This window comes from Thermoanaerobacterium sp. CMT5567-10, from assembly GCF_030534315.2.
Classification (GTDB): Bacteria; Bacillota; Thermoanaerobacteria; order Thermoanaerobacterales; family Thermoanaerobacteraceae; genus Thermoanaerobacterium.
Genome location: NZ_CP130558.2, coordinates 1,602,501 through 1,660,171, shown reverse-complemented (window position 1 = coordinate 1,660,171; position 57,671 = coordinate 1,602,501). Strand labels below are relative to the sequence as shown.

Below are 57,671 nucleotides of genomic sequence, written 5' to 3'. Positions count from 1 at the left end.
TTCTGCACGCCCATGTATTATCTCTACATCATTTAGATGTAATTGCTGTACTAATTCATTTAAAAAGACAGTTCGCTTCTTTAATGAGTCAACAATAGTCAGCTTCAAAGATGGATAGAGAATTTTAAGAGGTATAGATGGAAATCCAGCACCTGCACCTACATCTATTATCATTTCATTGCCATTTATCTTTTTACAAATTTTAGCTGTTAAGCTGTCCAAAAAATGCTTGACAACAACATCGCTTTCTTCCGTAATGGCTGTCAAATTCATTTTTTGATTCCATTCCAGAAGAAGATCATAATACTTTATGAATTGTTCCACATGGAACAGTTGGAGATTAACTCCTAATGATTCCGCTCCTTTTATTAGTAAATCAATATTGTCTTTCTTCATAATCTATCTCCTTGACTGCAAATAAATTAAAATAACAGATATATCAGCAGGTGATACGCCTGATATCCTAGATGCCTGTCCGACAGAAGTCGGCATTATACTTTTTAACTTTTGCCTTGCCTCAATGCTTATGCCTTTTATTTCATCATAATTTATCCAAGATGGTATCTTTTTATTTTCTAATGCCTTAAATTTCTCCACTTGTTCCAACTGTTTCTTTATATACCCTTCATATTTTATATTAATATCGATCTGCTCTGCTACATCATCTCTTATATCTTCAGGTCTATCCTTGTCAATTACCTTAGATGAAATATAATCAATTTCAGGCCTTTTTAGTAAATCATACATGGTAATCCCTGTCACAATTGGTGAACTTCCTTTAGACTTTAAATATTCATTGACAAAATCACTTGGAACAATCATTGCGGTTTTCAATCTTTCCATCTCTTTTTCATACTGAATTTTTTTCTTCAAAAACCTTTCGTACCTTTCATCATCTACAAGTCCAATTTGCCTTCCCTTTTCAGTCAATCTAAAATCCGCATTGTCCTGTCTCAATATAAGTCTGTATTCAGCTCTTGATGTCAGCATTCTATAAGGTTCATTTGTACCTTTTGTAACAAGGTCATCAATTAGGACACCTATATACGCTTCAGATCTATCTAATATAAAAGGCTCTCTATTTAAAAGCTTCATAGCAGCATTTATACCTGCCATTAATCCCTGCGCAGCAGCTTCCTCATAACCAGATGTTCCATTTACCTGACCTGCAAAAAACAATCCTGATATTGTCTTTAATTCAAGTGACTGCTTTAACTGTGTAGGATCAATGCAGTCATACTCAATAGCATATCCAGGCCTCATGACTTTTACATTTTCAAGTCCTTTTATTGTTCTTAAAAATTCAATCTGAACATCCTCAGGCATACTTGAAGACATGCCTTGTACATACATCTCATTGGTATTCCTTCCTTCAGGCTCTATAAAAAGTTGATGTCTAGGTTTGTCTGGAAATTTAACAACTTTGTCTTCTATAGAAGGACAATACCTTGGTCCAACGCCTTTAATCTCACCACTGTAAAGTGGTGACCTTCCTATGTTTCTCAATATAACCTCATGTGTTCTACTATTTGTGTACGTAAGCCAGCATGGGATTTGTTCCACATTTATTTCATCGTGCAAATATGAAAAAGGTTTTATTTTTTCATCACCAGGCTGGATTTCCATAGCATCAAAATTAATAGATTTTTTATCTACACGAGCAGGTGTTCCCGTCTTAAACCTCATCAATTTTATGTTAAGTCCCTCCAAACATTTTGACAGTTCATTTGCAGGAAACAAACCATTAGGACCACCGCTATAACTCACATCGCCAATTATAATTCTTCCCCTCAAATAAGTACCTGTCGTTACAATACAGGACTTACACAGGTATCTTGCACCATTTTTTGTAATTACACTTTTCACTTCACCATTCTCTACTTCAATATCAACAACTTCATCTTGTTTTATGTCGAGATTCTCCTGCTTTTCAAGTGTATACTTCATATTAAATTGGTATCTTTTTTTATCAGATTGAGCTCTTAATGCCCTTACAGCAGGCCCTTTGCTGGTATTTAAAGTCCTTTCCTGTATCAAAGTTTCATCTGTATTTATGGCCATTTGTCCCCCCAGTGCATCAATCTCTCTTACAAGATTTGTCTTGGCAGGGCCTCCTATTGCAGGATTACACGGCATTAACGCAATCGAATCTAAATTTATTGCAAACGCAACTGTTTTAAGTCCAAGCCTTGCCGTGGCTAAAGCTGCTTCACACCCTGCATGCCCTAAACCTATAACAGCAACATCATATGACCCAGCATCGTATATCATTTAAGCACCTACTTTCCAACACAAAATCTTTCGAAAATTTCATTTATCAAATCTTCATTAGCAGTTTCACCGGTTATCAAACCAAGATTATCAATAGCAGCATTTAAATCTATAGATACAAAATCCTCTGTCAAACCGCTTTCTATTGTATTAAGACAAGACATTAAATTTTCTTTAGCTTTTAATAAAGCGTCTTTATGCCTCATATTGGTTAAAAGAAATTCATTGTTTGATAGTCCATTCTCCATCACCATACTGTATACAGTATTTTCCAGAATATCAAACCCTTCTTTTGTAACAGATGATAAACTTATATACTTTTCATTTGAAATTCTTCTGATTTCATTCAAGTCTATCATAGATGGCAAATCGATTTTATTTAAAACATACAAAACATTCTTATCATCAATCATCCTCAGTATTTCATAATCTTCCTTCTCCAAAGGTCTTGAATTGTCAAAAACAAAAATAATAAGGTCTGCCTTATTAATTGCTTCCATACTTCTTTCTACACCAATTTTCTCTACTAATTCATCAGTATCTCTGATACCTGCTGTATCAATAAGCTTTATCGGTATTCCCTTTATATTCAAATACTCCTCTATTATATCCCTAGTCGTACCAGGTATATCAGTTACAATTGCTCTATTTTCATTTAAAAGTGTATTTAACAGCGAAGACTTGCCTACATTAGGCTTACCAATTATGGCTGTATTAAGTCCTTCTCTTATTATCCTTCCTTTTTCTGATGAATCTAATAATTCATCAATTTTTCTAATTGCATTTTTAATTCCATCTATCAATTCACTATCATTGAATATCTCTACATCTTCATCAGGAAAGTCCATCAATGCAAATATATGTGCAATGAGTGCAACTAAGTCGTTCTTTATTTCATTTATTTTATCCTTAACACTGCCACTTAACTGCATTACAGCGTATTTATTTGAAAGTGCCGTCTTTGACCTTATTATATCTATAACCGCTTCCGCCTGTGACATATCAATTCTTCCATTTATAAAAGCTCTCTTTGTAAATTCACCGGGTTCAGCAAGTCTTGCTCCATTTTTTAAAACCAATTCTAAAATCCTCTTGGCAGGTACATAACCACCATGACAATTTATCTCTACAATATCCTCTTTTGTGTAAGTATGTGGACTCTTCATCACATTAACAAGCACTTCATCGTATACTTCATTAGATTCGCTATCGTAAATAAAACCATAATGCACAGTATGGCTTCTCACAGCTTTTAAATCTATATTTCTTTTAGATTTGAATATGCCAGAAACTATTTTTATAGCATCACTGCCACTTATTCTTATAATCGAAATACCTGCTTCACCAACAGCAGTAGATATTGCTGCAATCGTATCATCTATCATTTCAAACCACCAAACTTTCCAATCTTAAATATGATAATATATCACTAATCATTATTTTACAATATGGTAAAAGAAAAAATACCCTTGTCCTGGGTATCTACTTCAAAGATATTGTAACTCTCCTATTTGGCTCATCGCCTTCACTAAATGTTTCTATATCAGGATCATCCTGCAAAGCTAGATGAATTATCCTTCTCTCATTTGCATTCATCGGCTCTAATGTAATGCTCCTATTTTCTTGCTTGACTTTTTTTGCTATTTTATTTGCCAAATTTATCAGTATCTTCTCTCTCTTTGCACGATAATTTTCCGCATCTAACAAAATTCTCTTGTGTATACCTTCAATATTTTTTTTATTAGCTACCAACGAAGTCAAATATTGAAGAGAATCCAATGTTTCACCTCTATATCCTATTAGAAGTCCAACTCCATTTCCTTTCAAATTCACCAATAAGCTATTGTCTTTCTCATCAATATCATATTCTACATTTATTCCAATCAACTTGATTATTCCATCTAAAAATTTTTTGACATTTTCCTTTACAACATCCTTAACAATAATCTTAACTATAGCTTGTTTTCCTAGTAAGCCCAGAAATCCTTTACTGCCTTCATCTATTACTTCTATATCAACCATATCTCTAGAAACACCTAGCTCTATAAGTCCGGCATTGATAGCCTCTTCAACTGTTTTTCCTGTTTTTATTATTTCCCTCATTTGAAGACTCTCCCTTCATTGATTCGGTAGGTCTTAAGAAGAAATATTGCTGAGCTATCTGAAAAATGTTGCTTGTCACCCAATATATTCCTACACCTGCCGGTAAAGAAACAGTTATCCAAATCATAAAAGCTGACATGATAAGATTCATTGATTTTTGGCTGTTATCTGTCTGTATCATCGCAGAAGAAATATACGTCGTAATACCAGACAATATTGGCAATATAAAGTAGGGATCCTTATCAGCTAAGCTTTTTAGCCATAAAAATGATGCAGTACTAAATGCCGGATAATTCCTAAGCATAGCAAAAAGCGGCCAAAGTATTATAAGCGGCAACAGCATCGGTAGACAACCACTCATAGGATTAACATTTTTCTCTTTATAAAGCTTCATCATTTCCTCATTTAACTTTTGGGGATCCTTTGCATATTTTTTCTTTAAATCTTCCACTAAAGGATTTATCTCTTTCATCTTTTTCATTGTTCCCATCTGTTGAACGTAAAAAGGCAAAAGAACAATTCTAATTAAAATCGTAAAAATAATTATAGCAACACCATAATTTCCAACAAAATCATATATAAACTTTAGTAACTGGCCAAGATACATACCAATTGCTGCCATTTTAAACCTCCTAAGCTATTTTACAGGATCATATCCACCTGGATTGAATGGATTGCATCTTAATATCCTCCACAAAGCCATAATACCACCTTTTAAAACACCATACTTCTTTATAGCGTCTATAGCGTATTGAGAACAAGTCGGATAAAATCTACACGATTTTGGCTTCATAGGAGATATAAATTTCTGATAGAATCGTATTAAATATATAAAAATGTATTTCATTATCTATTCACCATATAAAGAGAAGATTTTGTTAACAGTCTCCTCATAGCATTTCCTACCATATGGAAATCTGCCTCAACAATCTTATTTCTTGCAATAAAAATAATGTCATATCCTTTAAATAAATCACGATCCAATAACCTAAAATTTTCATATAACAATCTCTTATAACGGTTTCTAATTACGCTTTTACCTACTTTTTTGCTTACTGAAAAACCAACTCTATTGATTCCTAAATTATTTTCTAAGTAATACATCACAATGTACTGATTTGAAATAGATTTACCATATCTATAAACATTTTTAAAATCACTACTTCGCTTTATCTTAATCATATCATATATATAAACCTCCGATTGCAAAAAAGGCCTCATTAAGGCCTTCCTTATGCTGTCAACCTATGTCTACCCTTTCTCCTTCTTCTTCTTAAAACATCACGTCCATTTTTAGTAGACATCCTTTTTCTAAATCCATGTTCCTTTTTTCTATGCCTTACTTTTGGCTGATGTGTACGTAGCACTACTACACCTCCTAAAACCTTAAAAATGCTAATAAGATTATATCGTTTATTTATTTGCATGTCAATAAATTAATCCATTAATGTTATTAACATATTAAAAAGTTTTATTCATACGTTGTTGATAAATTTTATTTTTTTATTGATAATGTGTTAATAATTTGATATCATATAATCGAAGTTGTTAATAAGTAAATAAATTTATTCATATAGATATTTAGTTATTCACAGGTTGTGTATAAATCTGTGAATAACTTGTTATTTTTTCATTTTTTTCTTATGTATTAAAATTATATTCAAGGTTTTTTAAGCCTTTTTAGATAAATTTTTATAAACAAAACTTTATACACAGTATATTTATAACTAAAAAACAATGATACATTGTTGATATTTTTTTTTCCTTTTAAACAAATTTTATCAACATTTATCCGATATAAACATAAATAAACTAATTTTTATCAACAGCTTGTTTATATTTGTAGGAGGTCACAAAATGTATGAAGATTGTTACACATTGTGGGATGCAATATTTGAAAAATTAAAAAGTGAGTTGACGTCTACCAGTTATACAACTTGGCTTGTCCATTTAAAGCCAGTTGCTCTTTTAGACAATATACTGGTACTATCAACTGTCAATGTATTTACCAAAAACATAATAAACGGAAGATACTTAAACGTAATATACGATGCGGCAAAATCTATTACTAATAAAAACATAGAAATAAAAATAGTCTCCGAAGATGAAGAAGAGTATAAAAAGATAAAGGAAACAGTCCAGTATAAAAACGACAAAGACAAAATTGTTTCTACTATGCTGAATCCTAAATATACATTTGACACATTTGTGGTTGGAAACAGCAACAAACTGGCTCATGCTGCATGTTTAGCCGTAGCTCAATCACCTGCAAGGGCATATAATCCATTATTTATATATGGGGGGGTTGGCCTTGGCAAAACACATTTAATGCATGCAATAGGCCATTTCGTACTAGAGCACAACAGCAATACAAAAATAATGTATGTTACATCTGAGACATTTACAAATGAACTAGTTAACTCTATAAAAGATGACAAAAACGAAGAATTTAGAAATAAATATAGAAGTATGGATATCCTTCTGATTGATGATATACAATTCATCGCTAAAAAAGAAAGGACACAGGAGGAATTCTTCCACACATTCAATACATTATATGAAGCAAATAAACAGATCATAGTTTCAAGTGATAGACCTCCAAAAGAGATACCAACACTTGAAGACAGGCTAAGATCTCGATTTGAATGGGGACTCATAGCAGATATTCAGCCGCCAGACTTTGAAACAAGGATAGCTATCTTAAAGAAAAAAGCGCAAAATGAAAACTTAAATATACCTGATGATGTACTTATATATATAGCAGAAAAAATTCCTTCTAATATAAGAGAATTAGAAGGTGCACTAATAAGAATTGTTGCCTTTTCATCACTTACAAAGGCAAATATCGATCTTGATCTTGCAAAAGATGCACTAAAAGACATAATATCAAACAAAGTTAGAAAAATAACGGTTAAACTGATACAAGAAGAAGTATGTAAATATTACAACATAAAATATGAGGATTTTATATCGAAAAAAAGAACGAAGACAATAGCATTCCCAAGGCAGATTGCAATGTACTTAGCTCGTGAAATGACTGATTTGTCATTACCAAAGATAGGTGAAGAATTCGGTAAAGATCATACTACGGTAATACATGCGTACGATAAAATTTCAAACGACATTAAAGAAGATGAGTCATTAAATAAACAGATAGAAGAACTTAAAAAACGAATAAAAGGATTTTAACATATCCACGTTAATAAACTGTTAATAACATTATTTTTTTGAGCTTGTTGATATTGTTAATAATTTTCCACTGTTTAAACAAATTTATTAACAAATGTCGAAGCTTATCGCTACGCATATTAAAATACTTTTTCACATATTAACAAGCTCTATTATTACTACTACTATTTTTATATATATTCTTATTTCTATAAAATATGCTTAAAAGGAGCGAAAACTTTATGAAATTTTCTTGCGATAAAATTTCATTATTAAATGCGGTAAATAAAGTTATAAAGGGGGTAACCCCCCGTACCACCCTGCCTATTCTCCAAGGAATACTTTTAACTGCAAAAGACAATAAATTAGTCATGTATTCAACAGATATGGAAATAGGTATTGAATGTAAAGTTGATGCTGAAATTGTCGAAGAGGGAAGTATTGTCGTGTCATCGAAAGTTTTCTCTGATCTCGTAAGAAAACTTCCAGAAGATACCATTTACTTTACAACTGACCAAGATTACGTAGTGAATATAAAGTGCGGATTATCAGAATTTACAATATCAGGTAATTCATCAGAAGAATTTCCTGATATACCGGAAGTTTTAAAAGAAATAACTTTTAGTATAAATCAAAATGTTTTAAAAGAAATGATTAAAATGACTTCATTTTGTGTTGCACAAGATATGACAAGACCTGTTTTAACAGGAATACTAATGGAGATAAGCAAAAATACGATAAATATGGTAGCACTAGATGGATACCGTATGGCAATAAAAAAATATATATCAGAAGATCTTTTGTTAAAAGGATTTGACGACTTTAGTGTTGTCATACCGGGTACGACTGCAAATGAGCTTGTTAGGATAATGGAAGATAATGATGATAATGTGTATGTGTCTTTTACAGGTAATCAGATTTTATTTGAAATTAATGATACAAAAGTTATATCAAAGCTTCTGGATGGGAATTATATGAATTATAAGGCAGTCATTCCAAAAGACTTTAAGTCGATAGTCATTATCAAAAAAGATGATTTAATAGGTGCCATAGATAGGGCATCGCTATTAGCTTCAAATAAAAGCAATTTGATAAAGTTCACTTTTAATGAAAGGGAACTTATTATATCGTCAAATTCAGAAAAGGGAAAGATGTCTGAACGAGTGAATATTGATATTGAAGGAAATCTGATAGAGATCGCATTTAACTCCAGGTATCTACTAGAAGCATTGAGGGTGATTGATTCTGAAAAAATTAAAATGAATATGATAAACAGCATTAACCCTATGATAATAACTCCTGTAGAAGATGATGATTATTTATACATGGTGTTGCCTGTAAAATTAAATGGTTAGTAATTGAAAGGATTAGATATTATGAAAGAGGTAAAAATTAACACGGATTATATTACACTTGATCAATTTTTGAAGTATGTAGGTATTGCAGAAACTGGTGGTAAAGGTAAACAGATGATATTAAATGGGCTTGTAAAAGTAAACGGCAATATTGAACTTAAAAGAGGCAAGAAGTTGCGCAGTGGTGATATTGTAGTTGTTAATGACCATGAATTTATAATTTTGTAATATATTACAATGTATTAAGATTATGTTATTTTCCATATAACGAAAGGATAAGGAATAAGTGTATTTGAAAGAGCTTACAATTGACAATTTTAAGAACTTAAAGCATCAAAAGGTAACATTCTCTGCTGGAACTAATGTAATATATGGAACAAATGCACAAGGTAAAAGTAATCTTTTAGAATGTATAAGGATCTTAAGCATTGGCAAATCGTTCAGAAATAGCAAAAACAAGGACATGGTAAACTTTAACAGTGATTACTATTATATGAAAGGTATATTTGATATAGACAATGAAGAAATAACAATTGAAACAGGTTATAAATTGAATCAAAACAGATTTTTTAAAGTGAACAACAATAAGATAAAAAGTATTTCAGAGCTTATTGGAGTTATACTTACAACAATTTTTTCTCCAGACGATTTAAACATTGTAAAAGGTAGTCCTTTTATAAGAAGACGGTACATGGACGCATCTATATCAATGATTAAAAGAAATTACCTTTACGATATTATACAGTACAACAAAGTTTTAGCAAATAGAAACAAAGTATTAAAAGATATAAAATTTAAAAGTGAAAATTTAAAGCTTCTGGATATAATGGATGAACAGCTTTCAATTTTTGGGTCTAAAATCATGATGTACAGGAAACAGTACGTCAATAATCTTAATTTAATTGTGAAAAAGATATTGCATGATATATCAAATGAAGAAGTTGAGATTTGCTACTGGAACAATGTTATGGATAAAATTGATGATATAAAGTACATAAAAGAATCACTAAGCAATAAGTTGAAATTAAATAGAGATATAGATATAAAATATGGCGATACTAAATACGGGCCTCATAGAGATGATATTAAAATATATGTAAATGGTCATGATTCCAGAATTTATGCATCGCAGGGACAGCAGAGGACAATTGCTTTATGTCTTAAACTAGCTGAACATGAAATGATAAAGTCTGAGAACCATGAAAATCCAATACTTTTACTTGATGATGTAATGTCAGAACTGGATTTAAATAGAAGAAGATATATTTTAAATAAAATTAGTGGTTGCCAGACATTTATAACACATACAGAAAAAGATGATATAAAAGGTGACAAATACTTTTTAATTTCAGATGGAGTAATAATGCCTGATTAAGGAGGAAATTATGTACGTTCATTTAGGTGGTAATGTTGTTGTACCTGACAACGAAATAATAGCGGTTTTTAATATTGATGTCAAACAGATGTCGAAAGATACTTGTGAATTTTTGAGAATAGCTGAAGAAGAAGGGTTTATTGTGAAGATATCAAAGGATAATTTAAAGTCTTTTGTGGTTACTGAGAGAGACAACAAAAGCATAATATACTTATCGCCAATTTCATCATATACAATAATAAAAAGAGCTTTAAAATATGAAGAATAAAAAATAGAGGTTATCCTCTATTTTTTTGCAAATCTTTTTATTATGGCATTTTGCGTTAGATGTTCAAAAGAGTCATCTAAAGGTTCTAGTTGATTTTTTCCGTATTTTCTGTCCAGTGCTTTTTTTATCAACATATCTGTAAATTCAGGGTTTTTAGGTAATACAGGTCCATGAAGATATGTCCCGAAGGTATTCTTATATACAGCACCTTCCATGCCGTCTTCACCATTATTTCCATTTCCATATATGACTCTTCCTAATGGTTTTACATTTTGTAGAAATGTTTTTCCAGAGTGATTTTCAAAACCAACCATTTTGAATGTTTTGCCATCAATGGTTGACTCTATTATTATGTTGTCAATCATTCTTTTGTTTCCTGCCACAGTGTATATGTCTAATGCACCTATGCCGGGGAGTTTATTTCCATCTGATGATAAATAATATTTACCCAGCAATTGATATCCACCGCATATACTGAGCAGAGTCAAACCATCCTCAATAGCGGACTTTAAATTTTTTGCCCTTTTTAGTGTTAAATCATCGCTGACTATTTTTTGTTCTCTGTCAGAACCTCCACCTAAAAATAATATGTCGATGTCTGTAAAATTTGTATTTGTATCGATAGTTATAGACTTTATTTCAGCGTCTATTCCTCTCCATTCACATCTTTTTTTAAGGGTTATTATGTTTCCTCTATCACCGTAAAGATTTAATAAATCAGGGTACATATGTCCAATTATTAATTTCATACTTTGACACCTCTTGACTTCATATAACTATTTACCTCATGCAGTGATGTATAATTAGGCAGTACTGCTATCAATTCTTCATTTGTAACAGTTGGGATGTAATCAAGGGCATTTTCTATGGAATTGATAATTTTTATCCTTTTTGGGTCTATACCAGCGTATTTTAGCCTCAATGCCATGTCTTCTGCTCTTAACCCTGATGTCACCACATGATTTATTTTTGCATGTGATACAAAGTTCTCCATATCCACATCCCAAAGCCATGATACATCTCTGCCGTCAGCGTAATTGTCATTTATGGCAATTAGGAGGTTTAAGGGTTTGTTTATTTCTCTTAGCATGTTTAAAGTGCTGTCAAAGCCTATTGGGTTTTTAATAAGGTTTATTATGGCTTTTTTGCCTTTTAAGTATGTTGTCTGCAATCTTCCTGCAATAGGCCTATAATTGTTTAATCCGGCTTGTATATAGCTTAAAGGAGTTCCTAAAAGTATATTTGTGGCTACAGATGACATTACATTGTATACATTATAAGCTCCAGTGAGATGGCTTTCTATGTTTATTATTTTATCTTTGTACTTAATTTTAAATGATATGCCATCTTCGGTAAGTTTGATATCTAGTGCACCAAAGTCTAAGTCAGGTCTTGATTTGCCGCATTTTGGGCAATAGTAATCTCCCAATTGTCCGTAAAAAACATCTTTGTACACGTATTTACCGCCGCATACAGGACAGTACTTTTGTTCAAATGCTGGTGAAAGGCTATATCCGTAGTTTAGCTTGTCTAAAATTCCATAGTACATGACATTTAAATTTAAATCATCACCTAGTGAAGCAGTGAAAGGTTCATCTGCATTTAAAAGAAGTATTGAATCTTTAGGAAGTCTATTTAAAGATTCTTTAACCTTTTTTATTGTGATGTCCAGCTCTCCATATCTATCAAGCTGGTCTCTAAAAAAGTTTGTAACTACGACTATCTTTGGATTAATATCATTCAAAACAAGAGGCATGTTTGCTTCATCGACTTCGAATACACCTGTGTCTTTTTTTATGTTTCCAAAAAAGTCGCTGTTTTTTATCAGTACTGTAGCAATACCGCTTAACATGTTTGCGCCTTCCCTGTTGTGTACAACTTTTTTACCTGATGATTTTAATATTTCTGCGATAAGTCCTGATGTTGTCGTTTTTCCATTTGTTCCTGTTACAACGACTTTTTCATTCTTTACACCTTTTACAATATCTTTTATTAGGTTAGGACTTATTTTAAGTGCAAGTTTTCCTGGTAGTGATGTACCGTTTTTTCCAGTTAATTTGCAACCTAATATGACAATTTTACCAAAGACAACACCGAGTAAATCCAATTTAACACCACCTTGATAATAACGCTCTTATTTTATTATATTTTAAGTATATTATAAAATCGTGTATTTATAAAATAAAAATATTTCATTTGATGATAAATTATTCATTATAAATTTGCATAAATTTGCCTAATACTGTGTTTCCTTGTATAAAAATCAAAAAAATGATACAATAAAACTATTGGAATTTAGTACGGAGGTATGAATATGGCAAAAGATGAAACATATGGTGCAAGTCAAATTCAAATTTTAGAAGGTCTTGAGGCTGTTAGAAAACGACCTGGAATGTATATAGGAAGTACCAGTAGCAGAGGACTTCACCATCTTGTATATGAAATAGTAGATAACAGCATTGATGAGGCATTAGCCGGATATTGTAAAAATATCGATGTTATAATTCATAAAGATAATTCTGTGTCAGTTATAGATGATGGAAGAGGTATACCTACAGATGTACATCCACAGACTGGTAAATCAGGTGTTGAAGTGGCACTTACTGTGCTTCATGCGGGTGGTAAGTTTAATAACGATGTGTATAAAGTTTCTGGTGGACTTCATGGTGTTGGATTATCAGTTGTAAATGCTCTATCTAAAGAATTAGAAGTTATTGTTAAGCAAAACGGCAAAGTGTATGAACAAAAATATGAAAGAGGAGTTCCTAAATCAGAACTTAAGATCATTGGTGACACGGATGAAACCGGTACGATGATAAGATTTAAGCCTGATGATGAAATTTTTGAGACCCTGGAATACGATTATGATGTATTATCTCAAAGATTAAGGGAATTATCGTTTTTAAATAAAGGCGTAAGAATTAGGCTTATGGATGAGAGAGATGGAAAGGAAGACGTATTCCATTATGAAGGTGGTATAGTAGAATTTGTTAAATATTTAAACAGAAATAAAGAAGTGCTACATCCTGAGCCTATTTACATGGAAAGTAAAAGTGATACTTATGAAGTAGAAGTTGCGATGCAGTATAATGATTCATATACAGAAAATATATTTAGCTTTGCCAATAATATTGATACCAGAGAAGGCGGTACTCATCTAGTAGGTTTTAAAGCAGCTTTAACAAAAGTTATAAATGATTATGCTAGAAAATTTAATTTCATAAAGGATAATGACAAAAACTTGCAAGGTGAAGATGTCAGGGAAGGATTAACGGCTATCATAAGCGTAAAACTTATGAATCCACAGTTTGAAGGGCAGACAAAGACTAAATTAGGTAATTCTGAAATGCGTTCAATAGTGGATTCTGTTGTAACAGAAAAACTCGCAGCATTTATGGAGGAAAATCCTTCTTTATCGAAGGTAATTCTTGAGAAAGCTACATCTGCTGCTAGGGCTAGAGAAGCTGCTAGAAAGGCTAGAGAACTTACAAGGAGAAAGTCAGCACTGGAATCTACTTCACTTCCTGGTAAATTAGCAGATTGTTCAGAAAAAGATGCATCAAAGTGTGAGCTTTACCTTGTAGAGGGTGATTCTGCAGGTGGTTCTGCAAAGATGGGAAGAGATAGCAGATATCAAGCAATACTTCCTCTTAGAGGTAAGATTTTAAATGTTGAAAAGGCAAGACTTGATAGAATTTTATCAAGCGATGAGATAAAAGCGATGATAACCGCTTTAGGTACCGGTATAGGAAGTGATTTTGATATTTCGAAGCTTAGATATCACAAAGTTGTGATTATGACAGATGCTGATGTAGACGGTAGCCATATAAGAACTTTACTTCTTACATTTTTCTACAGATTTATGAGACCATTAATAGAGAATGGAAATGTATATATAGCACAACCGCCCCTTTACAAAATAGAAAAGAATAAAAAAGTTTATTATGCTTATTCTGATAAAGAACTTGACAATATTTTAAAAGAAATTGGAAGGGAAAATTACAATGTACAGAGATACAAAGGTCTTGGCGAAATGGATGCTGAGCAGCTTTGGGATACTACAATGGATCCTGAAAAGAGGACAATGCTTAAAGTAAGCCTTGATGATGCAATTGCTGCAGACGAAATATTTACAATCTTGATGGGTGACAAAGTAGAGCCAAGGCGAGAATTTATTGAAAAATACGCAAAAACAGTTAGAAATCTTGATATATAGGCAGGTGTTTTAAGTGAGTGATAATAATACAAATAATGAAGAAATGAGAGTTATACCTGTAGATGTTGAAGATGAAATGAAAAAATCATTTATTGATTACGCTATGAGCGTCATTGTAAGCAGGGCTTTGCCTGATGTCAGGGATGGATTAAAGCCTGTTCACAGGAGAATTCTTTATGCTATGAATGGGCTTGGATTAACGCCTGATAAACCGTATAAAAAAAGTGTATCTGTCGTTGGAGAAGTTTTAGGAAAATACCATCCACATGGTGATGTAGCTGTTTATGATGCGATGGTAAGAATGGCACAAGATTTTTCCATGAGGGAGCCATTAGTTGATGGCCATGGAAACTTTGGAAGCATCGACGGAGATCCGGCTGCTGCTATGAGGTACACAGAGGCAAGGCTGTCGAAGATAGCGATAGAGATGCTTACTGATATCAATAAAGAAACTGTTGATTTTGTTCCAAACTTTGATGAAAATTTCAAAGAGCCTGTTGTACTACCATCAAGGTTTCCTAACCTATTGGTAAATGGATCACAAGGTATAGCTGTTGGCATGGCAACTAATATTCCTCCCCATAATTTAGGTGAAGTCATAGATGGTATAATAGCTTATATAGACAATCCTTACATCACTACAGATGAGCTTATGAAATATATTAAAGGACCTGACTTTCCAACAGGAGGCCTTATTGTTGGAAAAGATGGTATAAAGGATACGTATAAAACAGGTAGAGGCAAAATAATAGTTAGAGCAAAAGCAGAAATAGAGGAGCATAATGGCAGAAATAGAATTGTAATTACGGAAGTACCTTATATGGTAATAAAATCAAAACTGGTTGAAAAGATAGCAGAGCTAGTGAGAGATAAACATATCGAAGGTATATCTGATTTAAGAGATGAATCCGATAGAAATGGAATGAGAGTTGTCATCGAATTAAAGAGAGATGTAAATCCAAAGGTTGTTCTAAATAAACTTTACATGCATACTCAGATGCAGCAGACATTTGGAGCCATAATGTTGGCACTTGTAGATGGGGCTCCAAAGATACTGTCATTAAATCAGATCATAGAAAAGTATGTAGACCATCAAGTAGATGTTATTACAAGAAGGACAAGGTTTGAGCTTCAGAAAGCTGAAGAAAGAGCACATATATTAGAAGGGCTGAAGATAGCGTTAGATCATATAGATGAAGTTATAAATGTTATACGAAGCTCTAAAACAGAGCCTATAGCTAAGCAAAACTTGATGGAGAAGTTTGGGCTAAGTGATAAACAATCTCAGGCAATTGTTGATATGAGATTGGGGCGTTTAACTGGCCTTGAAAGGCAAAAGGTAGAAGATGAATTAAATGAACTGTATAGGAAAATCGGAGAACTGAAAGGCATATTAGCTGATGAAAAAAAGGTGCTGGAAATAATTAAAAAAGAACTTAAAGAAATAAAAGATAAATTTTCATCGGAAAGAAAGACTCATATAGTAGCAAAAGAAGATGAAATGGATATTGAAGATTTAGTTCAACTGGAAGATGCTGTTGTAACAATGACGCATTTTGGTTATATAAAGAGAATGCCGCTTGACGCATATAAATCTCAGAAGCGTGGAGGAAAAGGTATATCGGGTATATCCACGAGAGAAGACGACTTTGTAGAGAATGTCTTTACGACAACAACTCATGACAGGCTTTTGTTTTTTACAAATAAAGGAAAAGTATACAGCTTAAGAACTATAGATATACCTGAATCAGGAAGACAAGCAAAAGGGACGGCTATAGTTAATCTAATTCAAATAGATCAAGATGAAAAAGTAAATGCTGTAATACCAATAAGGAATTCCGTTAAAGCAAGATATGTAGTCATGTGTACAAAGAAGGGGATCATTAAAAAGACAGAAATAGATGATTTTCCTAAAATTAAAAAAAGCGGTAATACAGCTATTAAGCTTGACGATAGTGATGAACTTATAAATGTTATGCTTACGGATGGTAATAAGGAAATTATTATAGGTACAGCTAATGGTTTTTGCATTAGATTCCATGAAAATAATCTGAGACCTGTAGGAAGACAGGCAAGAGGTGTTATAGCTATATCTCTTAGAGATGATGATTATGTTGTAGAGATGGATCTTATAGACGAAGGCAGTGAGATATTGGTTGTAACTGAAAATGGTTATGGAAAAAGAAGCGATGCGAAAGAATACAGATTGCAGACAAGGGCTGGAAAAGGAATAATAGCTACAAAAATAACAAAAAAAACTGGAAAATTAGTTTCAATAATGTCTGTAAGTGAAAAAGATGAGCTTATGATAATTTCAGCTAATGGGATACTCATAAGGACGAAAATTGCTGATATATCTAAGATGCACAGGGATACGACTGGAGTTACGCTGATGAAACTCGATGATGGTGATAGAGTTGTTTCAACTGCAAAGATAGACAATGATGATGAGGAAGAGTAAAAATTTTGTTAAAAATTATTTTAACAAAAGAAGGAATTTTACTTAATGTCGAATATATGTTATGGTGATGAACTGTTAAAATTTTTCTAAGATGAACATGGATATAAAGGTCAGATCGAGATAACTGTAAAAGATGGAAAAATAACAGATGTTTTGTATAATGAAGTTGATAAAAATGGTAAGTTCAAAAGAGACGATGCTGATTATGCTTCAAAGATGAAAGCTAAAAATAATATAACTCCAAAAGAAGTAGATGAAAAATTGCGGCAGGAGTTAGTAGACAGTCGAGATACATCAAAAGTCGATACTGTTGCAGGTGCAATAGAATCATCAAAGACATTTAAAGAATTAGCAGAGCAAGCATTAAAAGATGCTAAAAAATAAAAAAAATCCCTCCACATGGAGGGATTTTTTTTATGGATCTACTTTTAATATACCTAGAGCTTTTTCAAGATCTATTATATGATTTTCTTCTTCTAAAGCTATATTTCTCAATTTTTGTCCTATATCAAATAATCCAAGGTTTTCTGCCTGTGATATTCTTTGATTGTATCCATTTAATGCATCATATTCATAATTTAAATCTTGATACAGCATTTCACGATTGTCAAGAGATGTTTGTCTTGGGTAAACTTCCACCGTGGGAATTCCCCCAAGGTATTGAATTATATCTGTCAGTATTACTGCATGTTCATGTTCATCTTTTGCATGTTCTAATATCTTATCTATCACTTCTACGTATTCTGCACCATGCAGCATGCTGGAATGTTGTATATATTGAATCATTGCTGCGTATTCTTTTGTTAAATCAGAGTTTAAGTTTGAAATCAGCTCTTTTTTATTTATCATATAATTTCACCTCTATGTAATCATATGTTGATATAAAAATTGTGTTACTAATATTAAAATTAAAAAAAGGTATTTTTTTACCTTAAAAATTAAAATTTTTTAATAAATGTAAACGATGATTTATTTAGAATTTACAAAAAATTAAGTTGACTTATTTTAAATAAGCTGATAGAATAACTATTAATTTCACCTATAATAATATTTAATCAGTTTAAAAGCGATGATGGAGAGGGGTATATGTATAAGCTACAGAGAGCCGGTGGTTGCTGCAAACCGGTGCGAATACATATATTAGATCGCTCCGGAGTAGTTAAGTTGAAGCTTTAGTAGGCTTAACCGTATGACCTGCGTTAAAGGTAAAGTATGATTACTTGCTGAGGCATTTTACCGTGAGGTAAATGTGAAATCAGGTGGTACCGCGAGGCAATCCTCGCCCTGAATATGGGCGAGGATTTTTTGTCATGTGAAGGGGGTGATATTATCATACACATTATATCTGTCTTAGTAAATAATCATTCTGGTGTTTTATCTCGGGTTGTAGGTCTTTTCTCGAGAAGAGGTTACAACATTGAAAGTCTTGCAGTTGGTACTACCGAGCAGAATGATCAATCTCGTATTACACTAACAGTCAATGGTGACGATTATGTAATAACACAGATAATAAGGCAGCTTAACAAGTTGTATGATGTCATTAAAGTTCAGGATGTTGGTAAATATCCCAATGTTTCAAGAGAACTTGTACTTGTAAAAGTGGAGATAAATTCAAATACACGAGATGACATCATGCATATAGTTGAAACCTTCAGGGGGAAAGTCATTGATATTTCGTTAAATTCAATCATCATTGAAATCACTGGTGACAGTGAAAAAGTAGAGGCATTTATAAAACTTATCAAACAATTTCAAGTCAGAGAACTTACAAGAACAGGTCTTATAACTTTAGAAAGAGAAAATAGAATTTTAAAAGAATATGAGGAGGAATTTTAAAATGGCAAGAATGTATTATGATGAGGATGCAGATTTAAATCTTTTGAAAGGCAAGAAAATTGCGATAATTGGCTATGGAAGCCAAGGCCATGCACATGCATTAAACTTAAAAGATTCAGGGCTTGATGTTGTTGTAGGTCTTTATGAAGGAAGCAAATCTGCTGAAAGGGCAAAAGAAAATGGACTTACAGTATTAAGTGTTGATGACGCGTGTGAAGCAGCGGATGTCATCATGATTTTAATACCTGATGAAAAGCAATCAAGGGTGTATAAAGAAAATATTGAAAAACATTTGAAACCAGGCAATGCTTTGGTATTTGCACATGGATTCAATATACACTTCCATCAGATAGTACCGCCAGAATATGTTGATGTGTTTATGGTTGCACCAAAGGGACCTGGGCATTTGGTAAGAAGAGTATTTACTGAGGGGAAAGGTGTACCAGATTTGGTTGCGGTGTATCAAAATTATACTGGAAAAGCTTTCGAACTTGCATTAGCTTATGCCAAAGGTATTGGTGGAACGAGAGCAGGTGTCTTGGAAACTACATTTAAAGAAGAGACGGAAACAGATCTTTTTGGAGAACAGGCTGTTTTGTGTGGTGGTGTTACAGAGCTTATGAAAGCTGGATTTGAAACATTGGTAGAAGCAGGATATCAACCTGAAATAGCGTACTTTGAGTGTATACATGAAATGAAGCTTATAGTGGATTTGATCTATGAAGGCGGATTCGCAAACATGAGGTATTCTATATCTGACACGGCAGAATACGGTGATTATGTTACAGGAAAGAGAATAATCACAAAAGATACTAGAAATGAAATGAAAGAAGTTTTGAAGGAAATACAGAATGGAGAGTTTGCGAAAAAATGGCTTTTAGAAAATGCGGTAGGAAGACCACAGTTTAACGCTGTAAGAGAAAAAGAAGCAAATCAACAGCTTGAGAAAGTAGGAAAAGAGCTCCGCGGAATGATGTCATGGCTTAAAAAGAAATAAAGAGGGGGCTTGTATATGGGGGATAGAAAAGTCATTGTATTTGATACAACATTAAGAGATGGTGAGCAAACACCAGGTGTGAACTTTGACAAAGAAAGCAAATACAAAATAGCAAAACAGCTTGTTTCACTTGGTGTAGATGTTATAGAAGCTGGTTTTCCTGCTGCATCAAACGGTGACTTCGAAGCAGTAAAGAATATAGCAGAAAATATTGGTGATGTAGTTGTAGCAGGATTATCAAGATGTGTAAAAAGTGATATAGATAAAACTTATGAAGCGTTGAAAAATGCTAAAAAATCAAGAATACATCTTTTTATAGCAACATCTGATATTCATCTAAAATACAAATTAAAAATATCAAGAGATGAAGCATTAAAAATGGCTGTTGAAAGTGTAAAATATGCTTCAGGTAAATTTGACGAGATACAATTTTCTGCAGAAGATGCTTCAAGGACAGATTGGGATTTTCTTGTGAAAATATTTAATGAAGTTATTGATGCGGGGGCAAAAATAATCAATATACCTGACACTGTAGGCTATGCGGTTCCAAAAGAATTTGAAAAGTTAGTAGAATACGTTAAAAATCATATACATGATAAAGACAATGTTACAATAAGCGTTCATTGCCACAATGACCTAGGAATGGCTGTTGCGAATTCCCTTTCAGCATTGGAAAGCGGTGCTCAACAAGTGGAAGTAACTGTATGCGGAATAGGTGAAAGGGCTGGAAATGCGTCGCTGGAAGAAGTTATCATGGCAATAAATACTCGAAAAGATTATTTCAATTTACCTCACAGTATAAATACTAGAGAAATATTTAGTACATGTAAACTTGTAAGTGAACTTTCAGGTATCCAGCTGCAACCTAATAAAGCAATTGTAGGTTCTAATGCATTTAGACATACTGCTGGAATTCACCAGCATGGAGTGATAAACAATAAAGCGACGTATGAAATAATGAGGCCTGAAGATATAGGAATCACTACAGATCATATATCAATGGGGAAGCTATCTGGCAGAAATGCCTTTGAATTGAAGTTGAAAAATATGGGCTATGAGCTTTCCAGAGATGAAATCAATCTAGCTTTTAAGAAATTTAAAGATTTAGCAGACAATAAAAAAGTGGTGAATGATGATGATATAAAAGTGATTGTAGATGATGTTATTTTGAATACAAAAAGTTTCAAGGAGGGAGAGCTTTGGGGTTAACACTTACACAAAAAATTTTATCTGATAAAGCCGGATATGAAGTTAAACCCGGAGATCTTATAGAGATAGATGTGGACATGGTGCTTGGAAATGATGTCACATCACCTGTTGCGATAAAGGAATTTTTGAAGATAGGCGTAAAAAATGTATTTGATAGAGAGAAAATTGCACTGGTGCCAGACCATTTTGTTCCTAATAAAGACATAAAGTCTGCGGAACAGGTGAATATTGTAAGAAAATTTGCCAGGGAATATGGAATTGTAAACTTCTTTGAAGTTGGAAAGATGGGAATAGAACATGCCCTTTTACCTGAAAAAGGTTTAGTTTTGCCTGGTGATGTGGTCATAGGTGCAGATTCTCATACATGTACCTATGGCGCTATAACTTGTTTTTCAACAGGAATAGGTAGTACAGATATGGCATGTGCCATGGCTACAGGTAAGGCATGGTTTAAAGTTCCTGAAGCGATAAAATTTAACTTAAAAGGTAAGCTTAATAAATGGGTAAGCGGTAAGGATGTGATACTGTACATCATAGGAATGATAGGCGTTGATGGTGCGCTGTATAAATCTATGGAATTTACAGGTAATATTTCTTCTTTGTCAATTGATGACAGGTTTACAATTGCAAATATGGCAATAGAAGCAGGGGCTAAAAATGGTATTTTCGATTATGACGAAATTACCGAAACATATGTTAAAGGGAGAGCAAATAGAAAATACAAAGTATTTAAAGCAGATGAAGATGCAGAATACGTTAAAAGCTATGATATAGACTTATCAAAAATAAAACCACAAGTAGCATTTCCACATTTACCTGAAAACACAAAGCCAATAGATGAAGTAGGAAATATAAAAGTAGATCAAGTCGTGATTGGTTCTTGTACAAACGGGCGTATAACCGATATGGAAATAACGTATGAAGTTTTAAAAGGTAAAAAAGTTCATCCAGATGTTAGATTGATAATTTTCCCTGCCACACAAGATATATACCTTGAATGTGTAAAGAGAGGATATATAGAAGAATTTATAAAAGCAGGTGCTGCAGTATCTACACCTACATGTGGTCCATGTTTAGGTGGTCACATGGGCATTCTTGCAAAAGGTGAAAGAGCAATATCCACCACAAATAGAAACTTTGTAGGAAGGATGGGCCATACCGAAAGTGAAGTATACTTAGCAAGCCCAGCAGTAGCTGCTGCATCAGCCATAAAGGGATATATAGCAAGTCCTGAGGAGGTGGTATAAATGGAAGGAAAAGCAATAAAGTACGGTGATAATGTTGATACAGATGTAATAATACCTGCTAGATTTTTAAATACATCGGATCCAAAAGAACTTGCTTTACACTGCATGGAAGATATCGATAAAGATTTTAAAGACAAAGTTAAACCAGGAGATATAATGATTGCAGGATACAATTTTGGATGCGGATCATCTAGAGAACATGCTCCAATAGCAATAAAAGAATCAGGTATATCATGTGTCATTGCAAAGTCTTTTGCAAGGATTTTCTACAGAAACGCCATAAATATAGGTTTGCCTATCTTAGAATGTCCTGATGCAGCATCTGCGATAGAAGATGGAGATATAGTATCAGTTGACTTAGAGACAGGTATTATAAGAGATATAACTAAGGGAATTGAGTTTAAATCGCAGCCGTTTCCTGAGTTTATAAAGAAAATCATTGAATGTGGCGGCCTTATCAACTATGTTAAGGAAAAGGTGGTATAAATGTACAAGATAGCTGTATTACCTGGTGATGGAATAGGAAAAGAAGTTATAGATGAAGCATTGAAAGTATTGGATGCGGTTTCAGAAAAGTATGGATTAGAATTTGATATAAAAAAGTATTTGTTTGGCGGGTCTGCAATTGATGAGTACGGTACTCCATATCCTAAAGAGACGGAAGAAGCGTGTCTTGAAAGCGATGCTGTTCTATTAGGTGCTGTTGGTGGTCCAAAATGGGATGATTTAGATGGAGACAAAAGGCCTGAGGCAGGTCTTCTGGCATTGAGAAAAAGCCTTGATGTGTACGCAAATCTAAGACCTGCCATCCTTTTTAGCTCCTTGAAAAGTGCATCTCCACTTAAAGATGAGCTTTTAAAAGATGGCTTAGATGTGCTTGTTGTAAGAGAACTTACAGGTGGCATATATTTTGGTGAAAGAGGAACGGAAAAGATAGATTATGGTTATAAAGCGTATGATACAGAAGCTTATACTACTAAAGAAATAGAAAGAATAGCTCACATTGCTTTTAAAGCTGCTAGAAATAGAAAGAAAAAAGTCACATCTGTTGATAAAGCAAACATATTGGATTCATCAAGACTATGGAGAAAAGTTGTCAATGAAGTTAGCAAGGAATACCCAGATGTGGAATTAAACCATCAGTATGTTGACAATTGCTCTATGCAGCTTATAAAAGATCCGTCTCAGTTTGACGTGATACTTACATCAAACATGTTTGGCGACATTTTATCAGATGAAGCATCACAGCTTACAGGATCTATAGGAATGCTGCCATCTGCCAGTTTGAGAGGCGATAAAGTGGGGTTATACGAGCCTGTTCACGGTTCGGCTCCTGATATTGCAGGTACTAAAAAGGCCAATCCATTGGCGACTATATTATCAGTTGCAATGATGCTGGAATATTCGTTTGATAGACTTGATGCCGCAAATGATATAAGAAGGGCCGTAAATGAGCTGTTAGAAGATGGATACAGGACATCTGATTTAGGAAGTGGCATTATTTTAAATACTGAAGAGATGGGAGATATGGTTTTAAAGTATTTAAAGAGGTGATTTTATGTTAAGTGATAGTGTGAAGAAAGGAGTCGAAAAAGCACCCCATAGATCATTATTATACGCTTTAGGGCTTACAGATGAAGAAATAAACAGGCCAATAATAGGTATTGCCAATTCGAAAAATGATATAATTCCAGGGCACATAAATCTTGACAAAATAGCTGATGCTGTGAAAGCAGGTGTAAGGCTTGCTGGCGGGACACCTATAGAGTTTTCAACAATAGGCGTTTGTGACGGTATAGCTATGAACCACAAGGGAATGAAATATTCTCTGGCGTCGAGGGAATTAATAGCGGATAGCGTTGAAACAATGGCAATGGCTCACGGGTTTGATGGACTTGTATTGATACCAAACTGTGATAAAATCGTTCCAGGTATGCTTATGGCTGCAGCAAGGCTAAACATACCAACGGTAGTTATAAGTGGAGGGCCGATGCTTGCTGGGAGCTACGAAGGAGAAATATGCGACTTAAGCTCTATGTTTGAAGCTGTAGGAGCTTTAAAAGCAGGGAGAATCAATGAAGATGAGCTTAAGGCGATGGAGATGTCGGCTTGCCCTACATGTGGCTCATGCTCTGGCATGTTTACTGCAAATACCATGAACTGTTTAACGGAAGTTTTAGGGCTTGGCCTTCCAGGCAATGGAACAATACCTGCTGTTTATTCAGAGAGAATAAGACTTGCAAAACAAGCAGGAATTAAAATAGTTGAGCTTGTAGAAAAAGATATAAAGGCTAGAGATATATTGACAGAGGATGCATTTATAAATGCCTTTTGCTTAGATATGGCTTTGGGTGGCTCTACAAACACCGTGCTTCATCTTAAGGCAATTGCGCATGAGGCTGGAATTGATATTCCACTTCAAAAGATAAATGAGATTAACCAGAAAGTGCCAAATCTTTGCAAATTAAGCCCTGCAGGAAAGTACCACATCGAAGATCTATACCATGCTGGCGGTATACAGGCAGTATTGAGAGAATTATCTAAATTAAATGTCTTAAATACAGATTGTATGACTGTAACTTGTAAGACATTAGGAGACAACTTTAAAGATGCAAAGATAAAGAACTACGATGTTATACACACTGTTGACAATCCATACAGCGAAACAGGAGGACTTGCGATTTTATATGGCAATATTGCAAAAGACGGTTCTGTCGTAAAAGCATCTGCCGTATCTCCTGAAATGCTTCGTCATTCAGGACCTGCTAGAGTATTTGATTCAGAAGATGAGGCTATAAAAGCGATTTATGATGGTAAAATACAAAAAGGCGATGTAGTTGTAATTAGATATGAAGGACCTAAAGGTGGACCGGGGATGAGAGAAATGCTGAGCCCGACATCGGCGCTTGCTGGTATGGGGCTTGATAAAGATGTGGCCCTTATAACAGATGGCAGATTTTCTGGTGCAACAAGAGGAGCTTGCATCGGTCATGTGTCACCTGAGGCTATGGAAGGTGGAGAAATAGCTCTAATAAACGATGGAGATATCATAGATATAGACATACCAGGAAGAAAGCTAAATTTGAGAGTAAGCGATGAAGAGATAGAGAACAGAAGAAAAAATTTCAAAAAACCCGAGCCACATATTAAGACAGGGTATATGGCAAGATACGCAAAATTGGTCACGTCTGCAAATACTGGTGCGGTTTTAAAGAATGTATAGTTTTAAATAATTGTTGGGAAAGGAGGCGTGATACATGATATTGAAAGGATCGCAAGTTATAATAGAAGTTTTAAAAGAACAAGATGTAGATACTGTATTTGGTATACCCGGTGGTTCTGTTATACCACTTTACGATGCTTTGTATGATTCTGATTTAAATCATATTCTTGCAACACATGAGCAGATGGCTGCTCATATGGCAGATGGATATGCAAGAGTAACGGGAAAAGTTGGTGTATGTATAGCTACATCTGGTCCGGGTGCTACAAATTTAGTAACAGGCATTGCAAATGCATATATGGATTCTGTGCCTATTGTTGCAATAACAGGTCAAGTTGCTACAAACTTGATAGGTAAAGATTCTTTTCAAGAAGTAGACATTGCAGGGATTACTATGCCTGTAACAAAGCATAATTTCATAGTAAAATCACCTGATAAATTAGCTGATACTTTAAGAGAAGCATTTTTTATAGCAAAGGAAGGAAGGCCTGGACCTGTACTGGTGGATATACCAAAAGATATACAAACAACAGATATGAATTTTATCAAGAGGAAAGATTTTTACGTCGAAGTTAAGAAGCATCATGTAGATGAATCGGATTTGATAAAAGCTGCGGAATTAATAAATTCAAGTAAAAAGCCTGTTATATTTGCAGGTGGTGGAGTTATATGGGGTGAAGCGTCTAAAAGCTTATATGATTTTGCAAAAGAAAATATGATTCCTGTAGCGACTTCTCTGATGGGTTTAGGATGTTTCCCAGAGGATGATGAATTATCACTAGGACTTATAGGGATGCACGGAAGCAGATATGCCAATACAGCGATTTATAAGTCTGACTTAGTAATTGCCATAGGTACTAGATTCAGCGACAGAGTTGCTGGTAAGGTAGGTGGATTGGCACCAAATGCAAGGGTCATCCATATCGATATAGATCCTGCAGAAATCGGGAAGAATGTCGATGTAGATGTGCCACTTGTTGGAGATATTAAAGAAGTGCTATCACTGTTAAACGATAGGATTGAAGATATCAATCATGAAGAATGGGTTCAAGAGCTTCTATCTATAAAGGAGAAAACATCATTTAGATATAAAGATGATGGAAAACTAAAGCCTCAGTGGATAATAGAAAAGGTGCAGGAAATAGGGAAAGACAACCTTATTATGGCAACGGAAGTAGGGCAAAATCAGATGTGGACCGCTCAATATTTTAAATTTAAAGAACCCAGGACATTTGTGACATCTGGTGGTCTTGGTACAATGGGATTTGGGCTTCCTGCGTCAATTGGCGCACAAGTAGGGCGAAATGACAAAAGAGTGGTAAATATTGCAGGTGACGGCAGCATAAGAATGAATATTCATGCTCTTGAGACAATGGCTATATACAATATACCTGTTATAACTATTATTCTCAATAATCAAACATTGGGAATGGTAAGACAATGGCAGAATCTCCTTTTCAATAAAAGATATTCTCAGACGGATTTAAATCCAAACCTTGATTTTTCAAAAGTAGCGGAAGCGTTTGGAATCTCTGGCAAAAGAATTTACACAAAAGAAGAGTTTGAAAAATCATTTAAAGAGGCATTATCTAATAATAAGCCATACGTTTTGGAATGCATGATAGACAAAGATGAGATGGTTCTTCCTTTTATTCCTGCTGGAGGAACTATTGAAGAAATGATAGACTAGTATTTTTATTAAGAGTATGATATAATATAAAAAATTGAATAAATTTAAAAACCTTCAGGGATTGGTGAAATTCCATACCGGCGGTAAAGCCCGCGAGCCTTATGGCAGATCTGGTTAGATTCCAGAGCCGACAGTAAAGTCTGGATGAAAGAAGGTAAATAGGCAATTTTGTCGAAATGCCCTGAAGTATTACATACTTCAGGGCTAAGTTTATTTTTGGGGTGTTTTTATGGAGAAATATATGAAAAGGGCATTACAGCTTGCAAGATTAGGCTTAGGGCACACAAATCCAAATCCTTTAGTAGGTGCAGTAATTGTTAAAAATGGCAGGATAATAGGTGAAGGGTACCATGAATACTATGGAGGACCACATGCAGAAATAAATGCACTAAAAAGCGTTAAAGAAGATGTAAAAGGAGCTCAGCTTTATGTCACATTAGAACCGTGCTGTCATTATGGAAAAACGCCGCCTTGTGTAGATGCTATTGTAAAATCAGGTATAAAAGATGTGTATATAGCTATGGAGGACCCAAATAAACTTGTTTCAGGAAAGGGAATAAAACATCTCAAAGAAGCAGGCTTAAATGTGTATACAGGTTTATTAAAAGAGCAGGCAGAGAAGGTAAATGAAATATTTATAAAGTACATTACTACTAAAAAGCCGTATGTAATATTAAAGTCTGCCATGACGATTGATGGGAAGATTGCAACTATAACAGGCGATTCTAAATGGATAACAAATGAAAAATCGAGAGAACATGTTCATATGATGAGAGGCAGTGTTATGGCAATAATGGTAGGTATAAACACAGTTATAAAAGATAATCCATATCTTACGACGCGAATAGATGGGCTTAAGAATCCCTTAAGGGTGATTGTTGATAGCCGCGGCAGGATTCCTCTAGATGCAAATGTTGTAATTGACAAATCTGCCACGACAATAGTAGCAACAACGGATATGATGCCCTATAAAAAAGTAAAAGCATTAAGGGATTTAGGTGTAGATGTAGTTGTACTTGACAAGTTAAACGGTGAAGTAGATTTAAAAAAATTGATGGATATGTTAGGAGAGAGAGGGATAGACAGTGTAATCATAGAAGGTGGAGGAACACTAAATTATTCTGCTTTAAAAGAAGGAATAGTAGACAAGGTGATGTTCTATATAGCTCCAAAAATAATAGGTGGAAGCAATTCTTTGACGCCTGTAGAAGGAAAAGGCATTGATTTGATTAAAGATGCCATAATTGTTGAAAAATTAGACGTAAAAAGATTTGATGATGACATACTTATAGAAGGTTATATTAAAAAGTAGGTGTTACTATGTTTACAGGAATAATAGAAGAGATTGGCAAAGTTAAGATGATACAACGTGGAGATATTACAAAAATAGCAATTGAATGCGAAAATGTTTTAGACGGTACAGCTATTGGAGATAGCATAGCTGTAAATGGAGTATGCTTGACTGTTACAAATGTAGGAAAAAATCTATTTACAGCGGATTTGATGAGAGAAACACTAAAATCCAGTAATTTAGGAGACTTAAAAATAGGAAGCATGGTCAATTTAGAAAGAGCTTTAAGCATATCTGGCAGGTTAAATGGCCATATTGTGACAGGACACGTAGATACTGTCGGTACAATCGTTAATAAAAATCGAATTATGAATTCAAATGTATTTAAAATCAAGATTGATGAAAGGTACTCAAAATACGTTGCAAGCAAAGGAAGCATAGCTGTCGACGGAATAAGTTTGACAGTTGTGGAGGCGTTAGCTTCATATTTTACGGTTTCTGTCATACCGCATACGGAGTTAAATACAACACTAAACTTTAAGAGAATCGGAGATAGTGTCAATATAGAAGTAGACATACTATCGAAGTATGCTGAAAAACTGCTGTTAAAAAAAGGAATGAAGGAGCTTGTATTAGAAAATGGCTTTTGATATATAGTGCTGGGACTTTATAGGGCAGTTTCAATAATTCATTGCTTTTAAATTTTAAGGAGATGTGATATAAATGTTCGATACGATAGAAAGTGCAATAGAAGACATCAAAAATGGTAAAATGGTCATTGTAGTCGATGACGAAGACAGGGAAAATGAAGGGGACCTTGTGATAGCAGCAGAAAAAGTTAGAGGCGAAGATATAAATTTTATGATAAAGTATGGACGTGGATTAGTATGTGTTCCCATGAGTGATAAAAGGCTTAAAGAATTAAATATAGGCAAGATGGTATCTGAAAATACTGATAACAGAGAAACTGCCTTTACTGTATCTGTAGATCACAAAAGCTGTAAAACTGGCATTTCGGCGTACGAAAGGGCATTTACAATAAAAATGCTTATAGATCGTAATTCTAAGCCGGATGATTTTGCGAAGCCAGGGCATGTATTTCCACTAGAAGCAAAAGAAGGAGGTGTTTTGGTAAGGGCAGGACACACAGAAGCGGCATGCGATTTGTCGAGGCTTGCAGGACTTAAAGCTGCTGGCGTAATCTGTGAAATCATAAAAGATGACGGCAGGATGGCTAGACTTCCAGAGCTTGTGGAGTTTTCAAAGAGGTTTAACCTAAAGATAATATCTATAGCCGATCTGATTGAATACAGAAGAAAGAAAGAAAAACTAATAAGGAGAGTAGCTGAAGCATATCTTCCTACAAAATACGGCGATTTCAATATAATAGGGTATGAAGAAATTTTGACTGGTAAAGAACATGTGGCGTTAGTAAGAGGAGAATTGACAGAGGAGCCTACGCTTGTTAGAGTTCATTCAGAATGCTTAACAGGTGATATAATGGGCTCTTTAAGATGTGATTGTGGTGATCAGCTTCATGCAGCAATGGAGAGAATAGGAAAAGAAGGAGGTGTCCTTTTATATTTAAGACAAGAAGGCAGAGGAATCGGACTTTTAAACAAGATTAAAGCATACCACTTACAGGATGCAGGCCTTGATACGGTTGATGCTAATCTTAGATTGGGTTTCCCTGCTGATATGAGAGAATACGGAATAGGAGCTCAGATTTTAAAAGATTTAGGGCTTAAAAAGCTTAGGATAATGACCAACAACCCTAAAAAATTAGCTTGTTTATCTGGCTATGGGCTTGAAATAGTGGAGAGAGTCCCTATAGAAGTATCTTTAAACAAGCACAATGAAAAATATCTTAAAACAAAAAAAGAAAAGTTTGGCCATATATTTCATGCATTTCAATAATTAGTAAAGGGGAGATTATTTTGAGGACATATGAAGGAAAACTTATAGGTGATGGCTTAAAGTTTGGCATCGTTGTAAGCAGATTTAATGAATTTATAACAAGTAAACTTCTAGATGGTGCTTTGGATGCTTTAAGGAGGCATGGTGTAGATGATGACAGCATTGAAATTGCTTGGGCACCAGGTGCCTTTGAGATTCCTTTTATTTCAAAGAGGATGGTCATGTCTAAAAAATATGATGCGGTAATTGCACTTGGTGCTGTTATAAGAGGTGATACACCCCATTTTGATTATGTAGCTAATGAGGTTTCAAAAGGAATTGCAAAGATATCCCTTGATTTTGATATACCTGTAATATTTGGAGTCCTTACAACGGATACAGTAGAGCAGGCAATCATGAGGTCTGGAACGAAATCAGGAAACAAGGGATTTGACGCTGCTGTAACAGCTTTGGAAATGGTTAATTTGATAAAAGAGATGAGTTTCTGACAAAAATAAACGTTCATCTTAAAAGCATTGATGCTTAAAAGATGAACGTTTTTTCATTTCCAAGAAGGTATTATTCCTGACTTTTGAAAAGTTTTAAAAACTACCACAAAAACTGGTCCCATAATGAGGCCGAATCCTCCGAAAAGTTTTGCACCAATAAACATAGACAGAAGCGTTACAAGAGGATGAAGACCTATGCTTTGTCCAACAATTTTAGGCTCAATCATCTGTCTTACAATTGTTACAATACCATACAAAATCAGCAAGTAGATTCCTATTAAATAATTTTTAGTAAATATATTGTATAAAGCCCATGGAACTAGTACCGATCCTGAACCCAACACAGGCAGTATATCTATGAAGCTTACTAGAAGGCCTAACAAAAACGCATAATCAAATCCTATTATTGTAAGACCTATTGATACCTCCATGAAAGTGATAAACATTATGGTTATTTCTGCTCGTATAAATCCAATTAGCGTTTGGAAAAGGTCACCTTTTATATTTTCTGCATGTAATGCCCAGTTTGAAGGAAATTGCCTTTTTATAAAATTTAATATCAACCATTTATCTTTGCTTAAAAAGAATGTTGATACAATTGTTATTATAGACATAAAGAAAAAATTAGGAAGTTTTGTTGCTAAACCTAAAATCCAAGCAGCGAAGTTTTTAGCATAGATAGATATGTTATTTAAAATGGATTGAAGATTGTTCTCCAAAAAAGTTGAGATATTAGTGGGGAGTGAAATATAGTATATTCTAATTCTATCAATAAGATCAGATATAACAACATCGAAGTTTTTTGTATAATTTGGCGCATGTTCTGCCAAAGTATTTAGTTCAAAAACAAGCTGTGTAACTAAGAGACTTATTAAAAGTCCTATTATAGCCATTAGTAGAAGAATTAAAAATGCAGACGATAATCCCCTTGGTACTTTCAGTTTTTTTTCCAAGAATTCAACGGCAGGGTCAATTAAGATTGCTAAAAACAGTGCAACCGCAAATGGCATTAAAAAAGGAATCAATTTAAAAACAAACAAATAAAAACTTATAATGACAGCCAGTATTATAATCACATTTTTTATCGTGCTTTGGTATCGTAAGAGAAAATCTTTCACAAAAAAACCCCTCCTTATTTTAATTATAATATGATAAAAGGCAAGTGTCTACAGCAATCAATAAATAAAATCCGGTTTCTCCGGATTTTATTTATTGGGCGGTCTTAATTTTAATTTCGTATGACTTTTTGGCTATTTCCGATTGAGATATTATTCCTTTTTCAATAAGCAATTCTATCAACGATGTTATAGCCAATGTATTTTTATACTCTGTGTCTTTTAAATCGGCAATTTCTAGTAAATATTTAATTTCGTTCATCGGATTCCCCCTAAATTATTATTTTATATAGTAATTATTGACATATTTATATATTATATACATAAATATTAGTTAAGTGTCTAATGTTAGCATTTAACATTACAGTGTGGTATAATATCTTTGTATATTTTAAAAAGGAGATTGGACGATGAAGAGCAACACTAAAAAGGAAATTTTAAGTTGGATTCTGACTATCGGCCTTGCATTTATTATAGCGATGCTAATTAGAACCTACATCTTTGAACTTGTTGATGTGCCGACAGGGTCAATGCTTGACACGATACAGCTTAATGATAAATTTGTAGAATTGAAATTTATATATAGATTTGAGCCTATAAAAAGAGGAGATATTGTTGTATTTAAATATCCTGACGATCCATCTGTGAATTTTGTAAAAAGGGTAATCGGTATAGGTGGTGATACAATAGAGATTAAGAATGGCATTTTATATAGAAATGGTGAACCTGTCAAAGAGCCGTATCTTAAAGAGCCTATGAATAAAAATGAGACATTTGGACCATATAAAGTACCTCCAAATCATTATTTTATGCTGGGTGATAACAGGAATCAGTCACTTGATTCAAGGTATTGGAAAAATAAATATGTATCTAGGGACGCGATAATGGGAAAAATAGTATTTAGAATATGGCCTTTAAGCCGTTTTGGATCTATGGCTGGGAAATAATTATTGAAATTGAGAAATTTGTATAGTATAATTTATTTTAAGTTAAAAGAAGCGTTGAAGGGCCAATAATATGTATTGTATTAAAGAGAGCTGGTGGTGGGTGTAAACCAGTATATGTACATATTTATCCAGCCTGGAGCTATGGTTAATAACCATCGGGCGACCGTTAAATCAGTGATGAGGGCTTTTTTAGCCAAATCAGGGTGGCAACACGGAAATCCCGTCCCTAAATTAGGGCGGGATATTTTTATTAGGAGGTGTAGATTATGCTTGATATTAAAAGGATAAGAAATAATCCAGATGAAGTAAAGAGAGCTATAGAACTTAAAAAAGAAAACTCAAATATTGATGAATTTTTGGAGATTGACGAAAAAAGAAGAGGGATTTTAAAAGAATTAGAGTCTTTGAAGAATACGCGAAACAAAGAATCTGAAAACATCGCCAAGTTAAAAAGAGAAGGCAAAGACGCTGAAGAACTCATAAAAGAAATGAAAGAGATATCGGATAAGATTAAAGCGATGGAAAGCGATGTAAAACAATATGACGAAAGATTAGAAGAGCTTCTTTGGACTATACCAAATATTCCTCATGAAAGTGTTCCAGTAGGAGATAGCGATGCAGATAATGTTGAGGTCCGCAGATGGGGCGATGTAAGGAAGTTTGACTTTGAAATAAAGCCTCATTGGGATATAGGTGTTGAACTGGGGATTTTAGATTTTGAAGCTGCGTCCCGTGTTACAGGTTCTAGATTTACTTTTTACAAAGGATTGGGATGTAGACTTGAAAGGTCCCTTATAAGCTTTATGATGGATCTTCATACAGAAAAGCATGGCTATACAGAAGTTTTTCCTCCATTTATGGTACACAGAAGAAGTATGTATGGAACAGGTCAACTTCCAAAGTTTGAAGAGGATGCATTTAAAGTAGCTGGTACAGATTATTTCTTGATTCCGACAGCAGAAGTTCCTGTTACAAACATGTATAGAGAGACGATAATTGATGCTGAAGAGCTTCCTATTTACAACTGTGCTTACAGTGCATGCTTCAGGCAAGAAGCAGGTTCTGCTGGAAGGGATACAAGGGGATTAATTAGGCAACATCAGTTTAATAAAGTAGAACTGGTGAAAATTACTGAGCCTGAAAGATCTTACGAAGAGCTGGAGAAAATGGTAAATGATGCTGAGGACGTATTAAAGACTTTAGGAATACCATACAGGGTTGTTTCAATATGCACTGGGGACCTTGGATTTACAGCGGCAAAGAAGTATGACCTTGAAGTCTGGATGCCAAGCTACGGAAGATATGTTGAGATATCATCATGCAGCAACTGCGAAGACTTCCAGGCTAGAAGGGCAAATATAAAATACAGACCTAAAGGCGGCGGGAAGGCACAGTATGTTCACACATTAAATGGCTCAGGTGTAGCGGTTGGAAGGACATTTGCGGCAATATTGGAAAACTATCAACAGGAGGATGGCTCTGTTGTCATACCTGAAGCACTTAGACCTTACATGAAGTGCGACGTTATAAGGAAGTAAAAGGCTTTAATAGCATTAAATAATTAAATTATGATTATTGACAACTTTGCCGGTATATGATATACTTTATATCGTTCCCGGCTTGGAGAGGTGTCCGAGGGGTTTAAGGAGCTGGTCTTGAAAACCAGTGTCTCTTAACGGAGCCGTGGGTTCGAATCCCACCCTCTCCGCCATGAATTTAATATTAAGATATTGTAGCTGACGTGGAGAAGTACCCAAGTTGGTGAAGGGGCGGTCCTGCTAAGACTGTAGGTCGGGGATAACCCGGCGCGAGGGTTCAAGTCCCTCCTTCTCCGCCATACATAAGCTACTTTTTTTATGCTTAAATTAAAAAAAGGCGTAATAACGCCTTTAAAAAACATCTGATGGATATGTTCTTTGTGTTGTTTTCGAGTTATCTAGGTAATGAAGGTGTGCTGTTATGCTGACTATATGTGAATTTGTATTATGGTGTATTTTTACATCTGATGGCCTTCCATCGTCTTGATGGTAGCTTAAATACATCTCCAGTAATTTTTTTGCGTTGTCTTCGTTAAAATCCTCAAATGTATATTCATTTTCAGGAAGTTCCAATTTTATGCTGTGAAGGCCGTCTTTTGATGAACGCGTTTCTCTTATGGCATTAAGCATTTTTATCACCTCATAAGTATTTTTTCATATTTTGTTATTTTTTATCCTCACCTATGATGACTACTACATCTGCGTTTTTATCCAAACTTTCATCGTTCAATACATTTTTAATAGATAATGCATTAGCCACTTTATTAGCTTTATCTATATTACTGTTTGTATAGACAAACGATTCTGAATAATCTTTAGTTTTGGCATTAGCTATTTTGACAACATTAAATCCTAGACTTTTTAATTTATCAGCATATTTTGTGGCTAGGCCTTGCACTGTTGTTCCGTTAAAAACTTCTACTTTTATAGTGTTATTGATTGGTGAATACGTTACTTGCGAAATGGTGTTTATAGAATTGTTATTTTGACCATTTCCGAACATTTCTGATGCAACTTCCATTGCTTTTTGTGCATCAACAAAATAATAACTTAAATTATCCATATATCCGCCTTCACCTGGAAGTATTGAAGTATTAATGTTCTGAGGTTCATTCTTAACAAAATCTAATGCATATGAGGCAATATCCTTTGTAGTTAAATCTGTTCTCAGATTTTTACTTAATGTGATTGCTAGTGAAGGAATCTTTGGAAGAATTGATGGGGTTGTAACTTTTTTTATGAAGGCTTTTAAAAATTCTTGTTGAGCATTTATTCTTCCTATATCGCCCTCTGTATAGCCGTGTCTGTAGCGCACGAATTGAAGGGCTTTTTCACCATCTAGAACTTGAAGCCCCTTTTTTAGATTAATGTGAAGAGGTGGTTTTGCTACATTGTCGTCATATTTCATATTGAAGGGGACGTTGACTTCAATACCACCTATTGTATCTATAATTTCTTTGAATCCATCATAAGTTAAAATTACGTAATTGTCTATTTTTATTCCAAGCAGGTCTTCTACAGCATCTTTTAAACCATCTATTTTTTGCTCCGAATAGGCCGCATTGATTTTTTTCTCACTAGGGTTATTATAACCGGGCCTTGGATAATACGTATCGCGTGGAATCGATAACATATCAATTTCTTTTTTATCTTTGTCAAAACTTGCTACAAATATAGTATCTGATAAACCATCGGCATCTCCTACAAATAAAATATTTTTTTTATCTGAGCTATTGTCATTTTGTTTAACAGATTTAGCTGTAGTTGTATTATCGCTAGAGCTGTTTGCAGGTTTTACAACGTTTAAATTTCTATAATACATAAAAATACCTGTTCCTATTGATATTGCTATTCCTAGAATGACAAAAATAGAAATTTTGAAAAACTTCTTCATTCATATATCACATCCTTTGCAGTTGTACATTTCTATTTATTACTAATATACATTATAGGTTTAATTTTATCAATAAATAAAAAATAAAATTTTATTAAAGACAACTTTTTGCATTTTATTAATTATATATATTATAATAATATTTGGAAGTATGTTTAGGATGGTGATAATCTTGAGAAAAAGAAATATGATAATAAGTACTTTTTTAATTTCTTTATTTATAATAATCGGTATACTTGTAAGTTTCACCAATCTCATTGTTGATATACAATGGTTTGGAAGCATGAATTATTTAGGTGTATTTTTTAAAAAGTTTATAACACAGCTTACAATAGGTGTTCCGGCATTTTTTATAATTTTTCTACTGTCATACTTTTATTTAAACAGAATGGTTAAAGATTATGCTAAATTTGCCCAGGACATTGTAATTAAAAATGGTCACAAAAGATTTAGAAGTATTGTCATAAGTGTTTCGATTTTTGTAAGTCTTGTTATATCTTTATTTATTTCTGCTAATTGGTGGAATGATTTTTTGTTTTACATAAATTCTGCGAATTTTGGTATAAAAGATCCAATTTTTAATAAAGATATAAGTCTTTACATGTTCAGGCTGCCTTTTTTGTTTGATGTATATAATTTATTGATAGTTATAATACCAATACTTATAGTTGCCACTATAATCGTTTATGGTCTTATGTACCTTTCTGACAAAACAAGATTTTATGAGATATCGGATAGAGGAGGAAATCTCTTTAGAGCTATCTACAATAAAGATATTCTTATGATAGCATTTAGGCAGATAGCTGTTTTGGGGTTTGTATTTTTTGTTGTACTTGCATTAGGGTACTATTTAAAGGCGTATGGAATACTGTACTCTAGAAGTGATGCTGTTTTTGGGGCAGGCTATACAGATGTCCATGTTAGACTTTTATTTTATAGAATTTTAATATTGGCATCTTTCATATCAGGCATATTGTTTATGATAGGTGCATTTAGGCAAAAGCTTAAGTATATAATTGCTTCGCCTGTAATAATAATTGCAATTATGATTTTATCAACTATTTCTCAGACGGTGGTTCAAAATTTCATCGTTGCACCAAATGAGTTTGAAAAAGAAAAGACCTATTTAAAATACAATATAGACTTTACGCAAAAAGCATTTGACTTAAATAATGTTGAAGAGAAAAATTATAATTTAAGCGGCAAAATTGATAAAAATATATTAGATGAAAACAAGGATACTATAAATAACATAAGGATTAATGATTACAGACCTGTAAGTCAAATTTACAACCAGCTTCAAAGTATAAGGCTATACTACAAATTCAACGATATAGATATTGACAGGTATATGATAGACGGAAATTACAGGCAGGTGTTTATATCTGCTAGAGAAATGAACCTTGACAATCTGGCAAGCCAGGCTAAAAATTGGATTAACATGCATCTTAAATATACACATGGATATGGTGTTGTAATGTCGACCGTAAATGATGTGACAGCTACAGGACAGCCTGATATGGTGATAAAAAATATTCCGCCTGTGACGAACACAAATATAAAGATAACGAGGCCTGAGGTTTACTTTGGAGAGCTTACAAACACATACGCAATAGTAAATACAAAGACAGGTGAATTTGATTATCCTGCAGGTGATACTAACAAAGAAAATTTTTACAGTGGCAAATCAGGCATACCTATGACGTTTTTAAACAAGATTTTGTACACCGTTTATACCGGCAATATAAAAATACTTTTATCTACTGACATTACGTCAAAAAGTAGGATGCTTATTTTTAGAAACATAAAGGATAGAGTAGAAAAGATAGCTCCTTTTCTGATATATGATGAAGATCCATATATCGTCGTAGATAATGGAAAACTTTATTGGATGATAGATGCGTACACATATTCTGGAAATTATCCTTATTCAGAGCCTTATGAAGACACAGGTATAAACTATATAAGAAATTCGGTTAAGGTAGTCGTTGATGCTTATACAGGTGATACAAACTACTATATATCTGACAAAAATGACCCAATAATAAAGGTGTATAGCAGGATATTTCCCGGGCTATTTAAAAGCATAGATGATATGCCGGAAGGTTTAAAAGCTCATATAAGATATCCCCAGTATATGTTTGATATACAAACAAGTGTGTATAGGAATTACCACATGTCCGATCCGCAGGTTTTTTACAATAAAGAAGATTCCTGGGACATAGCAAAGGAGAAATTTACAGGTAAGGTAGAACCAGAGGAGTCACAGTATGTCATAATGAGGCTTCCAGGAGAAAAGGCTGCTGAGTATATTTTGATGATTCCGTATACGCCAGCGACGAAAGATAATATGGTAGCTTGGATGGCAGCAAGGATGGACGGCGATAACTATGGAAAATTAGTAGTCTATAAATTTCCAAAAAGCACTGTCGTATATGGGCCTATGCAGATTGAAAACATGATCGATCAAGATCCAAATATTTCTAAAGAGATGAGCTTATGGGATCAAAAAGGATCCAGCATTATAAGAGGCAATTTGTTGACGCTGCCAATTGATGATTCTATGCTTTACGTTGAGCCAATTTATATACAATCATCAAATGAAAATGCAATACCTGAAGTAAAGAGAGTTATACTGGCGTACAAAGACAAAATCGTAATGGAGGATACACTAAGCAATGCATTAAATAAATTGTTTAACTTAGAAGCACCGGCGCAACCAGCGGTTCCGCAAACACAAACAAGTCAAACACAGCAGGAACTTATAAAGAAAGCAAATGATATATATAACAATGCTATGAATGCTTCAAAGAACGGCGATTGGACCGACTTTGGCAAAAATCTCGATGAGCTTGGAAGCGTACTCAATGATTTAAATAACAGCATAAAAAAATGAGGCGTTAAAGCCTCTTTTTTATTTTTTGATTTAAAAATGGAAATACTAAAATTAGGTGATGTTAAATGGAAATACTACAGTCGGAATTAAAGATAGAAAATTTAATAAAAGAAACAGAGCATATATTTGAAAAATTAATGAATTTCAATGAGATATTATCAAATGATGCATCAAAAATTGAATTAAAATTAGAAAAAATGAATACAAATTTAAAAGAATACATCGAAAATGCTTTTAAGGAGGAAGAAAATAGCGACAGGAAGTATTTAATAAGCTATTTGAGAAAGCCAAATATACAATCTAGTAGTTTAAAAGAAATAGAAAATATAGCTTATTCTAATATAGACGAATTAAGCGATGACGTAAAAAGCATAAAAGACAATCTAGATGGTATGAAAAAAGCATTGTACAGGTTAAAGGATCTTGAAAGAGATATTAACTCTATGAAGGCCGTGATTGAAAAAGATGTTCTCTTAAATGTAGAGCTAAAAAGACAAAATACACCTGAAAAAGTAGAGTATATTTATGACCTGCCACCACAGCTTATAAATAGCCTTAATGATGCATTTCGAAATATATGCATTGCTAAGGATGGTATGGATAGGATTAAAGTATATGAAGATATTGTAAACAACTTGGAAAACTTTCAATAGTAAAATTTTCATTTACTAATTCTAATCATAAAGGGAATATTAAATAACGGGGAAATTTTTTAAAGGAGGGTTTACATTGAATAGAAGAGAATTTGAGGATTACCTAGGAGAAAAAGTAAATAGCGAAGTGTCTGAAGAATTAAGTGCTAGATTTGGTAAACAGAACCAGGCGCAGCAGCAAGCTCAACAGCAGGCGCAGCAGCAAGCACAGCAATTCCAACAACAATTGCAGAATATGGGTATAAATGTTACACCTCAGCAATTTCAGCAATTATTGAATCAGGTTAGAACACAAGCACAACAACAGCAGCAGCAAACAGATATGCAGGTACAACAGGCTTTGCAACAGGCCATGGCTGCGCTTCAGCAAGCACAACAAAGCATTCAAGCAAATCAAGTTTTCGCTCAAATGAGCAAGATATTAGATTCATCAAATCAGCAACTGCAGCAGTTGACACCGCAGTTAGGAACACAAGCACAGCAGCCTATTAGTGCGCAAGCACAGCAGCCAGCAGCCCAACAGGCACCAACAGGTGTGTAGTAATTGTAAAAGATAAGTTAGGGTTATAGGTAAAATACTTATAACCCTTTTTAAAATTTGAGGCTAATCTGAACTTCAGAAACAACATTTGCAAATAAAAATGAAATGTGGTATTATAAAGTATGTAAATGGGCGCCCGTAGCTCAGTTGGATAGAGCGTTTGACTACGAATCAAAAGGCCACGGGTTCGAATCCTGTCGGGCGCACCAGTAAAATAGCATATTTAAGGGTATATGTCATAGGGCATATACCCTTTTTGATTGCGAGTTAAAATTGGAATTATGGTGTTCCTTGATTTATTAGCAGTATCTTCAGCAAACGTTGGTGTTATTTTGTCGTCAACGTTATATCCTGATGCTTTGTTCATTCCATAAGCGCATTTTATACCTGCTTTTGTTTCTGGATACTTTGCTTCATACAGATCTTTCATTCTTTTTAAATGTTCAGTATGTTCCAAGACTGTCTATTCTGTCATTATTAAGTTTTTGTCAATTTCAGCCAATTCTTTGTCAATATTATTGTAGCTCATTGTTATGCATTCTATTTCATTTAAATCTAGCACTTTTGATGCTTTTAATCTATGCAGCCCTGAAATAAATTCTTTTTTTTGTTATAACAATTGGCTCCAATACTTATTTCCTTCATGTTTTAAGATGATTTAAATATTATATAATAATTCGACAAAAGTAGAGGAAATCATTTAAAAATATAAGCGAAATTCCACTTTTATAGAGCATTATGAGGTTTTGCAAATACCTAAAATACATTTCTTTCTTTATTAAGGAGGATTTTTTGCTATTTTATAGAATTAATTAATGATTAATGTTATTTTAATAACAATGGAGGTATTTAAATTGTTTGAAGTCATTACTATAACAAAAGAATCAAGAGAGTATGTGGAATTATATCTTAAACTAAGTAGATTAAATTTTATGGATGGGAAATTTAAAAAAAGTATTGAAGCTGAAGAATTTAAGCATAGAAAAGAACGTAAAAATGATATTATTGCAGCACTTGATAATATTATAAATACAGACTTTTTGTATAGCAGAATGATTGATGAAGGCTATTTTTTTGTTTTATGTGACGAAGATGGCTATATCATTCAATTAATATATAATAGTAGATTAGAAAATTATTTTAAAGAAATAAATTTTACAGAAGGAGTTAGTTTAAAGCTAGAAAATAGTGGAATAAATGCAGTCAGTTTAGCAATGGAATATAAACAACAGTATCAAATATGTGGTAAGGATCATCAGTGGGATATATTAGAAAATTGGTATTGTACAGCAATTCCTATAATTGATTACACAAATGCTTTAATAGTTGCTTATCTTGATTTGTCATGTGCAAATTGTCAAAATATAGATTATCAAAGTTTTATCTTAAGAAATATAGTTAAATGTATAGAAAAAGCTTTAACATATAAAAATAAATTGTACACAATTGAGTTGGAGTTAACTTCAATTGATACAGCAATAATATATTGTTTAGCGCATGGAATGGAGAGAAAAGATATATGTAAAAGAATACATATTGCAGAAAATACTCTTAAAAATCATATAAAAAACTTCGGATTTTATTAAAAGCAAATACGGATGCAGAATTAGTTTTTAAGGCAACAAAAGTTGGTATCATTATAATTTTAAAGAACCCCCAAAGTTCTCTAAGGTCCTTAGAAAGGTTAAAAATGTGGACAAGTAATTGAGTAGTGGGTATAGAAAGAATCTTTTGGATAACCAAAGAAGAAAGCATAGACTCGAGATTGAAGACTCTATGACGACCATAATAACTGTATAATGCTCATAAAAAGACTGAGGTACAATTTCAGAAAAATTAATGTAAGAATCAAATAATTTGATAAACTTGGGCTTGTTTTCTTCAAAAATAGATTCAATATCAGTGAAGACATCGCTGATAGATAATTGTTTAAACTTGGTTTTCATAATGATACCTCCTATTTGTTAATATAGTGTATTATATAATAATTCAACAAAAGTGGAGGAAATCCTTTGAAAATATAAACGAAACCCAGCTTTTTTAGAGCATTATGGGGTTTCGTAAATACCTAAAAAAGTCTTTTATAGAAAGGAGGGTTAAGATTGTCAATTGAAAATTTGGCTGAGAAAGTAGATGTTGACGCTTTAAAAGCTTTTGCAATAGCAAAAGGTCAACTTACATCTCACAAAGATGGATTTTGTAGAGCACCTTGGATAACTGACGAAACTGATACGAAAATAAAGGAACAAAATACGTAATTAAGCTTAAATGAATTTTTCCCTCCTTTTTAGGAGGGAGTTTCTATTTAATTGATATTGTCTGTCTATTGTGGTAGTGTCAGAAGTTATATGAATAAATAAAATATGTAAAATATTGGATTAATAAAAGTGACTGCACTTGTTAATTAAAATTATAAACGATTTCGCTTTACTCAAATCAAAAATCCGAATTTATGACGCACCTCTGCTCATTCTTCGCAGACGTGCTATTTTTTTAGAAGCTCGGAGTAGACTTTAAAATAAATAACTGATAAAATAAAGCGCAAATTGCAATATTAAATGCAACACTTTTTAAATAATTGATAAGACCATAATTTTCTAACCATGTACGATATATCTGTTTTCCCTATAGGGGAAACAGCGGCCTTAATTTTGCATTTTACCATGGTTGAACTATTTCATCGTAATCATCATGCATAATTGATAACTTTGTTAACCTCATCTAAAAAACATTCTTCAGGCGTTTTGTATTCTAAAATCCTCCTCGGAAGTTGATTGCACCAATTTTGCACTCATTTTATAACCCACTCTGATAAATCAGCTAGTGTTGTGCCTTTAGGTATAAATTTCCTTATTAACCCATTATGACGCTCGTTTGTTCCTCTCTCAAATGCAGAATATGGATGAGTAAAATATGCCTTACTTTCACATTCATTTAATATCTCACTCAATTTGGCAAATTCTGTCCCATTGTCTGCTGTTATACTCTTAAATACCTTTGAAAAATTCTCCTTATATTGCGCTTTGAGTTCATCAAATACCTTCTTGATTGATAAACTGTCTTTTTCATTTATAACAAAGATATACTCATATCTTGTTAAACGCTCTGTCAGTGTTAATAAAGCTTTGTCATTTGATCTCTTGCCTATAACAGTATCTATTTCCCAATGTCCAAAGCTTTCTCTTTTATTTATTTCTTCAGGTCTTTGTGATATGCTCTCTCCCATAATTTTCTTATTCCTTCTTATTATCTTCTTCTTTGGTTTTAAGCGCACTTTTAGGCATAAATCAATATTGCGAACTCTTAACAGACCTTTATCTATGTAATTATAGAGAGTTTTGGTACATACTATTTCTTCTTTTTGCCAGACGACATTATTTCTGAAGTAACCTACAACTGCATCAGGTGACTATTTCTCTTTTAATATTTTTCCTTCCCCATATTTACTTTTGAAAAATATTGGAATTTTTTTATTGATGTGATATAATATAATTAACTTTATAATTACTAACTTTAAAGTTACTAACTTATAAGTTAATAATCGAGGTGAATTTATGTTTATAGGCAGAGAATATGAACTTGAGACTTTAAATAGTTTGTACAATGAGGATAGATTTCATTTTATAGTTATGTATGGCAGAAGACGTGTAGGGAAAACTACATTGTTGACTGAATTTTGCAAAGATAAGCCATCAATATTTTTTGTCGCTGAAGAGTACAATGATAAAATTGCCCTTGAGTCTTTCTCAGATAAGATACTTTTGTATTTTGGACTTAATGGAATAGTAGGAAAATTTGAATCATGGGAAAAAGCCTTTTTATTTTTAGGCCAACAAGCTAAAGATGAACGTTTAGTCGTTGTTATAGATGAATTTCCCTATATTGTTAATTCAAATAAAAGCATTCCTTCGATACTTCAAAATTTAATAGATCATCATTTAAAAGATACAAAACTTTTTTTGATTGTCTGCGGATCTTCTATGAGCTTTATTGAAAAAGAAGTATTAAGCTATAAAAGCCCATTATACGGAAGAAGAACGTCACAATTAATAGTTGAACCATTTAACTTTTTTGACAGTAGAAAGTTTTTCCCAAGCTACAGCTTTGAAGAACAAGTTATAGCATACGGTGTTTTAGGCGGGATTCCCCAATATTTAAGTATTTTTGATGATAAATGTAATGTATATGAAAATATTAAGACTAAAATATTAGATAAATCATCATATCTATATGAAGAACCCAAATTGTTACTAAGACAAGAAGTTAGAGAGCCTGCTTTATACAATTCAATAATAGAAGCAATAGCTACAGGAAGCAGTAAATTAAATGAAATATCTACAAAAGTAGGTATTAATACTGATAAGTGCTCTAAATATATTTCTACATTGATAGACTTAAAAATACTCGAAAAAGTTACCCCTATAGAACTAAAGGCCAAAAGCAGAAAAAGCATATATAAGATTAAAGATAATTTCTTCAGGTTTTGGTACAGATTTGTTTTTAACAACAAGGCATTAATAGAGCAGGGACTGCTTGATGAAGTCATTGAAAACAAGATTAAGATGTCAATGAATGATTTTTTGGGGTTAGTGTATGAAGAAATATGTATAGATTATCTTAAAATACTGAATAAAAATAAAAAACTGCCATTTATTTTTGAAGAAATAGGTAAATGGTGGGGCAACAATCCGTATAAAAGACGTGAAGAAGAAATTGATATTGTTGCTATCAATAATGATAATATAATATTTGGAGAGTGCAAATGGCAAAATCAAAAGACAGATATGGCTGTTTTAAATGGCTTGATAGAAAAAAGCTCATTATTTGATTATCCAAATAAGTATTATGTTTTATTCTCAAAGAGTGGTTTTACCAGTGAAGTGGCTAATTTTGCATCATATAGCAATAATATTATTTTGGTAGAAAACTTTGATTAGGAGGTTTTTAAGGTCATAGAAGAATTTCTGAGGCTTTTTGAAGCAAGCATAAGTCTCATATCTAAAAAATGGATTGGACTAACCATCTTGATTAATTTAAGCACGTATTGTATAATGATATTGACAAAATTCAAATTTTATATATAATGTAAATCATGCGCCCGTAGCTCAGCAGGATAGAGCAACGGTTTCCTAAACCGTGTGCCGGAGGTTCGAGTCCTCTCGGGCGCACCATTTATGTGTGATTGAGATGTACAATAAATATATGCAATGCGCTATTGATGAAGCTGTGCTAAGCCTTAAACTTGGTGAGATGCCGGTTGGTGCAGTTGTCGTTAAAGATGGTATAATCATAGGAAAAGGGCATAACTTAAAAGAAACTGAAAAAGATGCAACTCAGCACGCTGAAATCAATGCGATAAAAGATGCTTGCAAAAACATTGGAGACTGGAGACTCAATGACGCATCGCTGTATGTAACATTAGAGCCATGTCCTATGTGTGCAGGTGCTATAATTGAATCCAGGATAAAAAGAGTATATATAGGTGCTGAGAGCCATGATAGCGGTGCTGCAGGCACTGTGTATGATTTTTTAAATAAGAAAGTTGACGTTTATTTTGGCATTATGGAAGATGATTGTAAAAAATTAATAAGTGATTTCTTTAGTAGACTAAGGCAAATCCGGAGAGATGGCTGAGTGGTCGAAAGCGCTCGCCTCGAAAGCGAGTGGGCGGATTTCCGCCTCGTGAGTTCGAATCTCACTCTCTCCGCCATGGAAATATCATGGAGAGATGGCTGAGCTGGTCTAAGGCGCACGACTGGAAATCGTGTGTACCCACAAAATGGGTACCGAGGGTTCGAATCCCTCTCTCTCCGCCATAAAACACATATCCCATCTTAATCCATAACATCCATTAAAAATCTCAATCAAAATATTGATTTTTACATATAGACGATGTATAATAAACTTTGTATTGCGCAAAATAATGTCGTAAGTTAATAAATGACTTACATGGCCGTACTAGATGGGGAGGTAGCGGTGCCCTGTAACCTGCAATCCGCTATAGCAGGGTCGAATTCCCGAGCCGAGGCATGATTACTGTAAGGCTGGCGTAAGTAAGTGATTATGATATTCAAGTCCTCCGCAATGGAAATTTGTGAACCCCGCCAGGTCCGGAAGGAAGCAACGGTAAGCAAATACTTTCATGTGCCGGGGGAGTGCTTGAATGGAGTTAACTGCTTATGTAACGCTTATGGTAACATGACAGAGTCGGGTGTGCGGCCTTTTATCCTGACTTTTGCAGCAAAAAAGGATAAAAAAAGCCCATAAGCCCTTTAAAATGAAGGCTTTCGGGCTTTCTGTTTTTGTCAATAAGTTGTAGTGGAAATGTCATTTTTTTACTTCTCCTAAAATTTTTTTAATCTCTCCTAATGTCATAATCTTTTTCCCAAAATCAATACCTAATTCTTTACCTATATCTTCAAGAACATCATTATTAAAATCAAACAGGTAATAATTTTCTTGTATGTAACTGCAGGATGCTTTTGCTAGACTCTCAAGTATAGCTGAAACAGAATATTTTCCATTTAATCTATATTCAAGTATCCTCACAATTACAAGTGATATAAAGCATATCAGAAAATGAGCATCAATATGCTCTTTTAGTGATAAATACACCGGTCTGCTTTCGATATCACTTTTAGTTATTTTAAAAGATTCTTCTATTTTCCAAAGGCCACGGTACATTTCAATAATTTTATCATCAGATTCTTTGTATTCGCTAGTAACTATTGCATAGTATCCATCAAATCTTTCTTCTTCTTTTAGTTTTTCCTCATCAAATGCTAAGTGTTGATGAGCACTTTCTAATATTTCGCCAGTTTCTTCATCAAAAATGAGATTCTTTACATATTTGGAAGCACCGTAAGATGTAGCTTTATTGTATTTTGCTGGATTTTTAATTAGGTCTTTTGCTTTCTCTATTGTAGCAGCTCGTTCATATTTTGCTTTTAAGGCATACTCTTCACTATAGAAAATAACCTGTTTTTCATCAACTACCTTTTTCATTTTTTTGCCTTTAGTGGTGGTTACTAATATTTCTCTTGGATAAAGTCTGGATTTTATCTTGAAGCTATCTCCTCTGTATGTATATCCATTTTCGTCAAGGACATATTTCTTAAATTCCTTATCCGCACAACGAACAGAATAGCTAAATACATAACCATTACCAGCAGATAAAGTATACCAAATGTTATCGCCAGTAATGATGCCTTTATCAGCAACTACAATAATTCTTCCCAAAGAATAATCATGTTGTATTTTCCTTAACATAGGCATAAGTGTAGTTTTATCTAGAGCATTACCAGGAAAAAGTTTATATGTAATAGGTATACCATTGGTGTCCATAAATAATCCCATCTGCACAATTGGATCTGGTCTATGTTCTTTAGAAACGCCTTTTTTACGCAATTCATCTTGTTCATCAATTTCAAAATAATAATTGGTAACATCGTAATAAACTAGATTAGTATTTCGTTCATATAAAGACTTAATATGCTCATGAACCCAAAGTTGCAAAGCATCACTATGCTTATTGAAAAAAGATAAACATCTGTAGATATCATCCAAAGAAAAATCAGACCTCTCAAAGAATATATCTCTATTCTCATAAGTCTTTTTCTTTGAAGCAGGATACAATAAGCGTGAAAATACGAGAAGTTTCATAATAGCATTAGCATCATACTCTTCTTTTGAATGACGCTGCCTGTTTTTCAAAAATTTATCCAATTCAAGCTCATGATAAATCTTACTAAATGCAGCATAGCCAAAGTTTTTACGGTTATCCGTATTAACCAAAAGTCTTTCATTAGGAGAAAAATTAAGAGCAATTGGAGCCTTTTTCATGGCTTTTTGTTCATTCAATTCTTTAACCTTTTGTTCAAAAAAAGCGATAGGATCATCGTATTGTTTTTGAAGTTCATCGAGGTATCCAAGGGATTTAATAGTAACAGTCCTTGTATGCCCTCTTTCTTTATCGCGATATCCATCTGCAATAGATAAGTATATTCTTCCGGAACTACGTTTGCTTTTCTTTAAATACACATTAAACTCCCCCAATAAAATTCAATATAACTATATTATACCACAATCCATAATAATCCGCAACCAAAATATGACAAAAATTTAAAAAAATTTTACCCGGAATCGTTAGTAAAATTGCTGGTTCCGGGTTACGCTACATAAAATTTTGCTGCAAAACTAGGGGTGCTTGAATGGAGTTAACTGCTTATGTAACGCTTATGGTAACATGACAGAGTCGGGTGTGCGGCCTTTTATTATTACCTTTAATTATTAAAAAAATTTAATACTTATTAGTAAAGTATAATACACAAAAAATATTCTGATATTTAAAATTTGTGTAAAGTTTTTTTTTATATTGTCGAAAATATTAGTAGTGATTTTAACTGCTTAGGGAGGTATTTATGTTTAAAAGTTATCGCAGCCGATTGTTTGCAATAATATTCGGAGTTTCGCTTTTTGTGTACCTTCTTTCATTTGTACACATTATAAAAGGGATTGGAAATAACATAATTACATCTATTTTAATTTTGCTTATTTCAGTTTTTATAGCAATGAGAGAATCGAAATACATGTCATATCCTCTGGAAAAATTAAATGAATGTGTTAAAAGAATTACAAATGGTGAATACGATTATAATATTGACATAGATGTAACAGAAGAATTTGCAGAGTTATCAAAAAATTTTAACAAAATGTCTTCTAAGTTAAAGTCGAATTATGAAGAGCTAAAAAAAGAATCTCAGGAGTTAATTAAAAAGAATAATGAATTGCAAGACCTTTATATGGAGCTTGAAGCGTCATATGAGCAGATGGAGGCTGTTACAAATGAACTTGAAGCATCAGAATCAAGGTATAGAACATTGGTTGATAATATGTCGGATATTCTTTGGTTTACCGACAAAGAGTACAATATAGAGTTTATAAATAACAGATCTTTAAAATTTTTAGATTATTTACCTGATGAAATGATAGGTAAAAAAATTTTTGAATACATTGATGATGATGATAAAAAATTAATGGAAGATTTAATGACCAGAAAAATAAATATGGCAGAAATAAAATTCAAAAAAAGAGACGGCTCAACAATTTTGACTGAGACTAGAGTTAAGACAGTGAAAAATAGTGAGGGTGAATTGCTAGGAATTCAAGGATTGTCCAGAGATATAACCGATTATTGCACTGCAAAAAAAGAGATACTGGAGAGAAATAGGCAAATTCTTGCTATAGGAAATGTGACACAATTGTTGACTAAAAATTTAGCGCCCCGTGATATACTTTATTCTATAGCAGAAAAAATATCAACAATATTGTCTTCTCCATTGTGTACCATAAGAACTGTCAATGAATCAGGGAATTTGGAGCTTATGGTGGCAGCAGGGGAATTAAAAGATATGCCTCTTCTAAAAGAGCTTTCTTTGACAACTGATGAAAATGTTAAGCTTCTTGTATCAAAGGAAATTACGATTTTAGATGCGAATAAATTTCCAGCAGATTACGTTTTGTTAAAAAGACTTAAACAATTAAATGTCAAGAATATAATTTCTGTTCCGCTAATATCGAAAGACAAGGCTGTAGGAACATTAAATATATTAACTACATCAAGATTAGCGAATGATATAAGCTTATTGCGATCTGTTGCTGATAGTGTATCTATTGCTATAGAAAATGCCAATCTCTACGATAATTTAAGAAATTGGTATCTAAGAACAATTGATGCATTGGCATATGCGGTTGAAGCAAAAGACAGATATACTAAAGGCCATTCTTTGAGAGTTTCAAAATATGCAGCAATTATAGGTGAAAGCATGGGGCTTCCAAAGGATGAAATAGAGAAGTTAAAAATTGCTGGCATATTACATGATATAGGTAAAATTGGAATATCAGATAAAATACTCACAAAACCTGGAAAACTTACAAAAGAAGAATATGATAAGATTAAACAGCATCCTAGTATATCGAAGAAAATTTTGGAACCTATAGGGCTGTCGAAAGATATAATAGATGGAATAGAAAAACACCATGAAAGGTACGACGGAAAAGGCTATCCATTTGGGCTTGATGATGATAACATACCATTGATTGCTGCAATACTGTGTGTTGCAGATTCATTTGATGCAATGACATCTGATAGATCATACAGAAAAGGGATGCCTTTTGACGAAGCCGTAAATGAATTATTAAAGTATAAAGGAACGCAATTCAATCCGCGGGTGGTAGATAGTGTGATATCTATTTATATGAGAGACAGAAAAAAGATTGAAAGAATCAAAAGAGAAATTGAGATAGCTAACTAAAAAGGATATAGAAAAGTATCCTTTTTTTTGTTACAATTAAATAAATGAGGTGTTTTTTATGTATCAGTCATTATACAGAAAATACAGACCTCGAAATTTTAGTGAGGTTTTAGGACAGAATCATATTGTTAGAACGTTAAGAAATCAGATAAAGACGGGAAGAATAGGACACGCTTATCTTTTTTGTGGGACTAGAGGCACAGGCAAAACCAGTGTTGCCAAGATTTTTGCAAAAGCAGTCAATTGTCCTAACAGTGTAGAAGGTGAGCCTTGCAATAGATGCCAAATATGTGAATCTGCAAACAACAATTCCCTTATAGATATAATAGAGATAGATGCAGCCTCAAATAACAGCGTTGATGATGTAAGAGAACTTAGAGACAATATAATATATGCACCATCTATATGTAAGTACAAAGTGTATATTATCGATGAGGTTCATATGCTATCAGGAAGTGCTTTTAATGCGCTTTTAAAAACGTTGGAGGAGCCGCCATCACATGCTATATTTATATTAGCTACTACAGAGCCAAACAAAATACCTGCAACTATTTTGTCAAGGTGTCAGAGATTTGATTTTAAAAGGATACCATCAAGAGTCATTTCACAAAATATAGAGAAGATTGCAAAAGACAGCAACATAAGCATAGAAAATAGAGCTATTGCGATGATTGCCCGTCATGGAAATGGCTCTATGAGAGATGCCATAAGCATACTTGAACAGTGTGTGTCATACAATGATGTTTTAACGTATGATGATGTATGTGACATTCTTGGTACTGTAAATGATGATACATTATACACTCTTGTAAAAAGCATAAATGATAGAAATGCAAAGGAAGTCATAAATCAGATAGATAAATTGATGCTTTATGGCATAGATGTAAGCAATTTGATCAAAGCGATGCTTTCATTTTTGAGGGACGTTGTTATTTACAAAACATGCGGTACAGAGTCCGAAGAAATATTAGAAACAGAGATAAACGATAAAATATTGAAGGCGTCGGAATTTGATATGTCGTTTTTGTCTAATGCCATAGAAAAATTGATAGATTTACAAGGGAAAATTAGATACGCGCAATCACCAAGAATATTATTTGAAATAACAGTATTGAAGCTTATAAATCCTGAAATATCACCTGATATAGACAGCATTTTAGATAGGATTAAGAAACTGGAAAGTAGATTGAATAACGTTAAAGTAGCATTTAATGGAGAAAATGATGATGGTATTATATCGAAAAAAGATGTAGTAAAATCCGAAAAGGGTGTTGAAGATGATAAAGTTGCTGCAGATGAAATAAAAAAAGAGCACATAGAAATTACTGAGAGTGCAGATAAAAGCGATAAAATCGATGTAAATGAAGTCTTTAATAAAGTATTGAATATAATAAAAAAAGATAGACCTATGATTTTTTCTTTTTTGAGTTTAGGCAAACCGTATTTGAAAGACGGTAATTTTATGATAGAATATCCAAAGGAGCATGAATTCTACAAAGATGAACTGAATAAAGTTGAAAATAAAGATTATATTAAAGATGTTATTAAGAAATTCACTGGAAAAGATTATATAGTGAACGTAGTAGTCAAAAAAAATGAAGATGACGAGTTGATTGAAGCGGTAAAAAAATATTTTGGCGATGTAGAAATTATAGATTAATTTATCACTACCCAGCCAAAATCAGCATATAAATAGGAAGAGAACACTAAATATTAATAGGAGGTATTGTGAATGGCAAAAGGAGGATTTCCTGGCGGTTTTAACATGAACAACATGATAAAACAGGCGCAACAGATGCAAGAGCAAATGAAGAAAGTGCAGGAAGAGCTTGAAAACAAGACGGTTGAAGAGTCTGCAGGCGGTGGAGCTGTAAAGGTAGTAGCCAATGGAAGAAAAGAATTGATCAGTATAAAGATTGATCCTGCCGTTGTTGATAAGGACGATGTGGAGATGCTAGAAGACCTAGTCTTAGCAGCAGTAAATCAGGCTTTAAGAAGTGCTGAACACATGATTGCAGAGGAAATGGGAAAAATTACAGGAGGCTTTAATATACCAGGCTTATTTTGAGGTGAATTAATTGATGAATGTTTATTCGAGGTCATTGTCAAGGCTTATTGATGAATTATCAAGACTTCCAGGTATTGGACGAAAAACAGCACAAAGACTTGCATTTTACATCTTGGATATGCCAAAAGATGACGTTATTAATTTATCTAATGCTATATTGGAGGCAAAAAACAATTTAAAATACTGCAACAAGTGTTATAATTTCACTGATAGCGATTTATGCAATATCTGTAGCGATGAAACCAGAGATTCATCTACTATTTGTGTGGTATCTGATCCGAAAGATGTAGTAGCTATGGAGAAAACAAGGGAGTATCGTGGTTTATACCATGTGCTGCATGGTGTAATTTCACCCATGGACGGTATAGGACCAGAAGATATAAAGATAAAAGAATTGCTAGAAAGGATTAATAATAACGACATAAAAGAGATTATTTTAGCGACAAATCCCGATATAGAAGGCGAAGCGACTGCTATGTACATTGCAAAACTTATAAAACCTTTTGGCATAAAAGTGACGAGGATAGCACATGGTGTACCTGTTGGTGGTGACCTCGAATATACTGATTCTGTTACTTTATCGAGGGCATTGGAAGGTAGAAGGGAAATGTAAATTTACAAAAATTAAATTCATATCAAAGTACCATAAAAATCATGGTAATAAGGAAAGAAAAGTTTCTTTCAAGCCATGATTTTTTTGTTCAGAATCAAGGAAATAATAATTAAGGAATATTGCTGAACACTTTTTTAATCAACTTTCAAGGAGAATTTTAAAATACAAGATACCAGAATTAAAAGAATGCTTGACTATAATAGTGTAAAGTGATAATATATTCATTAATAAATTTAAAAGAGAATATTGGAATCCTCTTATCAAGAGTGGTGGAGGGACTGGCCCGATGAAACCCGGCAACCGGCATTTATTTACGCTTGGTGCCAAATCCTGCAGGAAATACCTGAGAGATGAGAGGAGCGGCGTATTTTGGCCCTCTTCTCATTGAAGAGGGCCAAAAATTTTTAGGAGGTATGCCACATGGAATTTAAGATTGGATTGCTGGGATTTGGAACAGTAGGAAGCGGAGTCTATAAAATAGTCACATCAAGAAAACAGCATATAAAACAAAAAACGGGGTTTTATCCTGAAATAAAAAAAATACTAGTGAAGCATCCTGATAAACCGAGAAATATTAATGGTATAGATGAAATACTAACAATTGATGCTAACGAAATCTTGTGTGATAGCGAAATAAGTGCAATAATTGAAGTAATGGGAGGAGTTGATCCTGCTTACGATTACGTGAAAAAGGCGTTAATTTCTAAGAAGCATGTTATTACTGCAAACAAAGAGTTGATGGCAAAATATGGAGGCGAGCTTAGAAAAATGGCAGATGAAAATGGTGTATTTTTGAAATTTGAGGCAAGTGTTGCTGGAGCAATACCTGTTATACATCAGATTGAGAGACTCAAAATAACCGATGAAATAAATTTTGTGGGAGGAATAATAAACGGTACGACAAACTACATATTGACACAGATAATAGAAAAGGGAATGAAATATGATGAAGCACTTGCAGCTGCTCAAAAGCGAGGGTATGCGGAAAGCAATCCGGATTACGATATAAAAGGATTCGATGCTCTGTATAAGCTTGTGATTCTCATAAAAAAAGCATTTGATGTTGATGTTTCTGTTAATTCAATAATGAGATATGGTATAAATGAAATAAAATATGATGATATATATTATGCCGGAAAATGGGGATATAAAATTAAACCATTTGCATGGGCTAAATACGAGAAAGGCAATGTCTATGGGAGTGTAGAGCCTATACTAATAGAAGCTAACAATATTTTAGCAAGTGTTGGCGATGTAAACAATGCTGTTATACTGAGAGGAGATGGTTTCAAAGAGCTTATTTTTATTGGAAAAGGTGCAGGACAAATGCCTACAGGGGATTCAGTTGTTGCAGATTTAATAGATATACTATTGAATTACGGCATAAAAACAAATCGTACGGCAAAACATATTTCAGTTTTTAACGGTAGTTTTACAGATGTATTTTATATAAGACTTAAACTCTTTTACAAGTTTAATATAAAAAATATTTTAAAATTTTTTACTGATAATGGTGCTTCGTTTAAAGAGTCTGTTTATGATGGCAATACTTTTGCGGCAGTTTTCAAGCTTTTTGATAATGATATAAACAGGTTTATAGAAAGTTTAGAAAATAAAAAAATGAGTACGATAGAGAGTCTCTTCAAGGTGTTGTATAACGGCAATGAAGAGGATATTAGACATGTTAACACAATAGAAAGTGAAGTTATATAAAAAATTAGGCAAAATAGAATGTATATCATTATGAAATATTTACTTTAAAAACAAATCTGTGATATAATTGTTGTTGTAAGGTGATGGAGCTCACCTTTAAATGCATCGAAGCTGATGGCTCCTATTGGGTATACTAACTCAATAGGAGCTTATTTGTTACTATCTTATGAAAATGGAGGGCAATCTTCATGGAATACATCTATATAGGAATTGGCGGTTTTTTCGGTGCAATTTTGAGATATTTGATTTCGAGCTATTATCAAAGTATATTGCATACAGTATTTCCAATTGAGACATTCTTTATAAATATTTTTGGCTCATTTTTATTAAGTTATATATCAAATTTAACGCTTGAAGAATTTAAGGTTAATTTTAATATTAGATTGGCAATTACGACTGGGTTCATCGGTGCCTTTACTACATTTTCAACATTCACTAAAGAAACAATGGATCTATTGAGGAATGGAAGAATTGCAGTAGCTTTGATATATGTATTGCTATCGATATTTATTGGATTTATCATGTCATTTATAGGGTTTGAATTGGGAGATAAAACAGCAAAAATATTAAAAGGACGTGAAGAAAATTGATGTCAAATATTTTTTTAGTAGGTTTAGGAGGAGTTTTCGGTGCAATTTCAAGGTATGAGATATCTAGGCATATTAAGGAAAACAGAGAGTTTGTGGTGCCTATTGAAACATTTGTGGTCAATGTATTAGGTGCATTTCTCTTGAATGTTTTGTCAAACCCTAAGATTGTACATTTTTTTGATAATGATGTTAAGTTGTTTATTATGACAGGATTTATTGGAGCGTTTACCACTTATTCTACCTTTTCACATGAAACGATACACCTTCTTCGCCAAAAGCACTATGCACACGCTTTTTTATACTCTGCGTCCACCGTCATTGTTGGTCTTATCGGAGCTTATTTAGGATATTATATTGGAAATCTATTTTAAATATTGTAGTATAATATTGATGATACGAGAAGGGATGGTTCTTTTGTTATTAGATTATTTTAAATTACTGTCAGCGTTATCGCTATCACTGGACATCCTTGAGAGAAGAAATTTTGGGCATGCTCGCAAAGTTGCATATGTTGCCATAAGATTGGCAAGAAATTTAAATATAAAAAGAGATGAAGAGTATAAAATATTTTATTCTGCTTTTCTCCATGACATAGGCAAAAGTGACGTATATGAAGATTTTTATTCAAACAACACATGGGTGCATTCATTGAGAGGAAGCGATATGGTAAAAGACATGCCTAGAGGACATGAATTTTCTGATATTATAAAGTATCATCACGAAAACTGGGATGGAAGCGGATACTTTCATATTAATGGAAATTCTATACCATTTGAAGCTCAGATAATATATTTGGCAGATCAATTTGATGTGAAATACAATACAGTGTCTATAACAATGAATGAATACAGGACAAGAAAACATATAGAAAAATGGTTAAATGATAAATCAGGGAAATCATTCAACCCAATAATTGTAAACGCATTAAAAGATCTAATGAAACAGGAAAAGTTCTGGCTCGATTATGAACATTATGACACGTTTGATGTTTTAAGACCTTATATATCCAATGAAACAATGATAGTTGACATAGATGATCTAAGCAAAATTGCACGGGTATTTTCGAATATAATTGATAACAAAAGCCACTTTACTTACAAGCATTCAAAAGGCATATCAGAAGTTGCATATAAAGCAGCTTTGATATCGGGGTATGACGAGATGACGGCAAAAAAGGTAAAGATCGCTGGACTGCTGCATGACTTAGGCAAATTGGCTATCCCAAATGAAATACTGGATAAATCTGATAAATTAACCGAAGAAGAATTTATGATAATAAAGTCCCATACATATTATACTAAGAAAATATTAATGGAAATAGGTGGCATTGATGATATAGCAGAGTGGGCTGCAAATCATCATGAAAAATTAGATGGTTCTGGATATCCTGAAGGACTTACTGGAGAAGACCTTGATGACATTTCAAGGCTTATGGCGGTATGCGATATGTACCAAGCTCTGACAGAAGATAGGCCGTATAGAGCCGGCATGTCCCATATTGAAGCTGTTAATATCATTTATAAACTTGTTAAATTAAATAAAATAGATGGAAGATCTCTTGAAATAATAAAAGAAGTTGAATTATAGGTATACTCATCCATATTGCTGTCAACAATATGGATGAGGAGGTATTTTATGGGCTCACTATATAACATTTTTAAGGAAATTTCTGCTA

Annotated in this window: 54 protein-coding genes, 6 tRNA genes, 1 other RNA gene, 2 pseudogenes, 3 riboswitches and 2 other annotated features (2 of these 68 cut by a window edge); of the genes and pseudogenes, 45 read left to right on the top strand and 18 right to left on the bottom strand. The window is 33.4% G+C overall.

Annotated elements, in window-relative coordinates; translation table 11 throughout:
- The 8 genes from rsmG to rpmH all read right to left on the bottom strand — a co-directional run.
- Positions 1–396, bottom strand: partial view of a 16S rRNA (guanine(527)-N(7))-methyltransferase RsmG gene (gene rsmG, locus Q2T46_RS08600; RefSeq protein WP_303263341.1) — the 5' portion only. The gene continues 327 nt to the left of window position 1, outside the view; the window shows 396 of its 723 coding nt (coding positions 1–396); the start codon lies at positions 394–396; its stop codon lies off the left edge, out of view.
- Between the two features lie 3 nt (positions 397–399).
- Entirely contained in the window at positions 400–2,271 is a 1,872-nt protein-coding gene (gene mnmG, locus Q2T46_RS08595; protein ID WP_303263342.1) for a tRNA uridine-5-carboxymethylaminomethyl(34) synthesis enzyme MnmG, read from the bottom strand.
- A gap of 8 nt (positions 2,272–2,279) precedes the next feature.
- Positions 2,280–3,656: a tRNA uridine-5-carboxymethylaminomethyl(34) synthesis GTPase MnmE gene (mnmE, locus tag Q2T46_RS08590; RefSeq protein ID WP_303263343.1), complete on the bottom strand. Its 1,377-nt coding sequence runs from the start codon at positions 3,654–3,656 to the stop codon at positions 2,280–2,282.
- A gap of 97 nt (positions 3,657–3,753) precedes the next feature.
- A complete protein-coding gene (gene jag, locus Q2T46_RS08585) occupies positions 3,754–4,374 on the bottom strand; it encodes an RNA-binding cell elongation regulator Jag/EloR (protein WP_303263345.1) in 621 nt (206 codons plus the stop codon).
- A complete protein-coding gene (locus Q2T46_RS08580) occupies positions 4,340–4,996 on the bottom strand; it encodes a YidC/Oxa1 family membrane protein insertase (RefSeq protein WP_209453921.1) in 657 nt (218 codons plus the stop codon). The genes jag and Q2T46_RS08580 overlap by 35 nt, the downstream gene beginning before the upstream one ends.
- 15 nt (positions 4,997–5,011) lie before the next feature.
- Positions 5,012–5,221 (bottom strand): membrane protein insertion efficiency factor YidD, encoded by a 210-nt coding sequence (yidD, locus tag Q2T46_RS08575; protein WP_013299151.1) that lies wholly within the window; start codon positions 5,219–5,221, stop codon positions 5,012–5,014.
- Positions 5,221–5,595, bottom strand: a complete 375-nt coding sequence (gene rnpA / locus Q2T46_RS08570) for a ribonuclease P protein component (protein ID WP_303263347.1) — start codon at positions 5,593–5,595, stop codon at positions 5,221–5,223. The genes yidD and rnpA overlap by 1 nt, the downstream gene beginning before the upstream one ends.
- 11 nt (positions 5,596–5,606) lie before the next feature.
- Positions 5,607–5,741 carry a 50S ribosomal protein L34 gene (gene rpmH / locus Q2T46_RS08565; RefSeq protein WP_192403702.1) on the bottom strand — a complete coding sequence of 45 codons (135 nt, stop codon included), beginning with the start codon at positions 5,739–5,741 and terminating at the stop codon, positions 5,607–5,609.
- A 490-nt stretch (positions 5,742–6,231) separates the two neighbouring features.
- On the opposite strand from rpmH, the gene dnaA reads away from it, so the two are divergent.
- The 5 genes from dnaA (at position 6,232) to remB (ending at position 10,540) form a co-directional block, all read left to right on the top strand.
- Positions 6,232–7,563 carry a chromosomal replication initiator protein DnaA gene (gene dnaA, locus Q2T46_RS08560; RefSeq protein ID WP_303263349.1) on the top strand — a complete coding sequence of 444 codons (1,332 nt, stop codon included), beginning with the start codon at positions 6,232–6,234 and terminating at the stop codon, positions 7,561–7,563.
- A 221-nt stretch (positions 7,564–7,784) separates the two neighbouring features.
- Positions 7,785–8,897 (top strand): DNA polymerase III subunit beta, encoded by a 1,113-nt coding sequence (gene dnaN, locus Q2T46_RS08555; protein ID WP_303263350.1) that lies wholly within the window; start codon positions 7,785–7,787, stop codon positions 8,895–8,897.
- Positions 8,898–8,918: 21 nt separating this feature from the next.
- Positions 8,919–9,125 carry an RNA-binding S4 domain-containing protein gene (locus Q2T46_RS08550; RefSeq protein ID WP_303263352.1) on the top strand — a complete coding sequence of 69 codons (207 nt, stop codon included), beginning with the start codon at positions 8,919–8,921 and terminating at the stop codon, positions 9,123–9,125.
- A 58-nt stretch (positions 9,126–9,183) separates the two neighbouring features.
- Positions 9,184–10,272: a DNA replication/repair protein RecF gene (gene recF, locus Q2T46_RS08545; protein WP_303263353.1), complete on the top strand. Its 1,089-nt coding sequence runs from the start codon at positions 9,184–9,186 to the stop codon at positions 10,270–10,272.
- Positions 10,273–10,282: 10 nt separating this feature from the next.
- On the top strand, positions 10,283–10,540 hold the full coding sequence (gene remB / locus Q2T46_RS08540) for an extracellular matrix regulator RemB (protein WP_303263354.1): 258 nt from the start codon (positions 10,283–10,285) through the stop codon (positions 10,538–10,540).
- A gap of 17 nt (positions 10,541–10,557) precedes the next feature.
- Here the strand turns inward: remB and Q2T46_RS08535 are convergent, their stop codons facing one another.
- On the bottom strand, positions 10,558–11,289 hold the full coding sequence (locus tag Q2T46_RS08535; protein ID WP_303263355.1) for a type 1 glutamine amidotransferase: 732 nt from the start codon (positions 11,287–11,289) through the stop codon (positions 10,558–10,560).
- Positions 11,286–12,647, bottom strand: a complete 1,362-nt coding sequence (locus tag Q2T46_RS08530; protein WP_303263356.1) for a Mur ligase family protein — start codon at positions 12,645–12,647, stop codon at positions 11,286–11,288. The genes Q2T46_RS08535 and Q2T46_RS08530 overlap by 4 nt, the downstream gene beginning before the upstream one ends.
- A 207-nt stretch (positions 12,648–12,854) precedes the next feature.
- Here Q2T46_RS08530 and gyrB point away from each other — a divergent pair, with 207 nt between their 5' ends.
- The 3 genes and pseudogenes from gyrB to Q2T46_RS08515 all read left to right on the top strand — a co-directional run.
- Positions 12,855–14,756 carry a DNA topoisomerase (ATP-hydrolyzing) subunit B gene (gene gyrB / locus Q2T46_RS08525; protein WP_303263358.1) on the top strand — a complete coding sequence of 634 codons (1,902 nt, stop codon included), beginning with the start codon at positions 12,855–12,857 and terminating at the stop codon, positions 14,754–14,756.
- A gap of 43 nt (positions 14,757–14,799) precedes the next feature.
- Positions 14,800–17,217, top strand: a complete 2,418-nt coding sequence (gyrA, locus tag Q2T46_RS08520; RefSeq protein WP_303265785.1) for a DNA gyrase subunit A — start codon at positions 14,800–14,802, stop codon at positions 17,215–17,217.
- A 90-nt stretch (positions 17,218–17,307) separates the two neighbouring features.
- Positions 17,308–17,601: pseudogene (locus tag Q2T46_RS08515) on the top strand (FMN-binding protein); the annotation flags it as partial.
- 30 nt (positions 17,602–17,631) lie between these two features.
- Here the strand turns inward: Q2T46_RS08515 and Q2T46_RS08510 are convergent.
- Positions 17,632–18,066: a bacterioferritin gene (locus Q2T46_RS08510; RefSeq protein WP_303263359.1), complete on the bottom strand. Its 435-nt coding sequence runs from the start codon at positions 18,064–18,066 to the stop codon at positions 17,632–17,634.
- 211 nt (positions 18,067–18,277) lie between these two features.
- Positions 18,278–18,507: a binding site (T-box leader), on the top strand.
- A 42-nt stretch (positions 18,508–18,549) separates the two neighbouring features.
- Between Q2T46_RS08510 and ilvN the strand changes: the two genes are divergently transcribed.
- The 12 genes from ilvN to ribE all read left to right on the top strand — a co-directional run bounded on the left by ilvN (position 18,550) and on the right by ribE (position 31,115).
- Positions 18,550–19,053, top strand: coding sequence for an acetolactate synthase small subunit (gene ilvN, locus Q2T46_RS08505; RefSeq protein WP_303265786.1), 504 nt, complete (start codon positions 18,550–18,552; stop codon positions 19,051–19,053).
- Between the two features lies 1 nt (position 19,054).
- A complete protein-coding gene (gene ilvC / locus Q2T46_RS08500; protein WP_209453927.1) occupies positions 19,055–20,050 on the top strand; it encodes a ketol-acid reductoisomerase in 996 nt (331 codons plus the stop codon).
- A 15-nt stretch (positions 20,051–20,065) separates the two neighbouring features.
- Positions 20,066–21,259, top strand: coding sequence for a 2-isopropylmalate synthase (locus Q2T46_RS08495; RefSeq protein WP_303263360.1), 1,194 nt, complete (start codon positions 20,066–20,068; stop codon positions 21,257–21,259).
- Positions 21,250–22,506, top strand: a complete 1,257-nt coding sequence (gene leuC, locus Q2T46_RS08490; RefSeq protein WP_303263361.1) for a 3-isopropylmalate dehydratase large subunit — start codon at positions 21,250–21,252, stop codon at positions 22,504–22,506. The genes Q2T46_RS08495 and leuC overlap by 10 nt, the downstream gene beginning before the upstream one ends.
- The gene (leuD, locus tag Q2T46_RS08485; RefSeq protein ID WP_209453930.1) at positions 22,507–22,992 is read left to right on the top strand and encodes a 3-isopropylmalate dehydratase small subunit; all 486 of its coding nucleotides are present in this window, start codon (positions 22,507–22,509) and stop codon (positions 22,990–22,992) included.
- Positions 22,993–24,060, top strand: coding sequence for a 3-isopropylmalate dehydrogenase (gene leuB / locus Q2T46_RS08480; RefSeq protein ID WP_303263362.1), 1,068 nt, complete (start codon positions 22,993–22,995; stop codon positions 24,058–24,060).
- Between the two features lie 4 nt (positions 24,061–24,064).
- Positions 24,065–25,729 carry a dihydroxy-acid dehydratase gene (ilvD, locus tag Q2T46_RS08475; RefSeq protein WP_303263363.1) on the top strand — a complete coding sequence of 555 codons (1,665 nt, stop codon included), beginning with the start codon at positions 24,065–24,067 and terminating at the stop codon, positions 25,727–25,729.
- A 34-nt stretch (positions 25,730–25,763) separates the two neighbouring features.
- Positions 25,764–27,419 carry a biosynthetic-type acetolactate synthase large subunit gene (gene ilvB, locus Q2T46_RS08470; RefSeq protein WP_303263364.1) on the top strand — a complete coding sequence of 552 codons (1,656 nt, stop codon included), beginning with the start codon at positions 25,764–25,766 and terminating at the stop codon, positions 27,417–27,419.
- Between the two features lie 46 nt (positions 27,420–27,465).
- Positions 27,466–27,579: riboswitch (FMN riboswitch) on the top strand.
- 69 nt (positions 27,580–27,648) lie between these two features.
- Positions 27,649–28,731: a bifunctional diaminohydroxyphosphoribosylaminopyrimidine deaminase/5-amino-6-(5-phosphoribosylamino)uracil reductase RibD gene (gene ribD / locus Q2T46_RS08465; protein ID WP_303263366.1), complete on the top strand. Its 1,083-nt coding sequence runs from the start codon at positions 27,649–27,651 to the stop codon at positions 28,729–28,731.
- An 8-nt stretch (positions 28,732–28,739) separates the two neighbouring features.
- Positions 28,740–29,360 (top strand): riboflavin synthase, encoded by a 621-nt coding sequence (locus tag Q2T46_RS08460; protein WP_303263367.1) that lies wholly within the window; start codon positions 28,740–28,742, stop codon positions 29,358–29,360.
- 73 nt (positions 29,361–29,433) lie between these two features.
- Positions 29,434–30,627, top strand: coding sequence for a bifunctional 3,4-dihydroxy-2-butanone-4-phosphate synthase/GTP cyclohydrolase II (locus tag Q2T46_RS08455; RefSeq protein ID WP_303263368.1), 1,194 nt, complete (start codon positions 29,434–29,436; stop codon positions 30,625–30,627).
- Between the two features lie 20 nt (positions 30,628–30,647).
- A complete protein-coding gene (gene ribE, locus Q2T46_RS08450) occupies positions 30,648–31,115 on the top strand; it encodes a 6,7-dimethyl-8-ribityllumazine synthase (RefSeq protein WP_303263369.1) in 468 nt (155 codons plus the stop codon).
- A 53-nt stretch (positions 31,116–31,168) separates the two neighbouring features.
- Here ribE and ytvI read toward each other — a convergent pair whose 3' ends face one another.
- Positions 31,169–32,233, bottom strand: coding sequence for a sporulation integral membrane protein YtvI (ytvI, locus tag Q2T46_RS08445; protein ID WP_303263370.1), 1,065 nt, complete (start codon positions 32,231–32,233; stop codon positions 31,169–31,171).
- Between the two features lie 91 nt (positions 32,234–32,324).
- Positions 32,325–32,492 carry a hypothetical protein gene (locus Q2T46_RS08440; protein WP_303263371.1) on the bottom strand — a complete coding sequence of 56 codons (168 nt, stop codon included), beginning with the start codon at positions 32,490–32,492 and terminating at the stop codon, positions 32,325–32,327.
- A gap of 148 nt (positions 32,493–32,640) precedes the next feature.
- Here Q2T46_RS08440 and lepB point away from each other — a divergent pair, with 148 nt between their 5' ends.
- The 4 genes from lepB to Q2T46_RS08420 all read left to right on the top strand — a co-directional run bounded on the left by lepB (position 32,641) and on the right by Q2T46_RS08420 (position 35,014).
- Positions 32,641–33,177, top strand: coding sequence for a signal peptidase I (gene lepB / locus Q2T46_RS08435; RefSeq protein ID WP_303263372.1), 537 nt, complete (start codon positions 32,641–32,643; stop codon positions 33,175–33,177).
- A 45-nt stretch (positions 33,178–33,222) separates the two neighbouring features.
- Positions 33,223–33,408 (top strand) — a binding site (T-box leader).
- A 35-nt stretch (positions 33,409–33,443) separates the two neighbouring features.
- Positions 33,444–34,715: a serine--tRNA ligase gene (gene serS / locus Q2T46_RS08430; RefSeq protein ID WP_303263373.1), complete on the top strand. Its 1,272-nt coding sequence runs from the start codon at positions 33,444–33,446 to the stop codon at positions 34,713–34,715.
- Between the two features lie 84 nt (positions 34,716–34,799).
- Positions 34,800–34,888 (top strand) — tRNA-Ser (locus Q2T46_RS08425).
- Between the two features lie 32 nt (positions 34,889–34,920).
- Positions 34,921–35,014 (top strand) — tRNA-Ser (locus tag Q2T46_RS08420).
- 52 nt (positions 35,015–35,066) lie between these two features.
- Here Q2T46_RS08420 and Q2T46_RS08415 read toward each other — a convergent pair.
- Together Q2T46_RS08415 and Q2T46_RS08410 are read right to left on the bottom strand one after the other, a co-directional pair.
- Positions 35,067–35,345 (bottom strand): hypothetical protein, encoded by a 279-nt coding sequence (locus Q2T46_RS08415; RefSeq protein WP_303263374.1) that lies wholly within the window; start codon positions 35,343–35,345, stop codon positions 35,067–35,069.
- A gap of 34 nt (positions 35,346–35,379) precedes the next feature.
- Positions 35,380–36,609, bottom strand: a complete 1,230-nt coding sequence (locus Q2T46_RS08410) for an LCP family protein (RefSeq protein ID WP_303263375.1) — start codon at positions 36,607–36,609, stop codon at positions 35,380–35,382.
- 160 nt (positions 36,610–36,769) lie between these two features.
- On the opposite strand from Q2T46_RS08410, the gene Q2T46_RS08405 reads away from it, so the two are divergent.
- The 4 genes from Q2T46_RS08405 (at position 36,770) to Q2T46_RS08390 (ending at position 40,908) form a co-directional block, all read left to right on the top strand.
- Positions 36,770–39,505 (top strand): UPF0182 family protein, encoded by a 2,736-nt coding sequence (locus Q2T46_RS08405; RefSeq protein ID WP_303263376.1) that lies wholly within the window; start codon positions 36,770–36,772, stop codon positions 39,503–39,505.
- Positions 39,506–39,570: 65 nt separating this feature from the next.
- Positions 39,571–40,158, top strand: a complete 588-nt coding sequence (locus tag Q2T46_RS08400; protein ID WP_303263377.1) for a hypothetical protein — start codon at positions 39,571–39,573, stop codon at positions 40,156–40,158.
- Between the two features lie 76 nt (positions 40,159–40,234).
- On the top strand, positions 40,235–40,699 hold the full coding sequence (locus Q2T46_RS08395; RefSeq protein WP_303263378.1) for a hypothetical protein: 465 nt from the start codon (positions 40,235–40,237) through the stop codon (positions 40,697–40,699).
- A gap of 132 nt (positions 40,700–40,831) precedes the next feature.
- Positions 40,832–40,908: transfer RNA gene (locus Q2T46_RS08390), tRNA-Arg, on the top strand.
- A 14-nt stretch (positions 40,909–40,922) separates the two neighbouring features.
- On the opposite strand, the gene Q2T46_RS08385 is transcribed toward Q2T46_RS08390, so the two are convergent.
- Positions 40,923–41,129, bottom strand: coding sequence for a hypothetical protein (locus Q2T46_RS08385; protein WP_311062220.1), 207 nt, complete (start codon positions 41,127–41,129; stop codon positions 40,923–40,925).
- Positions 41,130–41,553: 424 nt separating this feature from the next.
- Between Q2T46_RS08385 and Q2T46_RS08380 the strand changes: the two genes are divergently transcribed.
- The gene (locus Q2T46_RS08380) at positions 41,554–42,285 is read left to right on the top strand and encodes an AsnC family protein (protein WP_303263380.1); all 732 of its coding nucleotides are present in this window, start codon (positions 41,554–41,556) and stop codon (positions 42,283–42,285) included.
- Between the two features lie 516 nt (positions 42,286–42,801).
- Entirely contained in the window at positions 42,802–42,957 is a 156-nt protein-coding gene (locus tag Q2T46_RS08375; RefSeq protein ID WP_303263381.1) for a hypothetical protein, read from the top strand.
- Positions 42,958–43,388: 431 nt separating this feature from the next.
- Here Q2T46_RS08375 and Q2T46_RS08370 read toward each other — a convergent pair.
- A pseudogene (locus tag Q2T46_RS08370) lies at positions 43,389–44,144 on the bottom strand (IS30 family transposase); the annotation flags it as partial.
- Positions 44,145–44,253: 109 nt separating this feature from the next.
- Between Q2T46_RS08370 and Q2T46_RS08365 the strand changes: the two are divergent.
- The 6 genes from Q2T46_RS08365 (at position 44,254) to ffs (ending at position 46,918) form a co-directional block, all read left to right on the top strand.
- Positions 44,254–45,636 (top strand): ATP-binding protein, encoded by a 1,383-nt coding sequence (locus Q2T46_RS08365; protein WP_303263382.1) that lies wholly within the window; start codon positions 44,254–44,256, stop codon positions 45,634–45,636.
- Between the two features lie 157 nt (positions 45,637–45,793).
- Positions 45,794–45,870 (top strand) — tRNA-Arg (locus Q2T46_RS08360).
- Positions 45,871–45,886: 16 nt separating this feature from the next.
- Positions 45,887–46,333, top strand: a complete 447-nt coding sequence (locus Q2T46_RS08355; protein WP_303263383.1) for a nucleoside deaminase — start codon at positions 45,887–45,889, stop codon at positions 46,331–46,333.
- A tRNA-Ser gene (locus Q2T46_RS08350) sits at positions 46,320–46,409 on the top strand. Before Q2T46_RS08355 ends, Q2T46_RS08350 begins: the two co-directional genes overlap by 14 nt.
- Positions 46,410–46,421: 12 nt before the next feature.
- Positions 46,422–46,515 (top strand) — tRNA-Ser (locus Q2T46_RS08345).
- A gap of 137 nt (positions 46,516–46,652) precedes the next feature.
- Positions 46,653–46,918, top strand: an RNA gene (gene ffs / locus Q2T46_RS08340) — signal recognition particle sRNA large type.
- Between the two features lie 108 nt (positions 46,919–47,026).
- Here ffs and Q2T46_RS08335 read toward each other — a convergent pair.
- Entirely contained in the window at positions 47,027–48,739 is a 1,713-nt protein-coding gene (locus tag Q2T46_RS08335; RefSeq protein ID WP_303263384.1) for an IS1634 family transposase, read from the bottom strand.
- A 380-nt stretch (positions 48,740–49,119) separates the two neighbouring features.
- Between Q2T46_RS08335 and Q2T46_RS08330 the strand changes: the two genes are divergently transcribed.
- From Q2T46_RS08330 to Q2T46_RS08290, 9 genes are all read left to right on the top strand, one after another.
- A complete protein-coding gene (locus Q2T46_RS08330; RefSeq protein WP_303263385.1) occupies positions 49,120–51,012 on the top strand; it encodes an HD domain-containing phosphohydrolase in 1,893 nt (630 codons plus the stop codon).
- Between the two features lie 58 nt (positions 51,013–51,070).
- Positions 51,071–52,672 (top strand): DNA polymerase III subunit gamma/tau, encoded by a 1,602-nt coding sequence (gene dnaX / locus Q2T46_RS08325; RefSeq protein WP_303263386.1) that lies wholly within the window; start codon positions 51,071–51,073, stop codon positions 52,670–52,672.
- 72 nt (positions 52,673–52,744) lie between these two features.
- On the top strand, positions 52,745–53,080 hold the full coding sequence (locus tag Q2T46_RS08320; RefSeq protein WP_015310620.1) for a YbaB/EbfC family nucleoid-associated protein: 336 nt from the start codon (positions 52,745–52,747) through the stop codon (positions 53,078–53,080).
- 13 nt (positions 53,081–53,093) lie between these two features.
- Positions 53,094–53,693 (top strand): recombination mediator RecR, encoded by a 600-nt coding sequence (gene recR, locus Q2T46_RS08315; protein ID WP_013296623.1) that lies wholly within the window; start codon positions 53,094–53,096, stop codon positions 53,691–53,693.
- Positions 53,694–53,947: 254 nt separating this feature from the next.
- Positions 53,948–54,050: riboswitch (SAM riboswitch) on the top strand.
- A gap of 63 nt (positions 54,051–54,113) precedes the next feature.
- A complete protein-coding gene (locus Q2T46_RS08310; protein ID WP_303263387.1) occupies positions 54,114–55,406 on the top strand; it encodes a homoserine dehydrogenase in 1,293 nt (430 codons plus the stop codon).
- A 70-nt stretch (positions 55,407–55,476) separates the two neighbouring features.
- A riboswitch (Fluoride riboswitch) is annotated at positions 55,477–55,537 on the top strand.
- A 57-nt stretch (positions 55,538–55,594) separates the two neighbouring features.
- Positions 55,595–55,996 carry a fluoride efflux transporter CrcB gene (crcB, locus tag Q2T46_RS08305; RefSeq protein WP_303263388.1) on the top strand — a complete coding sequence of 134 codons (402 nt, stop codon included), beginning with the start codon at positions 55,595–55,597 and terminating at the stop codon, positions 55,994–55,996.
- A complete protein-coding gene (crcB, locus tag Q2T46_RS08300; protein ID WP_303263390.1) occupies positions 55,996–56,367 on the top strand; it encodes a fluoride efflux transporter CrcB in 372 nt (123 codons plus the stop codon). Before crcB (Q2T46_RS08305) ends, crcB (Q2T46_RS08300) begins: the two co-directional genes overlap by 1 nt.
- A gap of 43 nt (positions 56,368–56,410) precedes the next feature.
- Positions 56,411–57,583: an HD-GYP domain-containing protein gene (locus Q2T46_RS08295; protein WP_303265787.1), complete on the top strand. Its 1,173-nt coding sequence runs from the start codon at positions 56,411–56,413 to the stop codon at positions 57,581–57,583.
- A 48-nt stretch (positions 57,584–57,631) separates the two neighbouring features.
- A protein-coding gene (locus Q2T46_RS08290; RefSeq protein WP_013296627.1) for a DUF2508 family protein crosses the window boundary here: on the top strand, positions 57,632–57,671 show its start. It continues 227 nt past the right edge of the window; only the first 40 of its 267 coding nucleotides appear in the window; its start codon is at positions 57,632–57,634; the stop codon falls past the right edge of the window.

What these genes read in the sequence shown, in the direction of transcription:
- mnmG (WP_303263342.1), bottom strand. Translation starts at nt 2,271, where the DNA reads ATGATATACGATGCTGGGTCATATGATGTTGCTGTTATAGGTTTAGGG.
- mnmE (WP_303263343.1), bottom strand. Translation starts at nt 3,656, where the DNA reads ATGATAGATGATACGATTGCAGCAATATCTACTGCTGTTGGTGAAGCA.
- jag (WP_303263345.1), bottom strand. Translation starts at nt 4,374, where the DNA reads ATGAGGGAAATAATAAAAACAGGAAAAACAGTTGAAGAGGCTATCAAT.
- Q2T46_RS08580 (WP_209453921.1), bottom strand. Translation starts at nt 4,996, where the DNA reads ATGGCAGCAATTGGTATGTATCTTGGCCAGTTACTAAAGTTTATATAT.
- yidD (WP_013299151.1), bottom strand. Translation starts at nt 5,221, where the DNA reads ATGAAATACATTTTTATATATTTAATACGATTCTATCAGAAATTTATA.
- rnpA (WP_303263347.1), bottom strand. Translation starts at nt 5,595, where the DNA reads ATGAGGCCTTTTTTGCAATCGGAGGTTTATATATATGATATGATTAAG.
- dnaA (WP_303263349.1), top strand. Translation starts at nt 6,232, where the DNA reads ATGTATGAAGATTGTTACACATTGTGGGATGCAATATTTGAAAAATTA.
- dnaN (WP_303263350.1), top strand. Translation starts at nt 7,785, where the DNA reads ATGAAATTTTCTTGCGATAAAATTTCATTATTAAATGCGGTAAATAAA.
- Q2T46_RS08550 (WP_303263352.1), top strand. Translation starts at nt 8,919, where the DNA reads ATGAAAGAGGTAAAAATTAACACGGATTATATTACACTTGATCAATTT.
- remB (WP_303263354.1), top strand. Translation starts at nt 10,283, where the DNA reads ATGTACGTTCATTTAGGTGGTAATGTTGTTGTACCTGACAACGAAATA.
- Q2T46_RS08535 (WP_303263355.1), bottom strand. Translation starts at nt 11,289, where the DNA reads ATGAAATTAATAATTGGACATATGTACCCTGATTTATTAAATCTTTAC.
- gyrB (WP_303263358.1), top strand. Translation starts at nt 12,855, where the DNA reads ATGGCAAAAGATGAAACATATGGTGCAAGTCAAATTCAAATTTTAGAA.
- gyrA (WP_303265785.1), top strand. Translation starts at nt 14,800, where the DNA reads ATGAGAGTTATACCTGTAGATGTTGAAGATGAAATGAAAAAATCATTT.
- Q2T46_RS08510 (WP_303263359.1), bottom strand. Translation starts at nt 18,066, where the DNA reads ATGATAAATAAAAAAGAGCTGATTTCAAACTTAAACTCTGATTTAACA.
- ilvC (WP_209453927.1), top strand. Translation starts at nt 19,055, where the DNA reads ATGGCAAGAATGTATTATGATGAGGATGCAGATTTAAATCTTTTGAAA.
- Q2T46_RS08495 (WP_303263360.1), top strand. Translation starts at nt 20,066, where the DNA reads ATGGGGGATAGAAAAGTCATTGTATTTGATACAACATTAAGAGATGGT.
- leuD (WP_209453930.1), top strand. Translation starts at nt 22,507, where the DNA reads ATGGAAGGAAAAGCAATAAAGTACGGTGATAATGTTGATACAGATGTA.
- leuB (WP_303263362.1), top strand. Translation starts at nt 22,993, where the DNA reads ATGTACAAGATAGCTGTATTACCTGGTGATGGAATAGGAAAAGAAGTT.
- ilvD (WP_303263363.1), top strand. Translation starts at nt 24,065, where the DNA reads ATGTTAAGTGATAGTGTGAAGAAAGGAGTCGAAAAAGCACCCCATAGA.
- ilvB (WP_303263364.1), top strand. Translation starts at nt 25,764, where the DNA reads ATGATATTGAAAGGATCGCAAGTTATAATAGAAGTTTTAAAAGAACAA.
- ribD (WP_303263366.1), top strand. Translation starts at nt 27,649, where the DNA reads ATGGAGAAATATATGAAAAGGGCATTACAGCTTGCAAGATTAGGCTTA.
- Q2T46_RS08460 (WP_303263367.1), top strand. Translation starts at nt 28,740, where the DNA reads ATGTTTACAGGAATAATAGAAGAGATTGGCAAAGTTAAGATGATACAA.
- Q2T46_RS08455 (WP_303263368.1), top strand. Translation starts at nt 29,434, where the DNA reads ATGTTCGATACGATAGAAAGTGCAATAGAAGACATCAAAAATGGTAAA.
- Q2T46_RS08440 (WP_303263371.1), bottom strand. Translation starts at nt 32,492, where the DNA reads ATGAACGAAATTAAATATTTACTAGAAATTGCCGATTTAAAAGACACA.
- lepB (WP_303263372.1), top strand. Translation starts at nt 32,641, where the DNA reads ATGAAGAGCAACACTAAAAAGGAAATTTTAAGTTGGATTCTGACTATC.
- serS (WP_303263373.1), top strand. Translation starts at nt 33,444, where the DNA reads ATGCTTGATATTAAAAGGATAAGAAATAATCCAGATGAAGTAAAGAGA.
- Q2T46_RS08415 (WP_303263374.1), bottom strand. Translation starts at nt 35,345, where the DNA reads ATGCTTAATGCCATAAGAGAAACGCGTTCATCAAAAGACGGCCTTCAC.
- Q2T46_RS08410 (WP_303263375.1), bottom strand. Translation starts at nt 36,609, where the DNA reads ATGAAGAAGTTTTTCAAAATTTCTATTTTTGTCATTCTAGGAATAGCA.
- Q2T46_RS08405 (WP_303263376.1), top strand. Translation starts at nt 36,770, where the DNA reads ATGGTGATAATCTTGAGAAAAAGAAATATGATAATAAGTACTTTTTTA.
- Q2T46_RS08400 (WP_303263377.1), top strand. Translation starts at nt 39,571, where the DNA reads ATGGAAATACTACAGTCGGAATTAAAGATAGAAAATTTAATAAAAGAA.
- Q2T46_RS08385 (WP_311062220.1), bottom strand. Translation starts at nt 41,129, where the DNA reads ATGAAAGATCTGTATGAAGCAAAGTATCCAGAAACAAAAGCAGGTATA.
- Q2T46_RS08365 (WP_303263382.1), top strand. Translation starts at nt 44,254, where the DNA reads ATGTTTATAGGCAGAGAATATGAACTTGAGACTTTAAATAGTTTGTAC.
- Q2T46_RS08355 (WP_303263383.1), top strand. Translation starts at nt 45,887, where the DNA reads ATGTACAATAAATATATGCAATGCGCTATTGATGAAGCTGTGCTAAGC.
- Q2T46_RS08330 (WP_303263385.1), top strand. Translation starts at nt 49,120, where the DNA reads ATGTTTAAAAGTTATCGCAGCCGATTGTTTGCAATAATATTCGGAGTT.
- dnaX (WP_303263386.1), top strand. Translation starts at nt 51,071, where the DNA reads ATGTATCAGTCATTATACAGAAAATACAGACCTCGAAATTTTAGTGAG.
- Q2T46_RS08320 (WP_015310620.1), top strand. Translation starts at nt 52,745, where the DNA reads ATGGCAAAAGGAGGATTTCCTGGCGGTTTTAACATGAACAACATGATA.
- recR (WP_013296623.1), top strand. Translation starts at nt 53,094, where the DNA reads ATGAATGTTTATTCGAGGTCATTGTCAAGGCTTATTGATGAATTATCA.
- Q2T46_RS08310 (WP_303263387.1), top strand. Translation starts at nt 54,114, where the DNA reads ATGGAATTTAAGATTGGATTGCTGGGATTTGGAACAGTAGGAAGCGGA.
- crcB (WP_303263388.1), top strand. Translation starts at nt 55,595, where the DNA reads ATGGAATACATCTATATAGGAATTGGCGGTTTTTTCGGTGCAATTTTG.
- crcB (WP_303263390.1), top strand. Translation starts at nt 55,996, where the DNA reads ATGTCAAATATTTTTTTAGTAGGTTTAGGAGGAGTTTTCGGTGCAATT.